Origin of the sequence: Streptomyces sp. NPDC026589 (assembly GCF_040638385.1) — a bacterium.
Taxonomy (GTDB): domain Bacteria; phylum Actinomycetota; class Actinomycetes; order Streptomycetales; family Streptomycetaceae; genus Streptomyces.
Map to the genome: position 1 here is coordinate 226,723 of NZ_JBEZYG010000012.1, position 57,552 is coordinate 284,274.

The 57,552-nt window shown below is 71.4% G+C and carries 49 protein-coding genes (1 of these 49 only partly in view); 32 read left to right on the forward strand and 17 right to left on the reverse strand.

All coding sequences use genetic code 11. From position 1 onward, the window contains the following. The 4 genes in view from AB0F29_RS22095 to AB0F29_RS22110 are tightly spaced (at most 43 nt apart) and all read left to right on the forward strand, a layout consistent with a single transcriptional unit that may run on beyond the window. A protein-coding gene (locus tag AB0F29_RS22095) for a hypothetical protein (RefSeq protein WP_361874550.1) crosses the window boundary here: on the forward strand, positions 1-158 show its 3' portion. 103 nt of this gene lie to the left of the window's left edge; 158 of the gene's 261 nt are visible here — the last part of the coding sequence; its start codon lies beyond the left edge, outside the window; the stop codon is at positions 156-158. 43 nt (positions 159-201) lie between these two features. After that, positions 202-633: a hypothetical protein gene (locus AB0F29_RS22100; protein WP_361874456.1), complete on the forward strand. Its 432-nt coding sequence runs from the start codon at positions 202-204 to the stop codon at positions 631-633. A 4-nt stretch (positions 634-637) separates the two neighbouring features. Then, positions 638-1,102 carry a hypothetical protein gene (locus AB0F29_RS22105; RefSeq protein ID WP_361874458.1) on the forward strand — a complete coding sequence of 155 codons (465 nt, stop codon included), beginning with the start codon at positions 638-640 and terminating at the stop codon, positions 1,100-1,102. Between the two features lie 22 nt (positions 1,103-1,124). After that, positions 1,125-1,505 carry a hypothetical protein gene (locus AB0F29_RS22110; RefSeq protein WP_361874460.1) on the forward strand — a complete coding sequence of 127 codons (381 nt, stop codon included), beginning with the start codon at positions 1,125-1,127 and terminating at the stop codon, positions 1,503-1,505. Between the two features lie 106 nt (positions 1,506-1,611). On the opposite strand, the gene AB0F29_RS22115 is transcribed toward AB0F29_RS22110, so the two are convergent. Next, positions 1,612-2,109, reverse strand: a complete 498-nt coding sequence (locus AB0F29_RS22115; RefSeq protein ID WP_361874461.1) for a hypothetical protein — start codon at positions 2,107-2,109, stop codon at positions 1,612-1,614. A 325-nt stretch (positions 2,110-2,434) separates the two neighbouring features. Here AB0F29_RS22115 and AB0F29_RS22120 point away from each other — a divergent pair, with 325 nt between their 5' ends. Continuing rightward, on the forward strand, positions 2,435-3,397 hold the full coding sequence (locus AB0F29_RS22120) for a DUF2690 domain-containing protein (RefSeq protein ID WP_361874462.1): 963 nt from the start codon (positions 2,435-2,437) through the stop codon (positions 3,395-3,397). 57 nt (positions 3,398-3,454) lie between these two features. Here AB0F29_RS22120 and AB0F29_RS22125 read toward each other — a convergent pair whose 3' ends face one another. The 3 genes from AB0F29_RS22125 to AB0F29_RS22135 form a co-directional block, all read right to left on the reverse strand. Continuing rightward, positions 3,455-3,943, reverse strand: coding sequence for a DUF6281 family protein (locus AB0F29_RS22125; protein ID WP_361874464.1), 489 nt, complete (start codon positions 3,941-3,943; stop codon positions 3,455-3,457). A gap of 209 nt (positions 3,944-4,152) precedes the next feature. Beyond that, on the reverse strand, positions 4,153-4,362 hold the full coding sequence (locus AB0F29_RS22130; protein WP_361874465.1) for a hypothetical protein: 210 nt from the start codon (positions 4,360-4,362) through the stop codon (positions 4,153-4,155). Between the two features lie 43 nt (positions 4,363-4,405). Then, the gene (locus tag AB0F29_RS22135; protein WP_361874466.1) at positions 4,406-4,627 is read right to left on the reverse strand and encodes a hypothetical protein; all 222 of its coding nucleotides are present in this window, start codon (positions 4,625-4,627) and stop codon (positions 4,406-4,408) included. A 173-nt stretch (positions 4,628-4,800) separates the two neighbouring features. Between AB0F29_RS22135 and AB0F29_RS22140 the strand changes: the two genes are divergently transcribed. After that, entirely contained in the window at positions 4,801-5,451 is a 651-nt protein-coding gene (locus AB0F29_RS22140) for a GNAT family protein (RefSeq protein ID WP_361874467.1), read from the forward strand. A 71-nt stretch (positions 5,452-5,522) separates the two neighbouring features. Here the strand turns inward: AB0F29_RS22140 and AB0F29_RS22145 are convergent, their stop codons facing one another. The 5 genes from AB0F29_RS22145 to AB0F29_RS22165 form a co-directional block, all read right to left on the reverse strand. Further along, on the reverse strand, positions 5,523-6,983 hold the full coding sequence (locus tag AB0F29_RS22145; RefSeq protein ID WP_361874468.1) for a glucoamylase family protein: 1,461 nt from the start codon (positions 6,981-6,983) through the stop codon (positions 5,523-5,525). Between the two features lie 490 nt (positions 6,984-7,473). Beyond that, a complete protein-coding gene (locus AB0F29_RS22150; RefSeq protein WP_361874469.1) occupies positions 7,474-8,694 on the reverse strand; it encodes a family 1 glycosylhydrolase in 1,221 nt (406 codons plus the stop codon). A 94-nt stretch (positions 8,695-8,788) separates the two neighbouring features. Further along, positions 8,789-9,727 carry a carbohydrate ABC transporter permease gene (locus tag AB0F29_RS22155; RefSeq protein WP_361874470.1) on the reverse strand — a complete coding sequence of 313 codons (939 nt, stop codon included), beginning with the start codon at positions 9,725-9,727 and terminating at the stop codon, positions 8,789-8,791. Further along, positions 9,724-10,695, reverse strand: a complete 972-nt coding sequence (locus tag AB0F29_RS22160) for a sugar ABC transporter permease (protein ID WP_215111657.1) — start codon at positions 10,693-10,695, stop codon at positions 9,724-9,726. The genes AB0F29_RS22155 and AB0F29_RS22160 overlap by 4 nt, the downstream gene beginning before the upstream one ends. A 2-nt stretch (positions 10,696-10,697) precedes the next feature. After that, on the reverse strand, positions 10,698-11,942 hold the full coding sequence (locus AB0F29_RS22165) for a sugar ABC transporter substrate-binding protein (RefSeq protein ID WP_361874471.1): 1,245 nt from the start codon (positions 11,940-11,942) through the stop codon (positions 10,698-10,700). Positions 11,943-12,207: 265 nt separating this feature from the next. Here AB0F29_RS22165 and AB0F29_RS22170 point away from each other — a divergent pair, with 265 nt between their 5' ends. Continuing rightward, positions 12,208-13,221, forward strand: coding sequence for an acetylxylan esterase (locus AB0F29_RS22170; protein ID WP_361874472.1), 1,014 nt, complete (start codon positions 12,208-12,210; stop codon positions 13,219-13,221). 89 nt (positions 13,222-13,310) lie between these two features. Here the strand turns inward: AB0F29_RS22170 and AB0F29_RS22175 are convergent, their stop codons facing one another. Next, positions 13,311-14,381 carry a LacI family DNA-binding transcriptional regulator gene (locus AB0F29_RS22175; RefSeq protein ID WP_361874473.1) on the reverse strand — a complete coding sequence of 357 codons (1,071 nt, stop codon included), beginning with the start codon at positions 14,379-14,381 and terminating at the stop codon, positions 13,311-13,313. Positions 14,382-14,761: 380 nt separating this feature from the next. Between AB0F29_RS22175 and AB0F29_RS22180 the strand changes: the two genes are divergently transcribed. From AB0F29_RS22180 to AB0F29_RS22240, 13 genes are all read left to right on the forward strand, one after another. Beyond that, complete coding sequence (locus tag AB0F29_RS22180) at positions 14,762-17,236, forward strand: ABC transporter family substrate-binding protein (RefSeq protein WP_361874475.1); 2,475 nt, start codon at positions 14,762-14,764, stop codon at positions 17,234-17,236. Between the two features lie 378 nt (positions 17,237-17,614). Continuing rightward, positions 17,615-19,489: a translational GTPase TypA gene (gene typA, locus AB0F29_RS22185; RefSeq protein WP_018956253.1), complete on the forward strand. Its 1,875-nt coding sequence runs from the start codon at positions 17,615-17,617 to the stop codon at positions 19,487-19,489. Positions 19,490-20,171: 682 nt separating this feature from the next. After that, positions 20,172-21,791, forward strand: coding sequence for an ABC transporter substrate-binding protein (locus AB0F29_RS22190; RefSeq protein WP_361874477.1), 1,620 nt, complete (start codon positions 20,172-20,174; stop codon positions 21,789-21,791). Between the two features lie 127 nt (positions 21,792-21,918). Further along, on the forward strand, positions 21,919-22,848 hold the full coding sequence (locus AB0F29_RS22195) for an ABC transporter permease (RefSeq protein ID WP_361874479.1): 930 nt from the start codon (positions 21,919-21,921) through the stop codon (positions 22,846-22,848). Then, entirely contained in the window at positions 22,841-23,794 is a 954-nt protein-coding gene (locus AB0F29_RS22200; protein WP_361874481.1) for an ABC transporter permease, read from the forward strand. The genes AB0F29_RS22195 and AB0F29_RS22200 overlap by 8 nt, the downstream gene beginning before the upstream one ends. Positions 23,795-23,805: 11 nt before the next feature. Next, a complete protein-coding gene (locus AB0F29_RS22205) occupies positions 23,806-24,864 on the forward strand; it encodes an ABC transporter ATP-binding protein (RefSeq protein WP_361874483.1) in 1,059 nt (352 codons plus the stop codon). Continuing rightward, a complete protein-coding gene (locus AB0F29_RS22210; RefSeq protein ID WP_361874485.1) occupies positions 24,857-25,999 on the forward strand; it encodes a dipeptide ABC transporter ATP-binding protein in 1,143 nt (380 codons plus the stop codon). The genes AB0F29_RS22205 and AB0F29_RS22210 overlap by 8 nt, the downstream gene beginning before the upstream one ends. Before the next feature lie 164 nt (positions 26,000-26,163). Beyond that, entirely contained in the window at positions 26,164-27,795 is a 1,632-nt protein-coding gene (locus AB0F29_RS22215; RefSeq protein WP_361874487.1) for an ABC transporter substrate-binding protein, read from the forward strand. A gap of 208 nt (positions 27,796-28,003) precedes the next feature. After that, complete coding sequence (locus AB0F29_RS22220; protein ID WP_361874489.1) at positions 28,004-28,927, forward strand: ABC transporter permease; 924 nt, start codon at positions 28,004-28,006, stop codon at positions 28,925-28,927. Further along, a complete protein-coding gene (locus AB0F29_RS22225) occupies positions 28,920-29,897 on the forward strand; it encodes an ABC transporter permease (protein WP_361874491.1) in 978 nt (325 codons plus the stop codon). Before AB0F29_RS22220 ends, AB0F29_RS22225 begins: the two co-directional genes overlap by 8 nt. A gap of 13 nt (positions 29,898-29,910) precedes the next feature. Beyond that, positions 29,911-30,888, forward strand: coding sequence for an ABC transporter ATP-binding protein (locus AB0F29_RS22230; RefSeq protein ID WP_361874493.1), 978 nt, complete (start codon positions 29,911-29,913; stop codon positions 30,886-30,888). Next, complete coding sequence (locus tag AB0F29_RS22235; protein WP_361874495.1) at positions 30,878-32,119, forward strand: dipeptide ABC transporter ATP-binding protein; 1,242 nt, start codon at positions 30,878-30,880, stop codon at positions 32,117-32,119. The genes AB0F29_RS22230 and AB0F29_RS22235 overlap by 11 nt, the downstream gene beginning before the upstream one ends. Before the next feature lie 281 nt (positions 32,120-32,400). Beyond that, complete coding sequence (locus tag AB0F29_RS22240) at positions 32,401-33,417, forward strand: hypothetical protein (RefSeq protein WP_361874497.1); 1,017 nt, start codon at positions 32,401-32,403, stop codon at positions 33,415-33,417. A 41-nt stretch (positions 33,418-33,458) separates the two neighbouring features. Here AB0F29_RS22240 and AB0F29_RS22245 read toward each other — a convergent pair whose 3' ends face one another. Further along, positions 33,459-35,585, reverse strand: a complete 2,127-nt coding sequence (locus AB0F29_RS22245; RefSeq protein WP_361874499.1) for a prolyl oligopeptidase family serine peptidase — start codon at positions 35,583-35,585, stop codon at positions 33,459-33,461. A gap of 170 nt (positions 35,586-35,755) precedes the next feature. Here AB0F29_RS22245 and AB0F29_RS22250 point away from each other — a divergent pair, with 170 nt between their 5' ends. The 4 genes from AB0F29_RS22250 to AB0F29_RS22265 all read left to right on the forward strand — a co-directional run bounded on the left by AB0F29_RS22250 (position 35,756) and on the right by AB0F29_RS22265 (position 39,840). Continuing rightward, the gene (locus AB0F29_RS22250; RefSeq protein WP_026290246.1) at positions 35,756-35,950 is read left to right on the forward strand and encodes a hypothetical protein; all 195 of its coding nucleotides are present in this window, start codon (positions 35,756-35,758) and stop codon (positions 35,948-35,950) included. Positions 35,951-36,042: 92 nt separating this feature from the next. Further along, entirely contained in the window at positions 36,043-36,999 is a 957-nt protein-coding gene (mshB, locus tag AB0F29_RS22255; RefSeq protein WP_361874501.1) for an N-acetyl-1-D-myo-inositol-2-amino-2-deoxy-alpha-D-glucopyranoside deacetylase, read from the forward strand. Continuing rightward, positions 36,996-37,469, forward strand: coding sequence for a DUF6113 family protein (locus AB0F29_RS22260; protein ID WP_361874503.1), 474 nt, complete (start codon positions 36,996-36,998; stop codon positions 37,467-37,469). The genes mshB and AB0F29_RS22260 overlap by 4 nt, the downstream gene beginning before the upstream one ends. A 175-nt stretch (positions 37,470-37,644) precedes the next feature. After that, a complete protein-coding gene (locus AB0F29_RS22265) occupies positions 37,645-39,840 on the forward strand; it encodes a hypothetical protein (RefSeq protein ID WP_361874505.1) in 2,196 nt (731 codons plus the stop codon). Positions 39,841-40,094: 254 nt separating this feature from the next. Here AB0F29_RS22265 and AB0F29_RS22270 read toward each other — a convergent pair whose 3' ends face one another. Then, a complete protein-coding gene (locus AB0F29_RS22270; RefSeq protein ID WP_361874507.1) occupies positions 40,095-41,870 on the reverse strand; it encodes a coagulation factor 5/8 type domain-containing protein in 1,776 nt (591 codons plus the stop codon). 300 nt (positions 41,871-42,170) lie between these two features. Between AB0F29_RS22270 and AB0F29_RS22275 the strand changes: the two genes are divergently transcribed. Continuing rightward, a complete protein-coding gene (locus AB0F29_RS22275; protein WP_361874509.1) occupies positions 42,171-42,674 on the forward strand; it encodes a DUF4265 domain-containing protein in 504 nt (167 codons plus the stop codon). Positions 42,675-42,785: 111 nt separating this feature from the next. On the opposite strand, the gene AB0F29_RS22280 is transcribed toward AB0F29_RS22275, so the two are convergent. Both AB0F29_RS22280 and AB0F29_RS22285 read right to left on the reverse strand, forming a co-directional pair. After that, a complete protein-coding gene (locus AB0F29_RS22280; RefSeq protein WP_361874511.1) occupies positions 42,786-43,370 on the reverse strand; it encodes a sugar O-acetyltransferase in 585 nt (194 codons plus the stop codon). Then, complete coding sequence (locus AB0F29_RS22285; RefSeq protein WP_361874513.1) at positions 43,367-44,605, reverse strand: MFS transporter; 1,239 nt, start codon at positions 44,603-44,605, stop codon at positions 43,367-43,369. The genes AB0F29_RS22280 and AB0F29_RS22285 overlap by 4 nt, the downstream gene beginning before the upstream one ends. Before the next feature lie 228 nt (positions 44,606-44,833). Between AB0F29_RS22285 and AB0F29_RS22290 the strand changes: the two genes are divergently transcribed. The 5 genes from AB0F29_RS22290 to AB0F29_RS22310 all read left to right on the forward strand — a co-directional run bounded on the left by AB0F29_RS22290 (position 44,834) and on the right by AB0F29_RS22310 (position 52,723). After that, positions 44,834-45,811, forward strand: a complete 978-nt coding sequence (locus AB0F29_RS22290) for a winged helix-turn-helix domain-containing protein (RefSeq protein WP_361874515.1) — start codon at positions 44,834-44,836, stop codon at positions 45,809-45,811. 273 nt (positions 45,812-46,084) lie between these two features. Beyond that, positions 46,085-48,733 (forward strand): class III lanthionine synthetase LanKC, encoded by a 2,649-nt coding sequence (gene lanKC, locus AB0F29_RS22295; protein ID WP_361874517.1) that lies wholly within the window; start codon positions 46,085-46,087, stop codon positions 48,731-48,733. Between the two features lie 44 nt (positions 48,734-48,777). Beyond that, on the forward strand, positions 48,778-48,909 hold the full coding sequence (locus AB0F29_RS22300; RefSeq protein WP_018956281.1) for a SapB/AmfS family lanthipeptide: 132 nt from the start codon (positions 48,778-48,780) through the stop codon (positions 48,907-48,909). A gap of 74 nt (positions 48,910-48,983) precedes the next feature. Further along, complete coding sequence (locus AB0F29_RS22305; RefSeq protein WP_361874519.1) at positions 48,984-50,765, forward strand: ABC transporter ATP-binding protein; 1,782 nt, start codon at positions 48,984-48,986, stop codon at positions 50,763-50,765. Next, on the forward strand, positions 50,762-52,723 hold the full coding sequence (locus AB0F29_RS22310; protein WP_361874521.1) for an ABC transporter ATP-binding protein: 1,962 nt from the start codon (positions 50,762-50,764) through the stop codon (positions 52,721-52,723). The genes AB0F29_RS22305 and AB0F29_RS22310 overlap by 4 nt, the downstream gene beginning before the upstream one ends. Here the strand turns inward: AB0F29_RS22310 and AB0F29_RS22315 are convergent. The 3 genes from AB0F29_RS22315 to AB0F29_RS22325 form a co-directional block, all read right to left on the reverse strand. Further along, positions 52,692-53,297, reverse strand: coding sequence for a response regulator transcription factor (locus AB0F29_RS22315; RefSeq protein ID WP_361874523.1), 606 nt, complete (start codon positions 53,295-53,297; stop codon positions 52,692-52,694). The genes AB0F29_RS22310 and AB0F29_RS22315 overlap by 32 nt on opposite strands. 336 nt (positions 53,298-53,633) lie before the next feature. After that, positions 53,634-54,515, reverse strand: a complete 882-nt coding sequence (locus AB0F29_RS22320; RefSeq protein WP_361874525.1) for a transglutaminase-like domain-containing protein — start codon at positions 54,513-54,515, stop codon at positions 53,634-53,636. 75 nt (positions 54,516-54,590) lie between these two features. Further along, positions 54,591-55,619 carry a GNAT family N-acetyltransferase gene (locus AB0F29_RS22325; protein ID WP_361874527.1) on the reverse strand — a complete coding sequence of 343 codons (1,029 nt, stop codon included), beginning with the start codon at positions 55,617-55,619 and terminating at the stop codon, positions 54,591-54,593. Between the two features lie 117 nt (positions 55,620-55,736). On the opposite strand from AB0F29_RS22325, the gene fdxA reads away from it, so the two are divergent. Both fdxA and dapC read left to right on the forward strand, forming a co-directional pair. After that, positions 55,737-56,057 carry a ferredoxin gene (fdxA, locus tag AB0F29_RS22330; protein WP_018956287.1) on the forward strand — a complete coding sequence of 107 codons (321 nt, stop codon included), beginning with the start codon at positions 55,737-55,739 and terminating at the stop codon, positions 56,055-56,057. 232 nt (positions 56,058-56,289) lie between these two features. Then, entirely contained in the window at positions 56,290-57,384 is a 1,095-nt protein-coding gene (gene dapC, locus AB0F29_RS22335) for a succinyldiaminopimelate transaminase (RefSeq protein ID WP_361874529.1), read from the forward strand. The last annotated feature ends 168 nt before the right edge of the window (positions 57,385-57,552 follow it).

Here is a 57,552-nt window from a genome sequence, read left to right on the forward strand (position 1 = left end):
TCCAGGGCGTCGCCGGCCCCTACTGGTCCCTCCGCCCGGTCGGCGGTGGGCGCGAATGGGAGGTAGAACCTCGCTACGTACGGCCCGCGTTGCTCATGGAGCAGCTACGCGCCCGTACCGCGCGGCTCAACGCCCGCAGCCGGGGAGAAGTGCTGTGACGGCGGCGACTCCTGCGGTTCGTGGTGGCCGGGAGCGTGGCGCGTGAGGAAGCTGGACTACGTCGCCGCCGTCACGGTCACGGCCGGCGGCCGGGCTCTCCCGCTCGGCGGAGTCGCCCTCCCGAACCGCCGGCTCGTTCTGCGCTGGCTCCGGCGGCAGGCCCTGCGGCTGGCGGACGGGCACGGGCGCGCTCCTGCCCAGGCCGCCCCGTGGCTCGGTGCCAGGGATGTCCGGCCGGTCACCTTCCACGGTTCCGACGCCCCCGAGGCGCTCCGGGCGTGGGCGGGCGACCACGGCAGCCAGGACCACGCCATGAGCGCGCTGGAAACCGGGCTCCCCGCCCTGCTCACCGTGGTCGACCCTTTCGTGGGGCTGCGCGTCACCCTCGGCGGGTGGCCCGTGGATCTGTGCGGCTGGGCGGCGGCGGCAGCCTCGGTGAACCGCCCGTACCCGCCCCGTACGGAAGGGGTCTGACCCCGTGCTGCAATGCACCGCCGTGACCCAAGTCCCCTACGCCGAAGCCCTGCTGGCGCTCGCCACGATGGAGGGCGGACCCGTGCACCCGCCCGATGTCCTCGACGAGGACGACTTCCTGCTCTGCGAGCTGGCCGACCACGACGAGACGGCCGAGCACGCCGCGCACCTGTGGACGGCGGACGTGCCGGACGACCGGGACCTCTGGTTCCTCTGGTCGGGGACCGGCGCCCACCGCGTCCACCGGCTCGACACGGTGCGGCTCTGCCCCGCCGTGCTCCGCGAACTGGCGACCCGCACGGTCACCACGTGCGCGTACTTCGACCACCACCCCGGGCCGCACTCCTTCTCCGTGACCGACCCGCTCGGCGACCTCATCGCCGAACACGTCCACAGCGAAGTCCGACGACTCGTCTCCGAGGACGACGCTCCGGGCGCGCCCGATGCCCCCGACACCGACGCGCCGTGACGGCGACCGGAGGTTCCACCCCATGAACCAGTGCACCGCCGTGGCCCTGCTGCCGCCCCCGGAGTTCCTGATCCGGCTCACCGCCGCCGGCGGCAGCCGACCGGAAGCCGGGTACCTCCTCTGCGAGCTGGCCGCCGACCACGAAGGCAACCACGCGATGGCACTGTGGGACGACGACGCCAACCGCACCGCAGTCTGGGCCCGCTGGAGTGGCGAGCGGGCGACCCTGGCCGAGCTGGCCTGGTGCGGCGCGATCGACCCCCGGGGCGAGGACGCGTGCGGACTGTTCGTCGACCACCCCTCCGCCCATGACTGGGCCATCGTCGATCCGACGCTCGCGGCGGTGGACGCGGTCCTCGCTCAGGAGTTCCCGCATCTCGCGCGGTGGCGCGGCGGCGTGTGATGAGTCGTCATCGTGCGCCACCTCGGATGGAGGTTCCTGCGGCGACGGCCCGGGTCGTGGGGCCGAGGCCGTCGCCGGGTCGCCGGAAGCAGGGCCGGCTTCGGCGTCAGGCTCGGCCGGTTATCTGGCCGACCTTCTTCTTCATCGCTTTGTCGTCGTAGATGGTGATCGTCACCGTTCTGCCCTCCGGGATGTCCAGGTTCACCTTCTTGACGTCCCAGGCGTTGGACGTGCCCGGAGGCGAGTACAGCCCCCACCTTCCGCCGTCACCTTCGTAGGACACCTTGTAGTACAAGCCGTCGCCGTCGTTCGCGACGTCGTACATGTGGAGAATCTCGTCGTAGGGGTGGAACTCGACCTTCGCCACGACGTAGCCACTGGCGTTGCCATAGACGATCTTGGATGCCGCGCCGCCCACATCCTTCTTGAAGTAGGTGCCGTCGATGGCGTCGTTGAACTGGCAGGGGCAGTAGTCCGTCACTGCCGAGTTCCTGTCCAGGACGGTGAGTCTGTCGTAGGCGTTGGCCGGTGTGGCGGTCATCGCGATGACGGTGGCCGCGGCGGACGCCGTCGCGGCAAGGGACGCGATAGTTCGACTGCGCATCTTCATCCTCCGGTGGGTGTGGCGTGATTCGTGTTCTGTGGTGCTTCCGCGTTCTGTTCAGGCCACCCGGGCCTTCCGTGTGAACGCCGCGACTCCTTCCGGGGCTGCCGCCTTGCTGGTGCCTGAGACGGCCGAGCCGCCGGCGGCTGTCCCGGCGGCGGGCGGCACTGACCGGGGTCAGACGTCTTCCGGCCGGGGTGACTGAACAGATGCTCGCGTCGGGAGGGGAACGCCGGTAGAGCGGTGGGACCGGTTGGGACATGATGGGAATCGGGACACGTCAACAGGCCCTGCACCCAGGGGATACAGCGTGGGAGGACGAGTGGTGGCGGGACAGGCTGGGAGACCCGGGGACGGGACGGAGTCCGGTGAGGCCGCGCTTCTGACCGAGCAACTGCGTTTGCTGCGGCGGCGCCACGGAATGACCCTGGCCACGCTCGCCAGCCGGACGAGCTACAGCAAGTCGTCGTGGGGGCGGTACCTCAGCGGCAAGGCACTTCCGCCCCGGCAGGCGGTACGGGAATTCGCCCAGGCGATCTCGGTCAAGCCTGACCGCCTGCTTCTCCTGCTGGAGATCGCCGAGCGCGGCCAGTCGCAGCCGGAAGCAAAGACTCCGGAGGGCGCCGGCTCCGAGGTGCCTCCGGTGGCCGCCCAGGATCCCGGAACCGGTCCCGAACCCGAACCGGTTCCGAGCTCGGAGGCCTCCGTGGCCCCGGAGACGGAGTCGCCCGGGGCGCGCCCGCCGGAGCTGCCGGCCGCCCCGGCCCCCGCCCCCGTGCCTCGTAGGCGTCGGCCCTGGGGCCTCATCGTCGGGGTCGCGACCGGCGTGGGGATGGCCACAGGACTGCTCGCGGGCATGCTCATCGGCGCCCCGGCGAGCCAGGGGGAGCCGAAGCACCGGGGCAGTTCCGCCAAGTGCACCGGGTTCGAGTGCCGGAACAAGGACGCCCAGGGCATGGAGTGCCACATCGGGGTGTGGACCGCCGCAGCGGAGAAGGTCGACGGGATCCACCTGGAGCTGCGCTACAGCCCCCGCTGCGGAGCCGCGTGGGCCAGGATCACCGAGGGCCGGGTCGGGGACACGGCACGGGTCGAGGGGCGGAACGACCACTCGGCAGCCCGCGCGATCACCTACGACCGGGACACCTACTCACCCATGGTCGAAGCCCCCTACCCGGCTGCCGTTCGGGCCTGCGTGGTCATCAAGGACGGGGGCAAGGAGGTCTGCACCGCCCACGGCGGCGCATCGCCCCTGCCCGCCGCGGTCACCGACGAGCGCAAGCCGTAGCTCCCCTACACGCACCCGCCGCTCATGACAGGAGAGCACTTCACCCGCGGAGGTGCCTCACTTGGTGGCCGCGTCCAGTTCCTGGGCCTCGATCAGTTTCCGTAGCTCCGGCAGGGTCTTCTTCGATGCCTGCTCGATGTAGAGGGTTCCGCCGGCCGGATGATCCACGGTCACGGCGTAGACAGGATCCACACCCTCGATCGCGTACACGGTTACCGGCTCCGAAGTCGCTCCCGGATCACCCTCGTTGGGAGTGTCGTTACACCCGGGGACGGTACCTGCGCCCAGCAGTTTGCCCGCCCTGACGCCGTCGCCGTCGTCTTCGTCATGGGGATAGAGCGCGTGGCCGAGATAGGTGTGACCCTCGTACTCGAGCAGGGCCGCGCAGGAACTGCCCGCACTACCCTGCGTGGTGCCCGCCCCAGCACAGGACGTGGACATGATCAAAGCCGCCGCCGCGAGCGCCGCCCGCACGCTCACGGACCGCGCGAACCTGCCGCGCGCCGTCCGACTGCCCATCTGCTTGCCCATCTGCTTGCCCGTCATGAACCGACCTCCCTCAGCTGCCGCTACCTGCGGCCTGCCGAGCCTTCGACGGCACAAGGCTGCGAACGGTTCGCTCGTTCTCCAACGGCACGATGCGAGCCACACGTCGGCGTCCACGATCCATGGCCGAGTCGCCACACACCATGACCGGTCAGATCGTCACGCCGGTCCCGCCTGACCCATGACCAGGGCACCTCAGCAAGATCATGCTACGAGCTCTGTGCGGACTTCTTTCCGGACTTCTTTCCGGACCTGTACATCAGCACTCCGACGCCCAGAGAAATTGCGGGAGCTGCCATCACCGGGACGAACTTCGCGCCATTGGCCAACATGACGACGACTGATATCACCATGACCACAGTCATGGCGAGTATCAGGATCCCGAAGACCATACTTATTGTTGCCTTCTCGTTGGTCATGCGGCGGTCCCCTCCCAGTTGTCCGCACCGGCTTGGCTGTCTGTCAGGCGCGCCCAGTCTTCCCTCTTTGAATGAAGAAGCAGCCGATGACGGAAATGCATCCGATGATCGCCAGCAGCCCCCACCCTCCGCTGTTGCCGGAAGCGATCAGGAAAACAGAAAGGGCGATACCTGCGGCGGCAAATGCGGCGGCGAACTGAACGTACCGCTTGACGACGGCGCGCTGCTCCATCGTCCATCCGACGTGCGGCTCTGGCATCTTCATTCCCCTCGTGTGCCCCCGGGTTCGCGGGTGAATCCACGTCCACTCCGCCCCCCCACAGACGGCCCGTGGACGCGAATTTCGCGCGACGCGATGCGACGACTCTGCCACGCTGCCGCCCGGGGCCTTCCGGCCCCGACAGGCACGACTTGAGACGGCACAGGAAGGGGCGATCGATGAGTTTCACGCTGGAAGGGCCGGTTCTGGAGGGCACACGCGTGCGCCTGGAGCCGCTGGGGCGGCGGCACGCGGCGGGCCTGGCCGAGGCGGCCGAGGAGGACCGGAGTTCGTACCGGTTCACCTGGGTGCCCACCACCGCGGAGGCCGAGGAGTACGTCGACCTCCAGCTCGGCCGTGCGGCTGCCGGAAGGATGGCCCCGTACGCGCAGGTGGACCCGGCGTCGGGAAGGGTCCTGGGCGCTACCGCGTACTGGGATCCGCGGTCGTGGCCGGACCGCGATGGTCTGTACGCGATCGAGGTCGGCTTCACCTGGCTCGCCGCTTCGGCCCAGGGCACCGGGGCGAACATCGAGGCCAAGTACCTGATGTTCCGGCACGCGTTCGAGGAGTGGGGCGTTGAAAGGGTCGACCTGAAGACGGACGCGCGCAACAGCCGCTCCCGGGCGGCCATCGAAGCGACGGGCGCCCGGTTCGAGGGCGTGCTGCGGAACTGGTCCCGGTCCTGGGCTCCGGGCGAGGACGGCCGGCTGCGGGACTCCGCGATCTTCTCGATCACCGCGGCCGAGTGGCCGGACCGCCGGGTGCGGCTCGAACAGCGCATCGCTCGGGGCCCCGCACACCGGCAGCCGGCCCCCGTGACGCGGTAGCGCGCCTCTCGTTCGGCCGACTGCCGTCAATCCGGCCCGTCCTCCTCACGGAGGACAGGCCGGCCACGACCTCAGATCGAGAACCGCTCCCGCTCCAGCAGCGGCCGCACCCGGCTCCGGAAGCCACCCGTCCGGAACGGGCGTTGCAGCAGCCCCGGCCGCAGCTCCTGGGCGAGAGCCGCGACGATCATTCCCTGGTCAAGGGCGAGCATGTAGTCGCTGACCCGGCCCGTGGACACGTTCACCGAGTCGCGGAAGCCGAGCCCGTCCTCGTACGCGCCGAAGTCCCGCTCCAGCGCCCGCAGGTTGGCCACCGCCTCCCGGCCCGCGTACGGCAGGGCCAGGAAGGAGGCGTGCGGGGTGACGACGCCGTTGGTGAACGCCGAGGGCGGCGGCAGGGGTTCGCCGTCCGTGGTGTGCGTGCGGTCGGTGTTGGAGGCGTAGCCGTCGACCGCCATGCCGAGCGCGTCGACGCCGTACTCCTGGTAGCCGTCCTCGGGGACGTTGGAGGGGGAGAAGCCCCAGTAGCCGTACTCCGCCTCCCGCAGCCCGTGGTCGATCTGACCGCGTACGTACCGGTGGTGGGTCACGCCCCACGCGCGCGGCGACCACCGCTGCTCCGGTACGAACAGCGGCACCATCAGCGCCTCGAACATCGACCCGCCCCAGGTGGGGACCACCTTGCGGCCGCGGTGGGTGTAGTGGCCGTTCCAGACGCGTACGCCGTCGACGGTGACGTACCCGCCGCCCGGCTTCTGCTCCTGCTCGTGCTCCGGCAGCATCGTCCGCAGCAGGTGCCAGTAGTGGTCGCCGGGGAGGGAGCCGTCCGCGATGCCGAGGTAACTGGCCATGCGGGGCTCCGTGTTGAGCGCGCCGTAGTGGTGCGGGGTCGGCTCATCCGTGTCGGTCCAGACGCCGCCGCGCAGCTGGCCGGGTCCCGCGACCGGGTCGGCCGGGTCGTAGGGAGTGTAGAAGTAGGACCAGTCGGCCGTGGCCAGGATGCGGTTGACGCGGGGGCGTAGCTCAGGGGCCGCGTCGGCGGCTATCCGCAGGCCCGTCACCAGCCAGGCGTTGTCGACGGAGGACAGGAACGGGCGGACCGGGTCGCCGGTGCCCGGCCACTCGGTGAGCACCGAACCATCGTGCGCGTCGTACCAGTTGAGCCAGAAGCCGTGGTGGCGTTCCAGCTTCTCGACGGCGGCGACGGTACGGGTCAGCGCGCGGATCATCGTGCTCTCGCGGATCACGCCGAGGCCCGCGGCGGCGACCGTCGACCACAGGCCGCAGCCGATGTTGGTCGGCGAGGTCTGGGTGGACTGAGTGGGAGCGCCGGGGCCGCTGAGGTCGATCTTGTCGGTGACGAGGCCGAAGTCGGTCGTCATCGCCTCGATCGAGCGGTACGTGTCGCGGAACCAGGTCTTCAGAAGGCGTGGGTCGGCGGGGGAGGCGACAGCCGCCGGGGCGGTTACGGCTCCGAGAGACAGGGCCGCGGCCCCGGTCCCTGCCGCGGTGAGAAACGTGCGACGGTCCATCGTTCCGGCTCCTGGTGGCAGAAGGGGGAGGGGAAGGGCAAGTCGTGGTGCTCGGCCGTGCGGGGTGGTGCGGGGGTGGTGCGGGGGACGCGAGGTCGTGCGGGCGTCCGAGGTCGTGCGGGCGCGGGTGAGATCGCGCCGGGTGTACGGGGTGGTGCGGGGGTGCGAGGTCGTCCCGGATGTTCGGGGCTGTGCTCGGGATGTGAGGTCGCGCCGGGCGTTCGGGGTGGTGCGGGGGATGCGTGGTCGCGCCGGGCGTGCGGGGTGGTGCGGGGGATGTGAGGTCGCGCCGGGAGTTCCGGGCTGTGCGGGGGATGTGAGGTCGTGCCGGGTGTTCCGTGTCGTGCTCGGGACGTGAGGTCGTGCCGCGCGTGTGCGGGCGTGGTGCCGGGCGGGCGGGGGCCGGCGGTCGTCAGGATCCGCCGGCCCCCGGCCACCCGAGGGAGCCGTCAGGTGGCTCCCCGTACGGAGGGGCAGCCCCGGGGGTGAATCAGGCTGCCGTGCGCGGGAGTTCGCGGGTGCGGCCCAGCGAGCCCAGCCACTTCGCCGAGTCGCGCGGGGTGCGCTCGAAGGTCTCCCAGTCGATGGCGATCAGGCCGAACGTGGCCTTGTACGTCCCCCATTCGTAGTTGTCCAGGGCGCTCCACGCCAGGTAGCCCCGGATGTCGATGCCGTCGGCCAGCGCGGCGGCGACCTCGTCCAGCGCACCCGCGTAGTAGTCGGCGCGGCGGCTGTCGTCGTCGGTGGCGATGCCGTTCTCCGTGACGATCAGCGGGACGTCGCCCACCACCTCGGCAGTGTGGCGCAGCGCCTCGCCGACCGCCGTCGGGTAGTACTCCCACGTCGTCAGCGTCCGCTCGACGTCGTCGGCCGCCGGGATCGGTCCGTCGGGGCCGATCCGCGTACGGGTGTAGGACTGCACGCCGATCCAGTCGTCGCCGCGCGCCGCCTCGATGAAGACGTCCTCGCGCGGGTGGCGGTAGGCGGCGGTGACGTCCTCCGCGCCGGGGAGGGCCTGGTAGACCTGGTTGGCGATGGTCCAGCCGACCTGGATGCCCGCGTCCAGGGCCCGGACCTCCTTGACGGCCGCGTGGTGGGCGGCGATGACGGCCGCGGTCGTCTCGTTGTCGGGGGTGGGCAGGCCGGCGGGCGGGAAACTGTTGTCGCCGCGCTTGGCCTGGCCCGCCATCACGGCGATCATGTTCGGCTCGTTGATCGTGCAGACGTGGCTGACGCCCTCGGAGATGACGGGGGCGCAGGCCGCCACGTACCGCGCGAACAGCTCCACCGCCCCCTCGGCCGTCCAGCCGCCGCGCGCCTCGAACCACTGCGGGACGGTGAAGTGGTGCAGGGTCACCATCGGGCGCAGGCCGCGCTCGATCGCTCCCTCCACCATCCGCCGGTAGTGCGCGAGCTGGGCACGGGAGAAGTGGCCTTCGACCGGCTCGATGCGGGCCCACTCGATGGAGAACCGGTAGTCGGTGAAGCCGAGGGAGGCCAGCAGGTCCATGTCCTCGGGCCAGCGGTGGTAGCTGTCGCAGGCGTCCAGGCTCGGCTCCGCGATGTGGGTGCCGGCGGCGTGCTCCTTGACCCACCAGTCGCAGTCGGTGTTGTTGCCCTCGATCTGGTGGGCGGCCGTGGACGCGCCCCAGAGGAAGCCCTCGGGGAACGGGACGGGGGTCTTCTGGTCCGAAGCAGGGGTGTGGGTCATCGCGACATGTCTTTCTGTGGTGGTGAGGGGTGTGTCCGCGCTCTGTTACGGGGGTGGGGTGCGGCCAGTTACGTGAAGTGCCCGGGCGGACGCGTTACTTCATGCCCGCCGTGGCGATGCCCTGCGTGAAGTGCCGTTGCAGCGCGATGAAGACGACCAGCACCGGCAGCACGATCAGGAAGGCCCCGGCCATCAGCATCCCGTTGGAGCCGCCGGCCTTGTTGGGGTCGGTGGCGAAGGTCGCCAGGGCCACCGGGAGGGTGTACTTGTCGGGGTCGTTGGTCGCGATCAGCGGCCAGACGAAGTTGTTCCAGGAACCCAGGAACGTGAAGATCGACAGGGTCGCGAGGGCGGGCTTCACCAGCGGCATCACGATCCGCCAGAAGATGTACCACTCGCTCGCGCCGTCCATCCGGGCCGCTTCCAGCAGCTCGTCCGGGATCGACTGCATGAACTGGCGCATCAGGAAGACCCCGAAGGCCCCGGCGGCGAACGGCAGCACCAGACCCGCGTAACTGTCGATCAGCTGGAGCTTGCTCATCAGCACGAACAGCGGCAACAGCATCAGGTTGCCGGGCACCATCAGCGCGCCGAGCACCAGGCCGAAGACCTTGTTGCGGCCGACGAAGTTCAGCTTGGCCAGGGCGTAGCCGAGCATCGAGCAGAAGACCAGGTTCGAGACGGTCACCAGGACCGCCACGATCACCGAGTTCATGAAGTACAGCGGCAGATCCAGCTTGTCGAGCAGCTGCCGGAAGTTCTCCAGGGTCCACTCGGTGGGGATCCACACCGGCGGGCTGGCCGACAGCTCGCTCTGCGTCTTGAAGGCCGAGAGCCCCATCCAGAGGAAGGGCGCCGACATGACCAGCAGGCCGAGCGAGAGCAGGACGTAGACCAGGGGGCGGGATGCGTTCCGCTTCCTGCCGTCGTGCTTCTTCCGGTCGTTGTTCGTCCCGCCGTCGTTCTTCGGGGGAGTCGGCGGTGCGTCGCTCTTCAGGGGCTCGACCGCCGCGTTGCCGCTGGTGGCGCTCATTTCGTGTTGTCCTTCAGCAGTCGGAGCTGGAGCACCGTGATGCCCATGATCACCACGAAGAGGACGTACGCCATGGCGCTCGCGTAGCCCATGTGGAAGAAGTTGAACCCTTCGCGGTACATGTTCAGCGAGACCGTGAGGGTCGAGTCGGACGGGCCGCCCTGGGTCATCACGAACGGCTCCTCGAACACGTTGAGATAGCCGATCGTCGTGATCACCGTGGCGTAGAGGAGGGTCGGACGCAGGAGCGGGACCGTGATGCCCCGGAACTCCTGCCAGACGCTCGCGCCGTCGAGCTTCGCGGCCTCCCGCACCTCGGTGGGGATCGCCTGGAGGCCCGCGATGAACAGCACCATCACCGTGCCGACGTTCCGCCAGACCGCCATGACGATCAGCGACGGCATCGCCAGCGTCTCGGAGCCGAGGAAGTCCGGTGCCGTCCAGCCCACTTCGGAGAAGAGGCCCGCGATCAGCCCGTCGCTCGGATCGAGGACGAACCGCCAGACGACGGCCACCGCGACGATGGTGGTGACCACCGGGGCGTAGAAGCCGACTCGGAAGAACGTCCGCGCCCGGTCGATGCCGTTGTTCAGCAGAACGGCGACGACCAGCCCGATGCCGATGGTCAGCGGCACGCCGACGACGACGAAGTAACCCGTGTTGAAGAGGGACTTGAGGAACTTCTCGTCGCCGAAGAGGTTGACGTAGTTCTCGAACCCGATGAAGTTCGCTTCCCACGGGCGCGTCACGTTGCGCAGCCCGAAGTCCGTGAAGCTCATCACCAGCGTGGCGAGGATCGGGAACGCCATGAAGACGGTGAACAGGACGAGGAACGGGGTGGAGAACAGCCAGCCCGCCGCGTTCTGCACGCCCATCGACGGCTTGCGTCCCCGGCTGCCCCCGGTGGCCGGGGACGGTGCGGCCCCGGCCTTCCGGGGCCCTCGGGCCTTCTCGGTCGTGGTGCTCATGGCTACTGCTTCACGAGACCTTCGATCTCGGACTGCGCGGTCTTCAGCGCGTCCTCGGCGGAAGCCTTGCCCTGCGTCACCTTGGCGATGGCCTGGTCCACCTTGTCGGTGATCTCGGTCCAGTTGGCCAGGGACGGCGAGGACTTGGCGGTGTCCATCTGCTTCTTGAAGATCTGGAGGTCGGCGTCGTCGGCGAGCGCCCCGGACTCCCACGCGGAGGTGTTGGCGGGCAGGTCCTTCGTCCGCTCGTACCAGTCGGCCTGGCCCTTGGTGTCGGTCAGGTACTTGATGAACTCGGTGGCCGCGGCCTTGCGCTCGCTGTCCTTGGAGACGACGAGGGAGGAACCGCCGGCCATGGAGGTGGAGGAAGCGTCCGCCGGAACGTTCGCGATGGCCCACTTGCCCTTGAGCTGCGGCTGGCCCTCGTTGAGGAGCGTCACGTGCCAGGGGCCGCCGAAGAACATCGGGACCCGGCCGTTGCCGAAGTCCTTCACCACGTCGTAGCCGGGCTGCACGGACTTGTTGGAGAGGCCCTTGTCGAAGTACGAGCCGTACTCCTTCAGCGCCTTGACCGCCTCCGGGCTGTCGACGACGGCCTCGCCCTTGTCGTCGACGATCTCGCCGCCCGCCGAGTACAGGAAGGAGTAGAAGTTCTGCACGGTGTCCAGGCCGCTGGGCTGGATGGACAGCCCCCACTTCGTACCGGCCTTCTCCTGGTACGCGGTCGCCAGGTCCTTCAGGCCCTTCCAGTCGGTCGGAGCCTTCGTCACGCCCGCCTTCTCGGCCAGGTCCGTGCGGTAGTAGAGGACCCGGGTGTCGACGTACCACGGCACGCCGTAGGCGGTGCCGTCCACCTCGCCCTGCTCCCAGCCCGCCGGGAAGAAGTCCTTCTTGTCGAAGGCCTTGGTGTCCACCGGCTCCAGCACGCCGAGCTCGGCGAACTCGCCCAGGTAACTGCCGCCCATCTGCGCCACGTCGGGCAGGGTCCCCGCCGCCGCTGCCGAGACGAGCTTCTGGTGGGCGACGTCCCAGCCGATCGGGGTCACCTTCACCGTGATGTTCGGGTTGGCCTTCTCGTAGACCTCGGCCACGTCGGCGAGCTTCTCGCCCTCGGCCCCCATGGCCCACACGGTGAGCGTCTGCTTCTCGTCCGCCGCGACGTCGCCGCCGGAGGAGCCGCAGGCGGAAAGGGTCACGGCGAGCGCGAGCGCTATGCCGGCGGGGGCGGTTCTGGCGATGCGGGACATGGGAGGGCTCCTCCTTGAGCAATCCGGATGCTGCGCGATGTATGCGCTGCCTGTAAGCGCATACATCACTCTGCGCCAGTCCTTCGGGAATCCGCAAGAGGGTGCTGGGTCACACTCGTGCAACGTGCTCGACACCCTGGCGCCTTGTGGTTGAACCGTAAACGCGCTGTTTGTGGAAGAACAGGCGATGTGACCGATTCGTCGTTGGGGGCCGGCGCCCGGGGGTACGCGCCGCGTTGGAGTGGTCGGCGTCTACCCTCGCGGCATGGCCTCATCCGTCGCCTTCTCCCACGGCTTCCCGTTCGACCCGGCCTACGGGTATGACGCGCCGGACGCCCTGCTGGGCATCCCCGCTCCGCCCGCCCCCGACGACTTCGACGCCTTCTGGCGGGGCCGGTACGCGCGAGCCCGCGCCGTCGACACGCGGCCGGTCCTCGGCCCGGTCGAGGAGGAGCGCGACGGCCTCCGGATCCACGGCATGACCTACGCCTCCGTGGGCGGAGTCCGGCTCGGCGGCTGGCTCGCCCTGCCCGCCGAGGGGCCCGTCCGGTACGGATTCGTCGTCGGGCACGGCTACGGCGGCCGCCAGGAGCCCGGCCGCGACCTTCCCGCGCCGCTGCCCGGGGCCGCCGTGATCCTGCCGTGCGTACGGGGCATGGGGGAGCGGGGCCGGGTCGACTCCATCCCGGACCTGGCCGACGCGCACGTCCTGCACGGCATCGGCTCCCGCGACACCTACGTCATCGGCGACTGCGCGGCCGACCTGTGGTGCGCCGCCTCCGCCCTCACGGCGCTCGTCCCGGAGCTGGCGGGGGCCGGCCTCCCGGGCGGACCTCGCCTCGGCTACCTGGGCGAGAGCTTCGGCGGCGGACTCGGGGCCCTCGCGCTGCCCTGGGACGACCGCTTCGGCGCGGCCCAGCTCACGGTCCCCACCTTCGGCAACCACCCGCTGCGGCTGACCCTGCCCTGCGCCGGCAGCGGCGAGGCGGTCCGGGCGCACCATCGCGAGCACCCCGAGGTCACGGATGTCCTCGGCTACTTCGACGCGGCGACGGCGGCGACCCGGCTGACGCTGCCCACGCTGGTCGCGGCCGCGAGGTTCGACCCGTGCGTGCCGCCGCCGGGGCAGTTCGCCGTGCACAACGCGCTGGCCGGCGAGCGTGAACTCCAGGTGCTGACCGCGGGGCACTTCGCGTACCGGGGCATGGTGGCCGAGGCGGCGGAGCTGGACGTGAACCGGACGCGGTTCTTCGGGGAGCGGCTGGCGGCGGTCGGTTGACGGCGCTGGGCTGTCGGCTGCGGGCGAGCCGCCGGAGCCCGTGCCGGGGACGTCCGTCCCGGGTGCGGCGCCGACGGCCGCAGGCCGGCTCAGCCGCAGCCGCAGCTCGCGCGGCGGGTCACGGAGACCGGGAGCTCCAGCGAGACCGGGGCGCGGCCCGGGTCCGCCAGGCGCTGCACCAGCAGCTCCACCGCCTGCTCGCCCAGCTGCCGGATCGGCTGCCGGACGGTCGTCAGCGGCGGGCGGACGATCCGGCTCAGCGGAATCCCGTCGAACCCGGTCACGGCGATGTCCACCGGCACCCGCACCCCGCGCCGCTCCAGCGCCTGGAGCGCGCCGACCGCCATCTGGTCGTTGGCGAACAGCATCGCCTCCGGCCGCTCCACCCCCGTACCCTCCGACCGGTCCAGCAGGGTGCCCGCCGCCCGCGCGCCCTCGGCCTGCGTCATCATCCCGGCGCGCAGCTCCGGCCGGGAGGGCACCGGCAGACCCGCGTCCCGGCACCCCTCCTGGAAGCCCCGGAACCGGGCCTCGGCGTCCGGTGAGTTCTCCTCGCTGCCGATGAAAGCCAGCCTGCGCAGCCCGTGGTCCTCGATGAGGTGGCGGGTCAGTTCCCGTTCGCCCTCGGTGTTGGCCACCACGATGTGGTCCAGGTGGTCGATCTCGCGCGGTCCGGCGAGCATCACCACGGGCAGCCGGCGCGATATCACCTCCAGGTCCTCGGTCGGCACGGTCCGCGCCAGTACGGCGAACCCGTCGACCCGCCCCGCGACCTTCGCCACCAGGCTCTCCGGCCCGCCGTCCAGCGAGGCGGCGATCAGCAAGGCGTAGCCGTGCCGGCGGGCCGCCCGTTCCATGCCGCGGATGATCTGGTCGGAGTAGAGCATGACGGCCTGGTCGTCGTCCGCGTCGCTCGCCGCCGCGGCGGTCTCCGCGTCCGGGTCCGCGTAGTCCGGGAAGCACAGCCCGAGCACGCCGGTCGTCCGGCTGGCCAGGCCCCGGGCGCTGCCGGACGGTACGTACCCCAGCTCGCGGGCCGCCTCCATGACCTTCTCGCGGGTCTGGGCGCGTACGGAATCGGGGTTCCGGTAGACCCGCGAGACCGTGGCAATGGAGACGCCCGACCGCTCGGCGACGTCGTACACCGTGGGGGCGCTCACTCGACCGACCGTCCGCTTCTTCTTCCGTAGCGCCGCGCCTGGCGCGTGTGCTGGTACCGGGCCGGCGGCCTGCTCGCCTGCCGATGCGATCACGAGGCCCGTGAAAGCGCATTCACCCTAGATCGTGGGCCGCAGGGGGAGCAAGGCCGTCCTGAGTCGCGCCGAGCATGCGTCGGGTGCCGCGAGGCCCCCGGAAGCGAAACGTTCCTCCGGCCGGGTGAGCTTGCGCCCGCCGCCCGCCGTGTCTGCGCCCCCTCGTGCGAGGGGGCGTTTCAGTGGGCGGAAGGAATCAGTGTGATCAACTGCAAATGCCACCACATACGTACTATCCGGTCCATTCCGGTACGGGGTGGTCCGGGCCGGCCCCGGAGGTACCAGCCATGTCCCACGTCGGCGTCCCGCGCGGGACGGTTCGAAAGCGTCGATCACTCGCGCTCCTCACGACGGGGGTGCTCACGATCCCGGTGCTGGCCGGCTGCACCTCCGGCGGCGAGGAGACCTCCCGGGGCGTGCCCCAGGACATCGCACCCACCGCGCGCCAGGCGGTCGCCGACGGTTCGACGGTGAACTGGGCCGTCGACGCGCTGCCCGCCACCTTCAACGCCTTCCAGGCCGACGCGGACAGCGCCACCACCCGGATCACCGGAGCCCTGCTCCCCACGCTCTTCCCGATGGACAGGTCCGGGCAGCCGAAGCTCAACCCGGACTACCTGGAGTCCGCGAAGACCATCGAGCGCGAGCCGAAGCAGGTCGTGCTCTACAAGCTCAACCAGCAGGCGGTGTGGAGCGACGGGCGGGAGATCGGGGCCCCCGACTTCGTCGCCCAGTGGCGGGCGCTCCGGGGCAAGGACTCCGCGTTCTGGACCGCCCGCAACTCCGGTTACGAGCGGATCGAGAAGATCGAGCGGGGCGCGGACGACCTCCAGGTACGGGTCACGTTCTCCAAGCCGTACGCGGACTGGCGCTCGCTCTTCTCGCCGCTCTACCCGAAGGAGATCACCGGCTCGCCGGACGCCTTCAACGACGGGGCGCGCACCACCCTGAAGAACACCGCCGGGCCCTTCGTCCTGCGCGGCGTCAGCAAGTCCGAGGGCACCGTCACGCTGGCCCGCAACCCCCGCTGGTGGGGCGACAAGGCCAAGCTGGACACCCTCGTCTTCCGGGCCGTCGCCGCCGGGGACCGCACCGAGGCCCTCGCCGACGGCACGGTGGACGTCGCCGACATCGACGCCCCCACCGCCGACCGCATCGCGCTCGCCCGCCGCGACCGGGGCAGCAACGGCCAGCCGCCCGCCCACGGCCCGGGTTCCGCGACCACGCCCGCCGCGGCCCTGCGCTCCTGGGCCCTGGCGCACGGCTCCGACGAGGAGGCAGCGGAGATCGCGCAGGCCGCCCGGGAGAAGAACCGCAAGGCCGTCGTCGCCTACACCGCGGAACAGAAGGCCCTGCGCGACTTCGCGGTCCGCAAGTCCCTGGAGCCCGCCTACACCCAGCTCGCGCTGAACGGTGAGTCCGGCCCGCTCGCCGACGACCGGGTCCGGCGGGCGGTGGCCCGCGCCCTGGACCGCGAGGAGCTGGCCCGGACGGTGCTGGGGCCGCTGGGCCTCCCGGCGAAGCCGCTCGGCAGCCACCTCGCCCTCGCGGGACAGCCCGGCTACAAGGACGGCAGCGGGGCGCTCGGCGACCAGAACACCAAGGAGGCCCAGGCCCTGCTGGCGGACGCCGGCTGGACGCGGGGCGGCGCGGCGCAGCCGCCCAAGGACACCAAGGCGGGCAGCGAAGCGGAGAAGAAGGGCGACGAGGGCAACCAGAGCGACAAGAGCGACAAGGGCGACAAGGGCGAGGGGAGCGACGCCGAGGGCGCCAAGAAAGACGCCGAGAAGAAGACCGCCGAGGGCGCGAACAGCGAGAAGGCCGGACAGGACACCGAGGCGAAGGCCGAGAAGGCCGAGAAGGCCGAGACGAAGGAAGCAGAGGGCGAGAAGGCCGACCAGGCCTCCGAGGGCAGCGCCGTCTCCCGTGACGAGGGCCTCTACATCGTCGGCGAGGACAACAAGCCCGGCGCCCACGCCCCCGCGCAGGCCGCCTCCACCGGCGGCGCCTCCGCCATCCACGTCCTGGCTCCCGGCCGGACGGCCGCCGCCCAGAGCGCCGCCCTGCGCCGACAGGCCGGCGCCCTCGGCGAGGACGGCGCCGTCGCCGCCCAGGACAAGCAGCCCGGGGGAGCCGCCGGGGCGTACGCACCCGTCGGCACCGCGGCCCCGGCGCCCGCCGCGGCCAAGGGGCAGCTCGGCAAGGACGGCAAGGCGCTGACCCTGCGCTTCGTCCTCCCCTCCGGACCCGGCTCCCAGTCGCTGCGCAGCGTCGGCGACAAGATCGCGGTGATGCTGGAGAAGATCGGCATCGGCACGGAGATCATCAAGGTTCCCGACGAGAGCTACTTCAAGGACCACGTCGCCTCAGGCGCGTACGACCTGGCGCTCTACTCGTGGCCCGCCACCGCCTACCCGGCCACCGACGGACGCCCGATCTACGCCAAGCCGGAGCCCGCCACCGACGGGTCGCTCCTCGTGGAGCAGAACTACACCCGGGTCGGCACCGACCACATCGACCAGCTCTTCGACCAGGCAGCCGCCGAACTCGACGAGAAGGCGGCGCGGGAGCTGCTGAAGCAGGCGGACGCCCGGATCTGGGCCGCCGCCGGATCGATTCCGCTCTTCCAGCGTCCGCAGCTGGTCGCGGTCGACAAGAAGCTCGCGAACGTCGGGGCGTTCGGTTTCGCGGCCCCCCGGTACCAGGACATCGGGTTCAAGAACCGGCAAGCGGCAGGTTCCCCCGCAGACCGCAAGAAGTAGCGGTCAAATACCACACCCTCACGCCACCAAGCTCAGATACACCTCAAAACCCTTGCCCGCCGGTTCGCCCGGCGGGCAGTGTGGTTTCAACCCTGACCCGGGCCGTTCATCGCTTCACCGCTCCTCACCCCCCCACCAAGCTCCACCACAGCTCCGCCTGAATCCGGCCACAACGATGGCCCGGTTGCACCTTGACAGCGGCTGAATATCGCCTGAATCACACGGGAAGACCGCGTCCGTGGATCGGTCCCGGAAGCCCGGTCGGCCCCGGGCCCGTACGATGGGACGAGCCGTGGCGTGCCGCCCGGCGGGCGTACGAGGACTCGAAGACCGACTGAGACGCCTGATCCCACGATCCGAGAGAAGCGCAAGCCACCCATGCCCACGCGCCACGACATCCGTAACGTAGCCATCGTCGCCCACGTCGACCACGGCAAGACCACGCTGGTCGACGCCATGCTCAAGCAGGCCGGAGCGTTCGCCGCCCACGCCGCCGAGCACCTCGACGACCGCATGATGGACTCGAACGACCTGGAGCGTGAGAAGGGCATCACGATCCTCGCCAAGAACACGGCGGTGAAGTATCACCCCAAGGACGGCGGGGACCCGATCACGATCAACATCATCGACACCCCCGGCCACGCCGACTTCGGCGGCGAGGTCGAGCGCGGTCTGTCGATGGTGGACGCGGTCGTGCTGCTCGTCGACGCCTCCGAGGGCCCGCTGCCCCAGACCCGCTTCGTGCTGCGCAAGGCGCTGTCCGCGAAGATGCCGGTCATCCTGTGCATCAACAAGACGGACCGCCCCGACTCCCGGATCGCCGAGGTCGTCGACGAGACGTACGACCTGTTCCTGGACCTGGACGCGGACGAGGACCAGATCGAGTTCCCGATCGTCTACGCCTGTGCCCGTGACGGCGTCGCCTCGCTGACCAAGCCCGAGGACGGCACCGTCCCGCCGGACAGCGAGAACCTGGAGCCGTTCTTCAACACCATCCTGTCGCACGTCCCGGCCCCGGAGTTCGACGCTGACGCGCCGCTCCAGGCCCACGTCACCAACCTGGACGCCGACAACTTCCTCGGCCGTATCGCGCTCTGCCGCGTCGAGCAGGGCGAGCTGCGCAAGGGCCAGACGGTCACCTGGATCAAGCGCGACGGCACCATGTCCAACGTCCGCATCACCGAGCTGATGATGACCGAGGCGCTCACCCGCAAGCCTGCCGAGGTGGCGGGCCCGGGCGACATCTGCGCCGTCGCCGGATTCCCGGACATCATGATCGGCGAGACGCTGGCCGACCCCGAGAACCCGATCGCGCTCCCGCTGATCACGGTCGACGAGCCGGCCATCTCGATGACCATCGGCACCAACACCTCGCCGCTCGTCGGCAAGGGCGGCAAGGGCCACAAGGTCACCGCCCGCCAGGTGAAGGACCGCCTCGACCGCGAGCTGATCGGTAACGTCTCGCTCCGCGTCCTGGACACCGAGCGCCCCGACGCCTGGGAGGTCCAGGGCCGCGGTGAGCTCGCGCTCGCCATCCTGGTCGAGCAGATGCGCCGCGAGGGCTTCGAGCTGACCGTCGGCAAGCCCGAGGTCGTCACCAAGCAGATCGACGGCAAGACCCACGAGCCGATCGAGCGCATGACGATCGACTCCCCCGAGGAGCACCTCGGCGCCATCACGCAGCTCATGGCGACCCGCAAGGGCCGTATGGAGACCATGACGAACCACGGTTCGGGCTGGGTCCGCATGGAGTGGATCGTCCCCTCCCGCGGCCTCATCGGCTTCCGTACGGAGTTCCTGACGCAGACCCGCGGCACCGGCATCGCGCACTCGATCTTCGAGGGTCACGAGCCGTGGTTCGGCGACCTGCGCACCCGTCACAACGGCTCCCTGGTGGCCGACCGTTCGGGCTCCGTCACGCCGTTCGCGATGGTCAACCTCCAGGAGCGCGGTGTCATCTTCACCGAGGCCGGCACCGAGGTCTACGAGGGCATGATCGTCGGCGAGAACTCCCGCGCCGACGACATGGACGTGAACATCACCAAGGAGAAGAAGCTCACCAACATGCGTGCGGCCTCCGCGGACACCACGGAGAACGTGGTCCCGGCCCGCAAGCTGTCGCTGGAGCAGTCCCTGGAGTTCTGCCGCGAGGACGAGTGCATCGAGGTGACCCCGGAGACCGTGCGCATCCGCAAGGTCGTCCTGGACGCCAAGCAGCGTGGCCGCACGGCCTCGCGTGCCAAGAACGGCTGACACCCCCGGAACGCGAACGGCTGACGTCAGGCCCGTAGTTCGGCTGACACCAGGCCCGTACGGCTGACACGTGGCCCCTGGGGCCGTGAGGACCGCCCGGAAGCCCCTGAGGGCTTCCGGGCGGTCCTGTGTGCCTGCCCGGAAGCCCAGGGGCGTCCCGGGGAAGGCGCGGGGGAGTCCAGGGAGTCGCGGAGGGCCCGGAAGGGCCCGCGCTTCCCGGAGCCGCACACTCCGTATGGGGAGACGGCCGGAGCCCTCCCGAGGTCCGCCGGACGGCCCGTCAGCACAGGCATTGACAGAAGGCCCGGCTCACCACGGACACTGTGGTGGGCCGGGCCTCCGTCAATCTCTTTTTCTGACCAAGGTGTCCGGATATCGGGGGTCGCTCTCCGGAACATGTGTTAACAGTCCGTTTCGGGCGTGTCTGTCTGGGATCGCTTTGTCCGGATTTCGGGCACGCAGAGGGTGCTGATGTTGTCAAACCGAGACCCTTTAAGTGTGGTTTACAGCCCGGCCGTACTCAATAGTTGGCTCCATTGAGCTCGGGTCAATGGGTCACGCACTGTGGGGAGTGCCGACTCACGAGCACACTCGGGGCACTGAACGATCACCGTCAGGGGTGTCGGTGAATCTCTCCAGTGCCCCTCTTGTAGTCAAAAGTGGACTCATGAGGAGGAAACCCATGCGCGGTGCCAAGAGCGCCAAGTGGGTCGCGGGAGCGGCCGTCATCGCCCTGGCCGCGACTGCCTGTGGCGGAAGCGACAGCAGCGACGAAGGCAAGAAGAACACGTCGGGCCAGCCCGCCGGTTACGTCTCGATCGACGTCGGTGAGCCCCAGAAGCCTCTGATGCCGGCCGACACGAACGAGACCAACGGCTCCTATGTCATCCAGTCGCTGTTCACCCAGCTGCTGGACTTCGACAGCAAGGGCGAGATCGTTCTCACGAACGCCGAGTCCGTCGAGTCCGAGGACTCCAAGACCTGGACCGTCAAGCTCAAGGCCGGCTGGAAGTTCCACAACGGCGAGGCCGTGACCTCGCAGTCGTACATCGACGCGTGGAACTGGTACGCCAACGTCGAGAACAAGCAGCAGAACGCGTTCTGGTTCTCCGACATCAAGGGCTACGCGGACGTCCACCCCGAGAAGGGTGCGCCGAAGTCCAAGGAGATGTCGGGTCTGAAGGCCGTGGACGACACCACGTTCACGATCGAGCTGTCGGAGAAGGTTCCGTACTTCAACTACAAGCTCGGTTACGCGACGTTCGCGCCGCTGCCGAAGGTCTTCTACGACGACCCGAAGGCGTTCGGCCAGAAGCCGATCGGCAACGGCCCGTACACGTTCGAGAAGTGGACCCACAAGAAGCTCATCCAGGTCAAGGCCTGGGACGAGTACCAGGGCCCGAACAAGGCTGCCAACAAGGGCATCCAGTTCAAGAACTACTCGACCGTCGAGGCCGCGTACTCCGACGTCATCTCCGGCAACCTGGACATGATCCGCCAGGTCGGCCCGCGTGACCTGCCCAAGTACAAGACGGACCTGGGCGACGGCGCGATCGAGCAGCCCTACGCCGCGATCCAGACGCTGGTCCCGGCGTTCTACAACGCCACGTTCAAGGACATCGACCCCAAGGTCCTCCAGGGCCTGTCCATGGGCATCGACCGTGACACGATCACCAAGACCGTCCTGAACAACACCCGTACCCCCGCGACGAGCTTCACGCCGCCGCAGGTCAAGGGCAACCAGCAGCTCGAGTCGGACTTCCTGAAGTACGACCCGGTCAAGGCCAAGGCCCTCATCAAGGAGGGTGGCGGTGTCCCGCAGAACAAGTTCTCCATCCAGTACAACGCCGACGGCGGGCACAAGGAGTGGGTGACCGCGGTCTGCGAGTCCATCCGCAACGCCACCGGGGTCGACTGCGTGGGCGACGCGAAGCCGGACTTCCCGACCGACCTCGAGGCTCGTGACAACAACCAGGTCAAGGGCGTGTACCGCGGTGGCTGGGTCGCCGACTACCCGGTCAACGTGAACTTCCTCAAGGAGCTCTACCACTCCAAGGCGGAGTCGAACAACGGTCGCTTCTCCGACAAGGAGATCGACGCGCTGATGGCCAAGGGCGACAAGGCGGACTCCCTGGAGGAGTCGGTCGCCGCCTACCAGGAGGTCGAGAAGGCGCTCGTCGAGAAGATGCCGGCGATCCCGCTCTGGTACTACCGCATCAACGGCGGCCACGGAAAGAGCGTCGACAACGTCACTGTCGACTTCCACGGTGACCTCGAACTGACCGGCGTCACCACCAAGTAACGCCTGCGGGTCATTCCCCAACTGGCCGTCATCCGCCCTGCTGCCCCTCAGCACGGCCGGAGGCGCGGGGGTCACCTCTGCGAAGAGGTGGCCCCCGCGCCGCAGTTATCCCCACACGGAGGCACCCATGGGGCGCTATGTCGCACGACGACTGCTCCAGATGATCCCGGTCTTCCTCGGGTCGACCCTGCTGGTCTTCCTGATGATGTACGCACTGCCCGGCGACCCCGTCAGAGCACTTGCCGGTGAACAGCACGTAGACGCGTCGCAGATCGCCGCGCTGAAGGCCCAGTACGGCCTCGACCAGCCGATCTGGCAGCAGTATTTGAACTACCTGGGCAATTTGTTCCAGGGTGACCTCGGCACCCAGATCGGGACGCAGCGTCCGGTCGCCGAAGTCATCTCGGACGCCTACCCGATCACCGTCAGACTGGCGATCTTCGCCTTCGTCTTCACGGTCGTCGCCGGGATCTCGCTCGGCATCGTCGCGGGCCTCAAGGCCGAGTCCCTCCGGGACCGCGGTCTGCTCGGTCTGACGCTGGTGCTGATCTCCATGCCGTCCTTCGTGCTGGGCTTCCTCGTTCAGTACCTCTTCGCGTTCCAGCTCGGCATCGCCAAGCCGAACGTGAGTCTCGAACCGACCAACACCGAGTTGATCATGCCGGCCGTCGTGCTGGCATCGCTGTCACTCGCGTACGTCGCCCGCCTCACCCGTACCTCGGTCGCCGAGAACATGCGCGCCGACTACATGCGTACGGCTGTCGCCAAGGGCCTGCCGCGCCGCCGCGTCATCGGCGTCCACCTGATGCGCAACTCGCTCATCCCGGTCGTCACCTTCCTCGGCACCGACATCGGCGCCCTGATGGGCGGCGCGATCGTGACCGAGGGCATCTTCAACATCAAGGGCGTCGGATCGCTCGTCTTCGAGGCTCTCGCCAAGCGTGAGGGTGCCACCGTCGTCGGCGTCGTGACGCTGCTCGTCGTCGTCTATCTCATCTGCAGCCTGCTCGTCGACCTGCTCTACGCGGTCCTGGACCCGAGGATCCGGTATGCCTGACACCACCGCACTCAAGGGCACCGACGCTCCGGCCACCGCCGTCGACGCGCCGCCCGCCACGGACGCCGGGCCCGCGCCCGGCAAGCCGCGCAGCCTCTGGTCGGACGCCTGGCACGATCTGCGCCGCAACCCGCTCTTCATCATCTCCATGGTGCTGATCCTGCTGCTCGCCGTCATGGCGATCTTCCCGAGCCTGTTCACCAGCGCCTCGCCGCGGGACGCCAACCTGGCCGAGCACTACCTCCAGCACCCGAAGTGGGGCAACTTCTTCGCCCCCGACTGGCTCGGATACGACGTCCAGGGACGCTCGATCTACGCGCGTGTCGTCTACGGCGCCCGCGCCTCGATCACCGTAGGCGTCGTGGTGACCCTCGCGGTCACCATCACCGGCCTGGTGGTCGGCATGCTGGCCGGTTACTTCGGCGGCTGGATCGACACGATCCTGTCCCGCGTCACCGACGTCTTCTTCGGTGTCCCCTTCATCGTCGGCGCCATGGTCATCCTGACCAGCTTCGAGGAGCGCTCCGTCTGGGTCGTCATCCTGTCGATGGCCTTCCTCGGCTGGACGTCGATCGCCCGTGTCGCCCGTGGCTCGGTCATCACGATCAAGCAGGCCGACTACGTGGTCGCCGCCAAGGCGCTCGGCGCCTCCACCACCCGGATCCTGACGCGGCACATCCTGCCGAACGCCATCGCTCCGGTGATCGTGGTCGCCACCATCGCGCTCGGCGGTTACATCGCCGCCGAGGCCACCCTGTCGTTCCTCGGCATCGGCCTCGCCGAGCCGACGGTCTCGTGGGGCATCGATGTGTCCGCTGCGAAGGACCAGCTCCGCAACGCGCCGTACGTCCTGGTCATCCCCTCGGTGATGGTCTCGATCACGGTGCTCTCCTTCCTGATGTTCGGCGATGCGGTCCGCAACGCCCTCGACCCCAAGATGCGCTGAGGGAGGCGTTCGTGACCACCATCGACAAGACGGCTCACGTCCCCGCACCGCGGGAGTCCGTGAGTGGCGACGGTCCACTGCTCGACGTCCGTGACCTGCACGTGGAGTTCCACACCCGCGACGGTGTGGCCAAGGCGGTCAACGGTGTGAACTACACCGTCAGCGCCGGCGAGACGCTCGCCGTGCTCGGCGAGTCCGGCTCCGGCAAGTCCGTGACCGCGCAGACCATCATGGGCATCCTCGACATGCCGCCGGGGAAGATCACGCAGGGCGAGATCCTCTTCCGCGGCCAGGACATGCTGAAGATGTCCAACGAGGAACGCCGGAAGATCCGCGGCCGCAAGATCGCGATGATCTTCCAGGACGCGCTCTCCTCGCTGAACCCGGTCCTCTCCGTCGGCTACCAGCTCGGCGAGATGTTCCGTGTGCACCAGGGCCTCTCCAAGAAGGAGGCCAAGGCCAAGTCCATCGAGCTGATGGACCAGGTCAAGATCCCGGCGGCGGCGGCCCGTATCGCGGACTTCCCGCACCAGTTCTCCGGCGGCATGCGCCAGCGCATCATGATCGCCATGGCGCTGGCCCTGGAGCCGGACCTGATCATCGCGGACGAGCCGACCACCGCGCTCGACGTGACGGTGCAGGCCCAGGTCATGGACCTGCTGGCCGAGCTGCAGCGCGAGTACAACATGGGTCTGATCCTGATCACCCACGACCTCGGCGTCGTCGCCGACGTCGCGGACAAGATCGCCGTGATGTACGCGGGCCGGATCGTGGAGACGGCCCCGGTCGGCGAGCTGTACAGCCGCCCGGCGCACCCGTACACCAAGGGCCTGCTGGAATCGATCCCGCGCCTGGACCAGAAGGGCCAGGAGCTCTACGCGATCAAGGGCCTGCCGCCCAACCTGACGCGTATCCCCGCGGGCTGTGCCTTCAGCCCGCGCTGCCCCAAGGCACAGGACATCTGCCGCACCGACGTCCCGCCGCTCGTCCCGGTGACCGAGCGGGACGGCCTGGAGCTCGTCGGCCGCGGCAGCGCGTGCCACTTCTGGAAGGAGACGATCCATGGCTGAGCTCAAGAAGGAGCCCGTGGACGCCACCCCGAACGTCTCCGACGTGGAGACCGTGGACGCCGCGACCGAGGCGGAGGCCGTAGCCGCCATCGACGCGCCCGTCAGCCAGGGCGAGCCGATCCTGCAGGTGCGGAACCTCGTCAAGCACTTCCCGCTCACCCAGGGCGTCCTCTTCAAGAAGCAGATCGGTGCGGTCAAGGCCGTCGACGGGATCTCCTTCGACCTGTACGCAGGTGAGACCCTCGGCATCGTGGGGGAGTCGGGCTGTGGCAAGTCCACGGTCGCCAAGCTCCTGATGACGCTGGAGCGGGCCACCGCCGGCGAGGTCTTCTACAAGGGCCAGGACATCACCAAGCTGTCCGGCCGCGCGCTGAAGGCCGTGCGCCGCAACATCCAGATGGTGTTCCAGGACCCGTACACCTCGCTGAACCCGCGGATGACGGTCGGCGACATCATCGGGGAGACCTTCGAGATCCACCCCGAGGTGGCCCCGAAGGGCGACCGGCGCCGCCGCGTCCAGGAGCTCCTGGACGTCGTCGGGCTGAACCCGGAGTACATCAACCGGTACCCGCACCAGTTCTCCGGCGGTCAGCGCCAGCGCATCGGCATCGCCCGGGGCCTCGCGCTGAACCCGGAGATCATCATCTGCGACGAGCCGGTCTCCGCGCTCGACGTGTCGGTGCAGGCGCAGGTCATCAACCTGATGGAGAAGCTCCAGGACGAGTTCAACCTGTCCTACCTCTTCATCGCGCACGACCTGTCCATCGTCCGGCACATCTCCGACCGGGTCGGCGTCATGTACCTCGGCAAGATGGCCGAGATCGGCACGGACACGCAGATCTACGACCACCCGACGCACCCCTACACCCAGGCGCTGCTGTCGGCGGTCCCGGTCCCCGACCCGTCGGCCCGTGAGGGACGCGACCGGATCATCCTGACCGGTGACGTTCCGTCACCGGCGAACCCGCCCTCGGGCTGCCGCTTCCGCACCCGGTGCTGGAAGGCGGAGGAGCGCTGCGCGACGGAGGAGCCCCTGCTGGCGATCCCCGAGCGCTTCGTCGCGGGAGCCACTCCCGCCACGCACGAGTCGGCGTGCCACTTCGCCGAGGAGCGCGACGTCGTGCACGCGGCGTGATCGCTCGCGGTCACTGAACGGCGGATGCCCGGTTCCCCCCAGGGGGACCGGGCATCGTCGCGTCCGCCCGCGCCCCGCCCGTACGGGGTAAGCCCGCATGCGATACGCGACGTTATGGGGTGATATGAGGCATTGAGCTACTCGATGACTCTAGGAGGCACTTCATGCGCGGAGCCACACAGGTCAGGTGGGCCGCATGTGCGGTGGCCGTCGCCCTGACAGCGACGGCCTGCGGCGGTGGCGGTGACGACGGCGGCAGCGGCGGCGCCGACGGCATCGTCAGCTCCTCCTGGGGAGACCCGCAGAACCCGTTGGAACCCGCCAACACCAACGAGGTCCAGGGCGGCAAGGTCCTCGACATGGTCTTCCGCGGACTGATCCGCTACGACCCGAAGACCGGCGAGGCCCAGAACATGGTCGCCGAGTCCATCGACTCGAAGGACTCCCAGAACTTCACGATCAAGCTCAAGGACGGCTGGACGTTCTCCAACGGAGAGAAGGTCACCGCCAAGTCCTTCGTCGACGCCTGGAACTACGGCGCCGCGCTGAAGAACAACCAGAAGAACGCCTACTTCTTCCAGTACATCGAGGGCTACGACAAGGTCCACCCGGAGTCCGGCTCCGCCTCCGCCGAGACCCTCTCCGGCCTGAAGGTCGTCGACGACCTGACCTTCACCGCCAAGCTCACCCAGAAGTTCTCCCTGTGGCCCGACACCCTCGGCTACTCCGCCTTCGTCCCCCTGCCCAAGGCGTTCTACGACGACCACGACGCCTGGCTCTCCAAGCCCGTCGGGAACGGCCCCTACACCATCGAGTCGTACGCCAAGGGCTCCTCGATGAACCTGCGCAAGTGGGACGACTACCCGGGCGACGACAAGGCGAAGAACGGCGGCGTCGACCTCAAGGTCTTCACCGACAACAACACCGCCTACACCGACCTGACGTCGGGCAACCTCGACCTCGTCGACGACGTGCCCGCCTCCCAGCTCCGCAACGTCGAGACGGACCTCGGCGACCGGTACATCAACACCCCCGCCGGCATCATCCAGACCCTGGCCTTCCCCTTCTACGACAAGGAGTGGGACACCGACGACGCCCGCAAGGTCCGCCAGGGCCTCTCGATGGCGATCAACCGGGCACAGATCACCGACCAGATCTTCCAGAAGACCCGCACCCCGGCCTCCGACTGGACCTCCCCGGTCCTCGGCGAGGAGGGCGGCTTCAAGAAGGGCCTCTGCGGCAAGGAGTGCACGTACGACAAGGCCGCGGCCAAGAAGCTGATCGAGGAGGGCGGCGGCATCCCCGGCGGCCAGCTGAAGATCTCGTACAACGCGGACACCGGCTCCCACAAGGAATGGGTCGACGCCGTCTGCAACAGCATCAACAACGTCATGGGCGACAACAAGGCCTGCGTCGGCGGCCCCGTCGGCACCTTCGCCGACTTCCGCGCCCAGGTCTCCACCCAGAAGCTGAGGAGCGCCTGGCGAGCGGGCTGGCAGATGGACTACCCGCTGATCCAGAACTTCCTCCAGCCGCTCTACTACACCAACGCCCCGTCCAACGACGGCAAGTGGAGCAACCAGGAGTTCGACGACCTGATCGACAAGGCCAACGCCGAGAGCGACAAGGCGAAGGCCGTCACCACCTTCCAGGACGCGGAGAAGATCCTCGTCACGGAGATGCCGGTCATCCCGCTCTGGTACCAGAACGGCAGCGCCGGCTACTCGGACCGGGTCGACAACGTCGCGCTGAACCCGTTCAGCGTCCCGGTCTACGAAGAGATCACCGTCAAGTGACGCGCTGAGCGACGGGACGGCCGGGACGCCCGACACCAGCGCCCCGGCCGTCCGCGCACCCTGTACCGTCCGCGCACCCTGTACCGTCCGCGCACCCTGTACCGTCCGCGCACCCCGTGCCGTGCGCGCACCCTGTGCCGTGCGCGCACCCCGTGCCGTCCGTGCACCGCCTGCCCGGAACCGCTAGACCCGACCCCCGGAGCCCCTCATGGGACGTTATGTGATCCGGCGGCTGCTGCAGATGATCCCCGTCTTCTTCGGCACCACGCTGTTGATCTTCCTCATGGTGAACGTGATGGGCGACCCCATCGCGGGCCTCTGCGGCGACCGCCAGTGCGACCCGGCCACCGCCGCCCAGCTGCGCTCCGAATTCGGCCTCGACAAGCCGGTCTGGCAGCAATACCTCACCTACATGGGCAACGTGTTCACCGGCGACTTCGGCACCGCGTTCAACGGGCAGAAGGTCACCGAGCTGATGGCCACCGCCTTCCCCATCACGATCCGGCTCACCGTCGTCGCGGTCGTCTTCGAGGTCGTCATCGGCATCAGCCTCGGCGTCGTCACCGGACTGCGGCGCGGCCGCCCCATCGACACCACCGTCCTCATCCTGACGCTGGTCGTCATCGCCGTCCCGACCTTCGTCACCGGGCTGCTGCTCCAGCTCCTCCTGGGCGTCAAGTGGGGCATCATCAAGCCCTCGGTCTCCGCCGACCCGACCTTCGACGAACTGCTGGTCCCCGGACTGGTCCTCGCCTCGGTCTCGCTCGCCTACGTCACCCGGCTCACCCGGACCTCGATCGCCGAGAACGCCCGCGCCGACTACGTACGCACCGCCGTCGCCAAGGGCCTGCCCCGCCGCCGGGTCGTCGTACGGCACCTGCTGCGCAACTCGCTGATCCCCGTCGTCACCTTCATCGGCACCGACGTGGGAGCGCTGATGGGCGGGGCCATCGTCACCGAACGGATCTTCAACATCCACGGCGTCGGCTACCAGCTCTACCAGGGGATCCTGCGGCAGAACTCCCAGACCGTCGTCGGGTTCGTCACGATCCTCGTCCTCGTCTTCCTGGCCGCCAACCTGATCGTCGACCTCCTGTACGCCGTACTCGACCCGAGGATCCGCTATGCCTGAGCCGCAGTCATCGGACGGAGCGATCTCCCCGGCGGGAGCCGGCGGCCCCATGGACCTCGCCATGGCGGAGGGCGCCAGCCTGGAGAAGAACCCGGTCGGCCCCGACGGCACGGGCCCGGCCGGCAAACCCCGCAGCCTCTGGTCCGACGCCTGGCGCGACCTGCGGCGCAACCCGGTCTTCATCATCTCCGCCCTGGTCATCCTCTTCCTGGTGACCATCTCCATCTGGCCCTCGCTCATCGCGAGCGGCGACCCCCTCCAGGCCAACCTGGACGACGCCCAGAAGGGCTCCGAGCCCGGCCACCCCTTCGGCTTCGACCCGCAGGGCCGCGACGTCTACACCCGGGTCGTCCACGGCACCCGCACCTCGGTGACCGTCGGCGTCTGCGCCACCCTCGGCGTCGCGATCCTCGGCAGCGTGTTCGGCGGACTCGCCGGCTTCTTCGGCGGCTGGTGGGACTCGATCCTCTCCCGCCTCACCGACGTCTTCTTCGGCATCCCCGTCGTCCTCGGCGGCCTGGTCTTCCTCTCCGTCGTCACCAGCTCCACCGTCTGGCCCGTCGTCGGCTTCATCGTCCTCCTCGGCTGGCCCCAGATCGCCCGCATCGCCCGCGGCTCGGTCATCACCGCCAAGCAGAACGACTACGTCCAGGCGGCCCGCGCGCTCGGCGCCTCCAACTCCCGCATGATGCTGCGCCACATCACCCCGAACGCCATCGCCCCGGTCATCGTCGTGGCGACCATCGCGCTCGGCACGTACATCTCGCTGGAGGCGACCCTCTCCTACCTCGGCGTCGGCCTGAAGGACCCGGCCGTCTCGTGGGGCATCGACATCTCCGCCGCGTCCAACTACGTGCGCAACGCCCCGCACATGCTGCTCTGGCCCGCCGGAGCGCTGGCGGTCACCGTGCTCGCGTTCATCATGCTCGGCGACGCGGTGCGCGACGCCCTCGACCCCAAGCTGCGCTGAGGAGCCGGTTGCCATGTTGCTCGAAGTGCGCGATCTGCACGTGGAGTTCCACACCCGCGAAGGCGTCGCCAAGGCCGTCAACGGGGTCAACTACTCGGTGGCCGAGGGCGAGACGCTCGCCGTCCTCGGCGAGTCCGGCTCCGGCAAGTCCGTCACCGCCCAGGCGATCATGGGCATCCTCGACATGCCGCCCGGGAAGATCGCCGGCGGGGAGATCCTCTTCAAGGACCAGGACCTGCTGAAGCTCAAGCCGGAGGAGCGGCGGAAGATCCGCGGCCAGGAGATGGCCATGATCTTCCAGGACGCCCTGTCCTCGCTCAACCCGGTCCTCACCGTCGGCGAGCAGCTCGGCGAGATGTTCGTCGTGCACCGCGGCATGTCCCGCAAGGACGCGAAGGCCAGATCGGTCGAGCTGATGGACCGGGTCCGCATCCCGGCAGCCAAGGAACGGGTCGGCAACTACCCGCACCAGTTCTCCGGCGGGATGCGCCAGCGCATCATGATCGCCATGGCGATGGCCCTGGAACCGTCCCTGATCATCGCCGACGAGCCGACCACCGCCCTCGACGTCACCGTCCAGGCCCAGGTCATGGAGCTCCTCGCCGAACTCCAGCGCGAGCTGAACATGGGCCTCATCCTGATCACCCACGACCTCGGCGTCGTCGCCGACGTCGCCGACAAGATCGCCGTCATGTACGCGGGCCGCATCGTCGAGACCGCCCCGGTGCACGACATCTACAGGGCCCCTGCCCACCCGTACACCAAGGGCCTCCTCCAGTCGATCCCGCGCCTGGACCAGAAGGGCCGGGATCTCTACGCGATCAAGGGCCTGCCGCCCAACCTCACCCGCATCCCGCCCGGCTGCGCCTTCAACCCCCGCTGCCCGCAGGCCCGGGACGTGTGCCGCAGCGATGTGCCGCCGCTCTACGAGGTGGACGAGCGGCGCCGGAGCGCCTGCCACTTCTGGAAGGAGACGCTCGATGCACGCTGACCGCGACGAGAGTGCGGGGACCGGCGGCGGCGCGGCCGGCTCCACCCTGCTGTCCACGGCCCGCCAGGAAGCCGTCACGCCGTACGCGGAGGGCGACCCGATCCTTCAGGTCCGCGGCCTCGCCAAGCACTACCCGCTGACCCGGGGCGTCCTCCTCAAGCGGCAGATCGGCGCGGTCCGGGCCGTCGACGGCGTCGACTTCGACCTGTACGCGGGCGAGACGCTGGGCATCGTGGGGGAGTCGGGCTGCGGTAAGTCGACCGTCGCCAAGATGCTCGTCCATCTGGAACGCCCCACCGCCGGCGCGATCCGCTACAAGGGCGAGGACATCGCGAAGCTGTCCGGCCGGGCGCTGAAGGCCGTGCGCCGCAACATCCAGATGGTGTTCCAGGACCCGTACACCTCGCTGAACCCGCGGATGACGGTCGGCGACATCATCGGGGAGCCGTACGAGATCCACCCCGAGGTCGCCCCGAAGGGCAGCCGACGGCAGAAGGTGCAGGACCTGCTGGACGTCGTCGGGCTCAACCCGGAGTACATCAACCGCTATCCGCACCAGTTCTCCGGCGGCCAGCGCCAGCGCATCGGCATCGCCCGCGGCCTCGCCCTCAACCCGGAGATCATCGTCGCCGACGAACCGGTCTCCGCGCTCGACGTCTCCGTCCAGGCGCAGGTCGTCAACCTGCTGGACCGGCTCCAGGCGGAGTTCAGCCTCAGCTTCGTCTTCATCGCCCACGACCTCTCGATCGTCCGGCACATCTCCGACCGGGTCGGCGTGATGTACCTCGGCCGGATCGTGGAGATCGGCTCCGACGCGGAGATCTACGACCACCCCACCCACCCGTACACCCAGGCGCTGCTCTCCGCCGTCCCCGTACCGGACCCGACGGCCCGCGACCACAGGGAGCGGATCATCCTGCACGGCGACGTCCCCTCGCCCGCCAACATCCCCTCGGGCTGCCGCTTCCGCACCCGGTGCTGGAAGGCGCAGGAGCGGTGCGAACTGGAGGTTCCGCTGCTGGCGGTCCCCGCGGAGTTCCGGCACGTCGACACCCCTGCCCGGCACGACTCCGCGTGCCACTTCGCGGAGGAGAAGCGCGTGGTGCCGCCGGAGGGCGAGCGGGAGGCCCCGGGGCCCGCGCGGCCGGGACCGGAGCCCGAGGAGAAGCCGGGGCACTCGGAGCCGGAGCCCGAGGAGAAGCCGGGGCGCGCCGAGGGCGAAACGTCGTAGGACCGCGTCAGACGCGTTAACAAGCAGGCAACTCCGCCGTCGCCGCACCGATATACGAACGCCCCATGCTGAACAGCGTACGGCCGTGCGGGTGCCGTGGTCCGGCCGGAGCGTCGTCTCGTCGCTCCGGCCGGTCGCCCGCCGCTGCCGGCCCGCCGGCTCCGGCCCGTACGGCCCCGGCCTGTCCCCTGTACGGGCTTGTTCATCCGTTCGGGGCAATGGAGTATCACCGGGTGACACTTACGCGGGGAGCAAGAATCACCGGCGCCGTTCTGTGCGCGGTGCCGGCACTACTCATCATCGCCTGGCTGGTGCGGGACATCCGGGCCGCCGAAGGGCCGCTGGCGGTCTGGGAGTACTGGTCGGGCACCGCGGACCCCCAGGACGCGCTGCGGACGGCCACCTCGTCCACCAGCCTCGTCCTGCTGCTGGCCTACGCCGCCGCCGCAGTGGCGGCACTCCGGTCCGCCTCCGCCGCTTCGGTCCTGATCGTCACCGGCGTCGTCACCTTCGCCCTGCGGCTGCCCGGTGTCTGGACCATCACCGACGACTCGGCGCCGGAGGACCTCCGCGACCGGGCGCTGCTCACCACGTACGTCGCCCTGGCGGCCGGGCTCGGCATGATCATCGCGGGGGTGGCGGGCCGTCGCCCGGTGCCGGAGGGCGCGGAGCGCCCCGAAGGGCCGGGGCGCGGCGCGGGGGTGGCAGCCTTCCTGCTCCTGGGCTTCCAGGCGTTGATCGTCGCCGCCTGGGAGATCCGGCAGCCGTTCGTCTTCCCGTCCGACTTCTATCCCGGGTGGTTCATCGGCGGGGGGCCGCTGACCGTCCCGCTGACCGAGGGGCCTCCCGGCTGGGTCGCCGTGACGCACGTCCTGATGTTCCTGGTGGCGGCCGTCGGCGCGGTCGCCGGTGCGGCCCACGCGCGCCCGCTCGGCCTGATCGCGGGCGGGTTCGTGCTCTCCTCCGGCGTGCTGGGCACGGCGCGCATCATCCATTACGAGATGTACGAGCACTTCCTCGACGCGGACATCGAGGCGCAGCTGAACATGCTGACCTCCTTCTCCGCGCTCCTCGCCGGACCCCTCGTGCTCCTCGTCCTGGCCCGCAAGGGCGTCGGGCGGACCCCCGCCGGTGGCGCCCCGGGCCCGTGGGGCGGCAGCGGACCGTGGGGCGTCCAGCCCCCCGGCTACCCGCCCCCGCAGGCGGTGCCCGGTCAGCAGCCGCCCGCCCCCGGCTTCGGACCCCCGCAGGGCGGCGGCTTCGGGCCCCCGCCCTCCTCCCCGCCGCCCCGCTGGTGAGCGGCTGACGGGGAGGCCGGGCCGGACCCGCGGGACGCCGCTCAGGCTCCGGTCAGCCCCAGCGACCTCTTGAGGAAGTCCACCTGGAGCAGGAGCAGGTTCTCCGCGACCTGCTCCTGCGGGGTCATGTGCGTCACCCCGCTCAGCGGCAGCACCTCGTGCGGACGCCCGGCGGCCAGCAGCGCCGAGGACAGCCGCAGGGCGTGGGCGACCACCACGTTGTCGTCGGCCAGGCCGTGCACGATCATCATGGGCCGGACCTCGGCGGCGGGCTCGGAGAGACCGTCGTCGGTGAGCAGCGAGTTGTACGCGTACACCTCGGGCTGCGTCGCCGGGTCGCCGAGATAGCGCTCGGTGTAGTGGGTGTCGTACAGCCGCTGGTCCGTCACCGGAGCGCCCACCACCGCCGCGTGGAAGACGTCGGGCCGCCGCAGCACCGCGAGCCCCGCCAGATAGCCGCCGAAGGACCAGCCGCGGATCGCCACCCGGGACAGGTCGAGCGGGAACCGCCCGGCGAGCCCGTGCAACGCCTCGACCTGGTCCTCCATCGTCATCACGAGGTTGTCCCGCACCGCCTTCTCCCAGCCCGGCGAGCGGCCCGGCGCGCCCCGCCCGTCCGCCACGACCACCGCGAAGCCCTGGTCCGCGAACCACTGGGAGGTCAGGTGCGCGTTGTGGGCGGCGACCACCCGGCGGCCGTGCGGACCGCCGTACGGATCCATCAGGACCGGAAGGGGACCATCCGCCTCCTGGTAGTCCGACGGAAGCAGCACGGCGCACGGAATCCGCCGTGCGCCCCCCTCGGTGAGCGTCACGCGGGCGGCGAGCACCGGCTCCTGGGCGAAACTCGGGATCCGGGTCAGCCGCTTGCCGTCCCGCACCACCCAAGCGGCGGCCCCGGGCTCCTCGGGAACGGCCGAGACCAGGACCGCGAGGCCGCCCGAGCGGACCGCGGAGTGCACGCCCACCCCTTCGGAAATCCGCTCGATTCCCAGCTCGTTCACCCGGTACACGTGGATCTGCCCGATCTCCGGCTCGACCGCGTCCTCACCGGCCACCGCCGAGACCAGGATGTCGGACTCCCCGATGTCCAGCACCGACTGCACGTGCAGCTGCGACCCGGTGAGCAGCCGGTCCCCGACCGCCAGCACCCGCGCGCCGCCCTCGTCGACGATCCGCACGAGCCGCCCGTCCGGGGCCCAGGCGGGCACCCCGGGGAAAAGATCAAGCCACACCGGGTCCTCGTCGACATGCACGGTCCGGGTCGCACCGGTCTCCGGGTCCACCGCCAGATACCGCTGGCTGCGCTGGTCCCGGGCCTGGACCAGCAGCAGCGGAGCACCCGCGGACGACCAGTGCACCTGGGCCAGGTACGGGAACGCGGCCCGGTCCCAGACCACTTCGGTACGGGCCCCCTCCAGGTCCATGACGAAGAGCCCCACCTCGGCGTTGGGCGTGCCCGCCGCCGGGTAGGCGATCTCGGCGGGCCGGCGCTCGGGATGCGCGGGATCCGCGATGTACCACCGCTGTACGGGGCTGTCGTCGGCCCGCGCGACCAGCAGCCGGTCCGACTCCGGCGACCACCAGAAACCCCGGTAGCGGTGCATCTCCTCGGCCGCGATGAACTCGGCCAGACCGTAGGTGACATGGGAGTTCTCCGGCTCGGCCAGCGCCCGGTCGCCCTCGCCCCCCGCGCCCACGACCCGCAGCGCGCCCTTGGCCACGTACGCGATGTGCCGGCCGTCGGGGGACGGGCGGGGGTCGATCACCGGGCCCGGCACCGGCAGCGCCCGCGCGGTGCCGGCCCGCAGTTCGGCCACGTACACCTTTCCGGACAGGGCGAACGCGGCCAACTCCGCGGCCGCGTCCACCGCGTAGGAGACGATGCCCGACGAACCCTCCCGGGTCCGCTCGCGCCGGGCCCGCTCCTGCGCCGACAGCTTCTCCGCCGCACCGCCAAGCAGGACTTCGGGGTCGGCGGCGATCCGCTCCTCGCCGGTCGCCGGGTCGAGGACCCAGAGCCGGGTGGAGCGGTCCGTTCCGGACATCGACCGGAGGAAGATCACACGCGTCTCGTCCGGTGAGACGGTGAAGGCGCGAGGTGCGCCCAGAGTGAAGCGCTGGGTCCGTGCTTGCTGGCGGGGAAAGGACAGCTTCTGCGAGGTCATGGCTCCGAACTTAGCCTCGCGCGGCGGTTCGTGCGCCCCTCGTGCTGCTGTGCCCCGATCAATGCGTTGGCACGGATAGTTATGATCCGTAGCGCTAGGTGGGTAGGAACCTGCTGACTTCGCGTACCCCCGTTTTGACCGTCCGAACGTACCGATGGAGGTGAACCGCCGTGGCGCTCTCGATTTCGGCGGTAGTGCTGCTGGCGATCATCGTCTTCCTGCTGATCCGGAAGTCCGGACTGAAGGGAGGGCACGCGGTGGTCTGCATGCTGCTCGGGTTCTACATCGCGAGCTCGTCGGTCGCACCGACCATCTCCGATCTGACGTCCAACGTGGCGGGGATGATCAGCAGCATCAAGTTCTGACCGCGCGCCGGGGGCGGGCCGGGGGGTCGAGGACGGCGCGAGGCACGGGGCGCGGAGGCACGGGGGGCCTCCGGGCTCGTAGGGTGGTCCCCATGAAGGACCTCCCCGCCCGCCGTCTGCTGCTGGTGCACGCGCACCCCGACGACGAGTCGATCAACAACGGCGCCACCATGGCCAGGTACGCGGCCGAGGGCGCCCACGTCACCCTGGTGACGTGCACGCTCGGCGAGGAGGGCGAGGTCATCCCGCCCGCGCTCGCCCGCCTCACCGCCGACCGGGACGACGCGCTGGGCCCCCACCGCGTCGGCGAGCTGGCCGCGGCGATGAAGGAGCTCGGCGTCGACGACCACCGCTTCCTCGGCGGGGCCGGCCGCTACCGGGACTCCGGAATGATGGGCGCCGAGCAGAACGGCCGCCCCGGCTCCTTCTGGTCCACCCCGGTGGACGAGGCGGCGGCCCACCTCGTCGAGGTGATCCGCGAGGTCCGCCCCCAGGTCCTGGTCACCTACGACCCGGACGGCGGCTACGGCCACCCCGACCACATCCAGGCCCACCGCGTCGCGATGCGCGCCGCAGACCTGGCTGCCGACCCGGCGTACGGTACCGACGCGCCGTACGCCGTCGCGAAGATCTACTGGAACCGGGTGGAGCGCGCCGTGGCCGAGGCCGGCTTCGAGCGGCTGCGCACCACCGCCCCCGGGACCTTCCCCGGCATCGCCTCCGTGGACGACGTCCCGGGCGTCACCGAGGGGGAGCGGATCACCGCGGAGATCGACGGATCGGCGTACGCCGGGGCCAAGTCGGCGGCGATGCGCGCCCACGCCACCCAGATCGCGGTCGACGGGCCGTTCTTCGCCCTCTCCAACGACCTCGGTCAGCCCCTGCTGACGAGCGAGTACTACCAACTGGTGCGGGGCGTACCGGGCGTGCCCGAGGAGGAGCGCGAGAGCGACCTCTTCGCAGGCCTGCCGTCCGCCACGGACGCCACGGGCGTAACGGACGCCGCGGGAGCCGCGGACGTCACGGGAGCCACGGGAGGCACCGCGTGAGCGGGAACCCGGGCAAGGGCCGTGACCGCGCCGGCTCCTCCCACGCGCCACGGCGGAACGCGCCGCCCAGGGAGCCCGAGCCCACCGGTTTCGCTGCCCGGCCGAACCCGGCCCGGATCGCCGCCTACTCGGGCCTCCTCGTCCTCGGCGTCCTGGTCGGGATCGCCGGCGCACTCGTCCAAGCCGCCTGGTTCCCCGGCGGGTTGATCATCGCACTGGCGGCCGCCGCGGGCCTCTTCTACGGCGGCCGGATCCTGACCCGAACCCAGATCGGCGCGCTCGCCCCGGCGGGTGGCTGGTTCATCACGGTCTTCCTCCTGCTGAGCGGGCGACCGGAGGGCGACTACGTCTTCGGCGACGAGCTCGGCCTGGTGCTGTTCATGCTCGGCGGGACGGCTGCCGCTGTGATGTGCGCCACCACCTCCAAAGTGCCGCAATCAGCCATCCGCGACGGCCGGTCCGGTACGTGAAGTGCCAAGTCCGGGTCGGGAAAGGCCCCCACAGGTGTGATGCACGGGTGGAGGTTTCACCCGGTCGTGGAGTGTCCGGCGGCGACGGCCAGTATGGTGGTGCGCGCGCCGAGCCGTCCCCTGGCCTGCGGCATGGGGGAAGTACGGGCGGCGGAGCCAATCGGGAGAACCTGCTTTGAGTCGTGAAACTGACAGTTCGTCCTCCGGGCCCCAGGGCCGCGGCGGAGCCGCGTATCCCTCGGGTACGCCGCCGTACGGATCCCGCCAGTATCCGTCGCTCCACCCGTCGCAGGACGGCTCTGACGAGAACCCGGAATCCGTGGCTCCGCCCCGGCCCGAGGAACCGAAGACCGAGACGACGCTGACGACGCGCATCCGGATCAACATCCCCGGGTCGCGTCCCATCCCGCCGGTCGTGATGCGTACGCCGATGGCGGAGAGCGACATCGCCGGCGGCCGTCCCGACGCGGAGCGCACCGGCGCCACCCCGCGCCCCGGCACGCCGCCGCCCGCGCCCGGACCCGCGGACCGTTCCGCGGGCCCGAACGGCGCGTCGGCCGCGGACCGCCCCCGGGACGGCGGCCCCGCCGCCGACCCGGCACCCGGCGAGAAGCCGGCCCGGGAGAAGAGCGGCAGCGACTGGTTCGCCCCGCGCAAGGGCCCGGCCACCGGGCCGGGAGCAGCCGCTCAGGGCACCGGTGCGCCCGGCGCCCCCGGCGGCGCTCCTTCCGGCCCCGGTGGCGCCCAGGGCCCCGGCGTGGGCACCCCCGGTGGCCCGAGCGCGGGCGGCCCCGGTGGCCCCGGTGGCGGGTCCGACGGTGACGCGGGCCGCTCGCGCCCCGACCTGCCGTACTTCTCGGACGCCCCGCAGCCCGGCGGCGGACCGGGCACACCCGGCCCCGGCCCCGGCCGCAGCGCGCTCGACAGCTACGGCACGGAGCCCCCCGGCGGAGGCCCGCGTTCCACCCCCGGCCTCGGGGTGCGTCCGCCCGGTCCGTCCGGCCCCACCACGGGACCGGCCACCGGCAGCTCCTCGCTCACCCCGAACCTCGACGGCGTACCTGGCCCCGGCGGCCCCGGCCCGATGGTTCCGGGTGTCTCCGGCGGCCCCAGCGGCCCCGGCCCGATGGTCCCGGGTGTCCCCGGCGGCGTACCGCCCCGGATGTCCGACGACACCGCGATCCTCACGCCCCAGCCCCCGGTGCCCGAGCCCGGCCCCGGCCATGTCTCGGGCGACACGTTGACCAGCGGCATCCCCGTGGTGCCCAGCGAGCCCCGGGTCGCGTTCCCGGGGGGCCCCGGCACCCCCGGCGGCCCGGTGGCCGGCGGACCTCCGGGCGGCCTCGGCGGACCCGGTGTCCCCACGCCCGGCCCCGCCGCCCCGCGTCCCGCGTCCCAGGCCGCCGCCCCCGCCCCCGCGAAGAAGGGCCGCTCCAAACTGGTCCTCCTCGGGGTGGCCGCGGTCGTGCTGCTCGGCATCGCGTACGGGGCGGGCCTCCTGCTGAACCACTCCGAGGTCCCCAAGGGCACCACGGTGCTCGGCGTCGACATCGGCGGCGGCACGAAGGAGGAGGCGGTCACCAAGCTCGAAGGCGCCCTCGGCGAGCGGGCCAAGACGCCCCTGACGCTGTCGGTGGACGGCAAGGAGGAGAAGCTCGACCCCGAGAAGGCCGGTCTCACCCTGGACAGCCAGGAGACCGTGCGCGGCGCGGCGGGCAGCGACTACAACCCCGTCTCCGTGATCGGTTCGCTGTTCGGCGGGGAACGTCCCGCCGACCCGGTGATCCCGGTCGACGAGGAGAAGCTCGGCGTGGCCCTCTCCGACCTGGCCGGCGCTTCCGGCTCCGCCAGTGACGGCACGATTCGCTTCGAGCCCGACAAGGCCGTGGCGGTGCCGGGCAAACCGGGCAGGACACTGGACGCCGGCCAGTCCCTGATCTCGGTCCGGGACGCCTACCGCGCCCAGGTGCAGACCGGGCAGGCCCGGCTGGTCGAACTCCCCGTCACCACCAGCGAGCCCACCATCACCAAGGCCGAACTGGACCGGGCGATGAAGGAGTTCGCCGAGCCCGCCATGTCCGGCCTGATCACGATCAAGGCCGGCCCCAAGGAGATCCAGTTCGGGCCGACCCGGTCGCTGCCGCAGATCCTCTCCATGAAGCCCGTGGACGGCCGGCTGGTCGACGTCTACGACAAGCAGGCGATCGACAAGCTCCTGGACGGCGTCTTCGACGGCATCATGGCGGTCAAGGGCGACGGCAAGAAGCACCAGGTCGGCGCGGACGACGTGGCCCAGGCGATGAAGACCGCCCTGACCGGGAAGACCCCCACCGAGCGCACAGTCACCATCGACCTGACCGGCCAGGGCTGACGCCCGGACCGGACAGCCGCTCCACCTCTCCGCCCCCGCCCGGGAACGTATCCGGCCGGGGGCGGATCCGTCGGCGGGTGCGCGGGTGCGCGGGTGCGCGGGTGCGCGGGTGCGCGGGAGGCCGGGCGGGGGTCCGCCGTACGTGATCCGGACCTGGTGGGGGCGTGTGCCAGGACGCGTCCGTACGCGGCGGAGCGGGGCCCGGCGCTCAGCAGCGGCCGGACCCCGCTCCCGTACGACTCCCGCGTCGGGGACTACGGGAAGTTCACGACCTGGGAGGGGATCGTGTCCGGGCCGGACGTGGGGGATCCGACGTCGTTGATCACGTGCTCGTACTGGCCGTTGCCGCCGAGTGAGACGACGATCAGGCTGTGGAACTTCACGCCGGGTTTCACCGGCGCCTTGAAGCCGTGTTCCTGGATGATGGTCGGGTCGACGTTGTAGTAGCAGTAGCTGCCCATGCCCCAGCCCTCGTGGACGTCGACGGAGTCGTCGACGCGGTAGGCGGCGTAGCCCTTCGTGTCGCCGTTCTGGATGGCGGCCTGGTTCGGGGCGTCGTACGCCTTCTCGTTCTGGAAGAAGATCGTGCGGCCGCGCTCGCCGTACCACTCCACGTCGTACTTGTTGAAGTGCTCGACGAACAGGCCGGTGGCCAGGACGTCGTCGCCGTTGACGCGGACGCCGTAGTCGGCCCGGTTGGTCTCCCAGCCCCAGCCCTCACCGTGGTCGGCACGCCAGACCCAGGTGTGGTCGATGATCGTGTCGTCGCTGTTCACGACGATGCTCGTGGTCGCCTTGCCGGGGCCCGCGCCGCCGATCCGCACGAACACGTCCTGCAGCGAGGTCGGGTTCGCCGAGTGGTCCGCCGATGCGTTCTCGGGTCCGACCTCGATCAGGGTCTCCGAGTTCACCGGACCCGCGTCGACCAGGAGGCCGGCGAGCCTCACGCCGGACACATCACCGACCTTGATCGCGGTCACCCCGTTGTCCGGGATGATCGTGGCCAGGCCGAGACCGAGCGCCACGGTGTCCGCGCGGTCGATGGTGATCGTCTCGTCGATGTGGTAGACGCCGGGCGTGAACAGCAGGTGCAGGCCCTGCTCCACGGCCGCGTTGATGGTGGCGGCGTCCGCCCCCTCCTTCACGACGTAGAACTGGTCCAGCGGGATCGACTCGCCCGCCGGCGTCCCGTCGGCCCACGAAACGCCGCGCGCGTTGACGCGCTTCTCCGGGACGAAGACCTTGTAGTCGTCGCCGTCGAGGTAGAGGAACGGCTTCTCGCGGGAGATGGGCGTGGTGTCCAGCGTGGTGTACGGCGGCTCCGGGAAGCTGTTGGCCGGGGCGCCCTCGACGCCCGAGAACGTCATGTTCCAGACGCCGTTGACCCAGCCGCCCACCGAGCTGTCGCGGGTGTACCACTGCTGCTGGGAGTAGGGTCCGACCTGACCGTCGATCTTGCTGTCGGCGATGTAGCCGCCGCTGGCCCAGCCGTAGCCGTCGGGCGCGAGGTTGAGGCCGCCCTTGACGTGCATCCGGCGGAACGGGGCCGCCTGGGAGACCGCCCAGCGGTTGGTGCCGGAGACCGGGTTCAGGGTCAGGTTCTCCGCCGAACGCCAGAAGTTCTGCGTGGCGTTGCCGTCGAACCAGCCCGCGTCCACGGTCACATCACCGTTGAACGTGGTGTCGTTCGGGTTCAGTCCGAGGCCCGCGATCTGCGTGTAGAAGCCGATCTGCGCGTTGATGTCGTCGTACGTGCCCGGCTTGAACATGAGCGCGTAGCGGTCGGTGCCGAACTGATCGGACTCCTGCTTCTCGAAGATCTCGTCGACCTTGCCCTGGATGTCGGGCGTCGACGGATCGAAGACATGGACGTTGGGGCCGAGGTCGCCGCCGCCCGGCACGGCCCGGACCTCCTCGCCGAAGGCGGTCTGTGCGGTGGGTACGGACATCAGCATCGCCACGGCGAGCGCGGCGAATCCGAGGGCCCGGGTGCGGCGGCGGGTGCGTGGTGCGGTGGGGGGAGCATGCATGGGGTACGTCTCCTGGGTCGTGGTACGTGTGCACGACGAACGCACGAGAGAGCTATGGGGGGAGGCGCTGGGAGAGAGCGCTCTCTCGTTACGGTGATGTTTCCCCTGCTGGCCTGTACGCGTCAAGAGGTGTGCGTCAGGAGCCTCGGGAGATCCCCCTGAATCCAACAACTGGCTTCTCATGTTGGGAAATTGATGACTGTGGTGGGGTGAGGGCGGTCCCTGGCTTCAGAACCTGACGTCGTGCCTGGTCGCCGGTGTGGACAGGCGGGTGTGCCGCACGCGGGGGACCATGGGGCCATGAGTTCCCCCGCCGGTCCGGAACGCCCACCCCGTGAAGCCGATCAGATCAAGGTCTGGTTCCGCCTGGTCCCGCGCGAGGGCCGGCCGCCCTACGACACCGAGGGGCTGTGGGCGACGCGCCTCGGGCCGGACACCGCGCGGGTGGACAACGTGCCCTTCCTCCAGGACGGGGTCGCCGAGGGCGAGACCGTACGGTTCCGCACGGACGAGGACGGGGCCCACTGGGCCGCCGGCCGCGTGGCCGACTCGGGCAACTGCACCGTACGGGTGCTGCCGTTGCCGGATGGGCCCCTCGGGCGCGACGCGCGGGCCGTGCATGAGCGGCTCGCAGCCCACGGGCTCACCGGCGAGGTCTTCAGCGCCGAGTTCCCGCTGGTCGCCCTGACGGTGCCGGGTGGCGCGGACCTGCGCGGGGTCAAGGAGCTGCTCGCCCGCGGCCGGGACGAGGGCTGGTGGCACTTCGAGGTCTCGTGCGTCACCGACGCCTGGCGGGCCGCGTAGCGCCCGGGTGCGCTGCGTGCCCACTGCGCTGGTGCGCTGCGTGCCCACTGCCCTGGTGCGCTACGCGTCCGCTGTCCGGGTGCGTTACGTGCCCCGCCGGGCGCCCGAGGGTTACGCCTCCGCCTCGCCGATCTTCCGGATCACCCGGGCCGGGTTGCCGACGGCCACCACGTTTGCCGGCAGGTCCTTCGTGACGACGGCCCCCGCCCCGACCACGGTGTTCTCGCCGATGGTCACCCCGGGGCAGACGATCACCCCGCCGCCCAGCCAGACGTTGTCGCCGATGGTGATCGGCTGCGCGGCCTCCCACTTGGCGCGGCGCGGCTCGGGGTCGATCGGGTGGGTCGGGGTGAGCAGCTGGACGTTCGGGCCCATCTGGACATCCGCGCCGATCGTGATGCGGGCGACGTCCAGGAGGACCGCGCCGAAGTTGATGAACGTCCGGGGGCCGATGGCGGTCTGGTAGCCGTAGTCGACGCGCAGCGGCGGCCGGACCTCGGCGCCCTCGCCCAGCTCGCCGAGGAGCTCGGCCAGGGCGGCGCGCCGGGCCTCGGGGTCGGCGGCCGACGTGGCGTTGAAGCGCTCGCTCAGCACGGCCGCGTGCCGCGCCTCCGCCGCCAGTTCGGGGTCGTCGGCGATGTAGAGCTCGCCGGAGAGCATCGCTTCCTTCTGGCTGGGCCTGGCGTTGTCGCTCATGTGGTCTCTTCCGTGCGGGGTGTACGGGACGCTCGTGGTGATCCGTCCGCTACCGGCAGTCTGCCCCCGACATCCCCGGGCCGGTCACGCAGTCCCGGGGCCAGTACCAGCGTCACCGCCACCGAGAGCCCCGCGACCGCCGCCATGCCCGTCGCGGGGGAGGTCAGCTGAGCGATGCCGCCCGCCACGGCCGCCCCCACGCCCTGCATCGCGAACATCCCCGAGGAGCTGAGCCCGAGCGCCTGGCCGCTCAGCTCCTGCGGGGTGAGGGCCATCAGCCGTTCCTGGAGCAGCAGACTCGCGGCGAAGCCCACGCTCGCCAGGACGACCGCCGCCAGCGCGAGGGGCAGCTCCGGGCGCAGCGCGAAGAGCAGATAGGGCGCGGCGAGGAGCAGCCGGAGCGGGGACCCCAACCGCGCCCGCCACCGTGCCGTGACGAACCGCCCGACCAGCGTGTCCCCGGCCAGCATGCCCAGGGCCCCGCCGGCGAAGAGGAGCCCGGCGTGCCCGGGCGCGTACGCGACGTACAGGGACTCGGCCCCGACGACGAGCCCGTTGGGCACCCATAGCGCCAGGAACACGTAGCGGCGCGGTGTGGACGACCAGAGCAGCGCGTTCGTCCGCCGCGTCTCCCGGACCGACGGGCGGCCGGTGGCCCGGGGCGGCCGGGCGGTCAGCCCGAAGCGGGTCACGGCCGCCGCGACGACGTACAGGCCCGCCCCGATCAGCAGCGTGCCGCGCGCCGAGAACACCGACACCAGCAGCCCGCCCACCGCGAACCCGCAGATCTGCATCGCGCCGCCCGTCATGTTCAGCACGGAGCGGCCGAGCAGGAACCCCTCGCGCGGAACGATCTCGTTGAGCAGCCCGTACCGTACGCCCCCGCCCGGTGACGAGGCCGCGCCCACCACCAGCAGGACGGCGAACGCGGCCCACAGCGGCAGTCCGGGAGCGGCCTGGAGGCAGGCTGCCCCGGCGGAGAGCAGCGCCAGGGCGGTCAGCGCGGCGCGCGGCGGCAGCCGGTCCGCCGCCGACAGCAGGGTGAGCGCCCCGGCCACCTGGGCCAGCGACGGGCCGAACATCGCCAGGGCCGACAGCAGGGGCGAGCCCGTCCGCGTGTACACGAGGGTGCCCAGCGCCAGACCGGTCGCGGTCTGGGCGGCCGTCTGCACGGAGACGGCGGCGAAGAAGGGGGAGAACTCCGGGGTTCGGAACAGTTCGCGGTAGGTGCGCATGGGGTGGAGTCTCGGGACCCCGTCGCCGGGAGCGTTACTGTTTCGCGCGGACGCGAAAGCCCGGACGTGCGGGGCGGCGGGCGGCAGGGTCGGAGGGCTGACGGGGAGCGGGCGGCGTGGCGGTGGGGTTGGAGGGCTGACGGGGAGCGGGGTGGCGCGGCGGGCAGGGCCGGAGGGGCGAAGGGTCGAAGGGTCGAAGGGTCGACGGAGAGTGAGGCGGGGGGACGCGTGGGCTGGTGGCAGGTCGGTGCGGACACGCTCGCGAACAGCCGGTTCGTCGTCTCGCCCCTCGCGGAGGCCGTCGCGAGCCTGCTGGTCCTGGAGCGGGCCACCGCCGCGCACCCCGGCGAGCGCGCCTGGCTGGAGACCCACCTGCCCGCGTACCGGCGGTGGAAGGCCGGCCACCCGGTCTCCGCGCTGGTGATCGGCTCCGCGCTCGCGCCCCGGTGGAACGCCGACTTCCTCGTCCCCGCGCCGGCCCCGGCCCCGCCCGGCCAGGCCCCACCCTCCTTCGCCGCCGAACTGGCGCCGGTCCGGGCGACCCCGCCCGGGCGGGCCCGCGCCGACCTGGCCGAGGCGCTGCGCGGGCCGCTGCCCGCCGCGCTGGACCGGGACGACCTGGCCGAGCGCGCCGCCGACGCCGTGGAGTGGGTCTGGACGCACGCCGTGCTGCCCGACTGGCCGAGGCGGCGGCGGATCCTGGAGGCCGATGTGGTGGCCCGTTCCGCCCAGTTGGGACGTGGCGGCTGGGCCGAAGCGGTGAACGGCATGCGCCCCGGCGTCCGTTGGCTGGGCGGCAGCCGGCTCCAGATCAACACCCACGACAACCCGCCCCGCGAACTGGGCGGCGCACAACTGCTGTTCGTCCCCGTGACCCCGTACCAGTCCTGGGTCTGCTGGGACATCCCGCGCCGGTACGGGCTGGTGTACCCATGCTCCGGCGCGCTCACCGAGGCCGGGAGCGTTCCCGTGTCCGACGCCCTGGGCGCGCTGATCGGTCCGGCGCGGGCGGCCGTCCTGCTGCTGCTCGCCTCCCCGCTCAGCACGACGCAGCTCGTCGCGCTGACCGGGCAGGGGCTGGGCTCGGTCGGCCGGCATCTGCGGGTCCTGCTGGACGCCGGCCTGGTCCGCCGCCGTCGCGCGGGCCGCTCCGTGCTCTATTTCCGTACAGAGGCGGGCGACGTCCTGGTGCACGGCGCGGACTGAGGCGGGTGTCCTGGTGCACGGCGCGGACTGACGCGGACGTTCCTGGCGCACGGCGCGGACTGAGGCGGGTGCGAAAGCGCCCCTCTCGCGCCCCCGCACGCCCCCGGCGCGCACCCGTCCCGGGCTGGGCGGCAAGCGGATACCCATCAGTACGCGGTGCGCTCCGCACGGTTGGCGCGCATGTACGAGTCGTGACAACAGTGACTATGGGCATGGCTCATCGTTGTGACAACTTCTCTCTCGCCACGAAAGAACCGAGCGAGGGGGCCGTGCGTGAATCCGGAGTACGCCGCGTACTGCCAGGCGGACCGCCGCTTCTACGACGCACCCCACCGCTCCCCCGGACCGGGCGGAGCCGCCGACGAGGAGCGCTCGTTCTACGCTCCGCTCCGTGGCGCCGTACCCGCCGGGTGGACGCGCACCCGGCGCGGCGACTGGCTCGCGTACAGCCCCGACGGGCTGCGACTGCCGCCCCAGGGCTGGAAGATCCACGTCTCGGCCGCCCTCGACAACGCCGCCTCCGTGCTGGAGCGGGTCGTCGCCCACTGTCTTGAACATCGGCTGGCCTTCAAGTGCGTGCCCAGCGCGGGGCTGTTGGCCCTGCGGAACGCCAAGTACGCGGACCGGGCCGGCAGCGGGAAGTTCATCACCGTCTACCCGCCGTCCGACGAGGCGTTCCCCGAGGTGTGCACCGCCCTCATGCGGCTGCTGGAGGGCGAGCACGGCCCGTACATCCTGAGCGACCTGCGGTGCGGGAACGGGCCGGTGCACACCCGGTACGGGGCGTTCGCCGCCCGCTTCTGCTCCGGTCCCGACGGGCGGCCCGTGCCCGCCGTCGCCGATCCGCAGGGCCGGCTCGTCCCGGACGACCGGGGCCCGTCCTTCCGCGTCCCCTCCTGGGTGACCCCGCCCGGCTTCCTGATGCCGCACCTCGAAGCCCGCGCCGCCGTGGGCCTCGCGGACCTCCCGTACACCGTGGAGAAGGCGCTGCACTTCTCCAACGGCGGCGGGGTCTACCTCGGCCGCGACAGCCGCACCGGCGAGCAGGTCGTCCTCAAGGAGGCGCGGCCGTACGCCGGTCTGGCCGCCGACGGGGCGGACGCCGTGGCCCGGCTGGAGCGCGAACGGGCGGCCCTGGAGCAACTGGCCGGACTGGACTGCGTGCCCGCCGTACGGGACGCCTTCGAGGTCGGCGACCACCACTTCCTGGTCCTCCAGTACATCCCCGGCGCCACCCTCAACACCGTCTTCGCCCGCCGCTTCCCGCTCGCCCGGCAGCACCCGTCACCCGAACTGCTCGCCGAACACGCGGACTGGGCGGCGGAGTTGTACGGGAAGGTCGCGCGCGCCGTCGAGGCGGTGCACGACCGGGGCATCGTCATCAGCGACCTGCACATGAGCAACGTCATGGTCGACGAGGAGAACGCGCGCATCGTCCTGCTCGACTTCGAGGCGGCCTCCCCGGCCGCCGAACGCCGTCGCCAGATCGTCGCCAACCCGGCCTTCGTCGCCCCGCCCGACCGGCGCGGCGCCGACATCGACCGCTACGCGCTGGCCTGTCTGCGGCTCGCCCTGTACCTGCCGCTCACCACGCTGTTCGGCATCGACCGCACCAAGGCCACTGGTCTAGCCCGGGACATCGCCCGGGTCTTCCCGGTCACCGAGGAGGAGCTGCGGCCCGCCGTCGCGGAGATCCTGCGCGACACCGGGCAGCCAGGGGCGGGCGTCACCGCCGTGCCCGCTCCCTTGTCTGCCCCCGTATCCGTTCCCGCCCCCGGCGACTGGCCGCGCAGCCGTGACGCGATGGTCCGGGCCATCACCGCCTCCTGCACACCGGAGCGCGAGGACCGCTGCTTCCCCGGGGACATCGCCCAGTTCGCCACCGCCACCGGCGGCCAGTCCTTCGCGTACGGCACGGCCGGAGTGCTCTACGCCCTCCACGAGACGGGCGCCCCGCCGTGCGAGGAGGCCGAGGACCGGCTCCTGCGGCACGCCAAGGACCCGGCGTCCGGCAGCCCCCTCGGCTTCTACGACGGGCTCACCGGCATCGCCTGGACCCTGCACCGGATCGGCCGCACCGCCGAGGCCGCCGACCTCCTCCGGATCATCCTCGACCAGCCCCTGGAAGGCCTCGCGCCCGGCCTCCACAACGGGTACGCGGGCATCGGCCTCGCCTTCGACGACCTGGCCCGCACCGCCTCCGCCACCGACGCCCCGGCGCTGTCCGCCGCGGCAGCCCGCTGCACCGCCCTCGCCGTCCGCGCGCTCGTCGACGGCCCGCCGTCGCCCCGCACCGGGCTGCTGCACGGCGTCAGCGGCATCGCCCTGCTCCTGGTGCGCCGGTACGCGACCACCGGGGACCCCACCCTGCTCGACCTGGCGGCCACCGCGCTCCGCCGCGACCTGGAACGCTGCCGGACCGGCGACGACGGCGAACTCCTCGTCGTCGAGGGCAAGCGGCTGATGCCGTACCTCGGTTCGGGCAGCGCCGGCATCGCGGCCGTCATCGACGCCTACCTGGCCCACCGCCCGGACCCCGCGCTCGAAGCGGCGGGCCGCGCCCTCCTGCCCGCCGCGCTCTCCGCCTTCTACGTCCAGCCCGGACTGCTCCGGGGCTCCGCCGGCCTCCTGCTGCACCTCGCGGTCACCCCGCTGTGCGACGAGGCCGACCGGCAGCGCGCGATCGCCCGCCACACCGACCTGCTGGCCAGCCACGCCCTCGCGTACGGAGGCGGACTCGCCTTCCCCGGCGAGCAGTTGATGCGCCTGTCGATGGACCTGGCCACCGGGACCGCCGGCGCTCTCCTCGCCCTGGGCGCCGCGCTCGGCGGCTCCACCGGACTTCCCTTCCTGCCCGCCGCTCCGGCGGCGGGCCCCGGCCGCGCGAGCGGCCCCATGAACCGGCCCCGCCAGGGGTCGTAGCAACACACCGTTCAGCACCACCAACGTCCCCGAAAGGACACATCATGGCGCTTCTCGACCTTCAGGCGATGGAGACCCCGGCCGAGGACTCCTTCGGCGAGCTCGCCACGGGCAGCCAGGTCTCGCTGCTGGTCTGTGAGTACAGCTCGCTCAGCGTGGTCCTCTGCACCCCGTGACCCGCACCGGCCGGCCCATCGGTGTTCCTCACCGGTGGGCCGGCCGGCCCACGTGCCCCCAGAAAGGCCACCCCGTGCGGCTGCACCCACGCCCGGGCACGGAGTCCGGCGCCCGGCGGCTCGCCCGGCAGCATCCGGCGGCCCTTCTCGGGCTCCTCCTCTGCTCCACCGGCGGGGCACTCGCCGCCCTCGCCCTGCCCGCCGCCCTCGGCCACACCGTCGACCGGCTCGTCGCCGGCGGCCCGGTGCCCTGGTCGGCACTGCTGCTCTGCGTGGCCCTGACCCTCGCCGAGACCGGGTTCGACGCGGCGGCCGCCGTGACCGGCACGAGCACCGCCGCCCGGCTCACCGCGTCCCTGCGCACCCGTACCACCGCCCGGGTCCTTGCAGCCGAACCCCGCCGCGCCCTCGCCCTGCCCACCGGCGACCTCACCGCCCGGCTCACCGCCCGTACCGCCGACGCCGCCTCCGCGCCCGTCACCGCCGCCGGGGCCGTCTCCGGCGTCCTGCTGCCGCTCGGCGCGATCGTCGGCCTTCTCCTCATCGACATCTGGACGGCCGCCGCCCTCCTCCTCGGCGCCCCCCTCCTCGTCGCACTGCTGCGCGCCTTCACCCGCCGGACCGCCGACGCCGGGGCCGACTACCAGCGCGCCCAGTCGCTCATCGCCCACCGCCTCACCGAGGCCCTCGACGGCGCCGACACCATCCGCGCCGCCCGCACCGGCGCACACGAGCACCGCCGCGTCCTGGAACCCCTGACCGCCCTCGCCGAACACGGCAGGCGCACCTGGTCGGTGTACGGGCGGGCCGTCGGCACCAGCGGCCTCCTGCTGCCCCTGCTCATGCTGCTGGTCCTCGCGGTAGCCGGCCTCCGGCTCGGCGCGGGCGCGATCGGCGTCGGCGACCTGGTCGCCGCCTCCCGCTACGCGAGCCTCGCCGTCGGCATCGGCGCCCTGACCGGCGCGCTCGGCGCCCTCGCCCGCAGCCGCGCCGCCGCCCGGAGCCTGGAGCCCCTCCTCACCCTCGCACCGCTGCCGCACCGCGGCCTGGGCCCGGCGCCCGGCGCCCCCGGACACCTCGAACTCCGGGACGTCGGCGTCGAACAGGACGGCGGCCCGCTGCTGACCGGCGTCCACCTCACCGTCCCCGGCGGCACCTCACTGGCGGTCGTCGGGCGCTCCGGCTCCGGAAAGTCGGTGCTCGCCGCGGTCGCCGGGCGGCTGCTCGACCCGGACACCGGAAGCGTGCTGCTGGACGGCGTCCCGATGGACGGCATGGAACCGGCCCGGCTGCGCCGCGAGGTGGCGTACGCCTTCGCCCGCCCGGCCCTCCCCGGCGTCACCGTCGAGGACACGATCGCCTACGGGCCCTGGACCGCGTCGCCCGAAGCCGTACGCGACGCCGCCCGCGCGGCCCGCGCCGACGGGTTCCTCGCGCTGCTCCCGTACGGCTACGCCACGCCGGTCGCCGACGCCCCGCTGTCCGGCGGCGAACGCCAACGCCTCGGTCTGGCCCGCGCGTTCGCCCACCCCGGCCGTCTGCTGATCCTCGACGACGCGCTGTCCAGCCTCGACACCGTGACCGAGCACCACGTCCGGCGCGCGCTAGACGTGCGGGCCGGACACTGCACCCGGGTCATCGTCGCCCACCGGCTGTCCTCGGCCGCGCGGGCGGACCGGGTCGCCTGGCTGGAGGACGGCAGGATCCGCGCGACCGGCCGCCACGACGAACTCTGGGCGGACCCGGACTACCGGGCGGTCTTCCGTACGGACACCAGCACGGACACCCCCGCCGAGGGCGCCGCGCCGGCGAGCCGCACGCCCGCGACGCCGACCGCCGGAGCGGAGGCCCGGTGAAGGCCGACAGGGCCCGCCCCCGGCGCGACGGGCAGCGGCACGGAGCACGCCCCCGGCGCGACGGGCGACATGAGGCTCACCCGCAGCGCGACGCCCAGGACAAGGCCCGCCCCGGGTGCGACGAGCAGGAGCGCGGAGCACGCCCCCGGTGCGACGAGCAGGAGCGCGGAGCACGCCCCCGGCGCGACACGTCGCTGCGGCGGGTCGGCCGTGAGGCCCGGCCCTTCCTGCGGGCGCGGACCGGTGTGATCCTGCGGCTGGCCGGCTGGTCCCTGCTGGAGTTCGCCCAGACCTTCCTCGGCGGATTCGGGGTCGCCCGCGCGCTCGACGACGGCTTCCTCGCCGGAAGCCCGCGGACCGGCCTCCTCTGGCTGGCCGTCGCCGCGCTCGCCGTGCTGCCGTCCGTGCCCGCCGCCCGTGGAGTGTTCGGCCGGCTCGCGGACCTCGTGGAGCCGCTGCGCGACGGACTGGTCCGGCGCGCCGTGTCCCGGGCGCTGTCCGGCGCGCTCGACCGGGCCGGCGACGTCAGCACCCGGTCCCTGTCGCAGGTCACCCACCAGAGTGAGATCGCCCGCGACGGCTGGGCCGGACTCGTCCTGACGCTCCGCTCGTTCGTCTTCACGGCGGCCGGGGCCGTCACCGGCCTGCTGGCCCTCTCGCCCGCCCTCCTCCTGATCGTGCTGCCCCCGCTGGTGCTCGGGGCCGCCCTGTTCCTCTCCACCCTGCCGCCGATGGCCGCCCGCCAGCGCGACTACCTCGCCGCCGACGAGGCGTACGCCGCCCACGCGGGCCTGCTCGCCGCCTCCCTGCGCGACATCGCCGCCGCCGGGGCCGCCGAGCGGACGGTGGCCGAGTCCCGGACCCTCGCCGAGGCGCAGCTCGCCGCCTCCCGATCGCTGGCCCGCTGGTCGGGCGTACGGGTGCTGGCCCTCGCCGTCTGTGGCCGGTTTCCGCCGCTCCTGCTGCTCCTGGGCGCGCCCTGGCTGCTGCGGAACGGGCTCACGCCGGGCGCGCTGGTCGGCGCGCTGACCTACCTCACCCAGGCGCTCGCCCCCGCCGTCCAGGCGCTGATGACCATGCTGGGCACCGCCGGGGGCCGGCTCGTCGTGGTCCTGGACCGGTTCACGGACGCACCGCCGCCGCCCGCCGACGACCCGCCACCGCCCGCCCGGGAGGCCGCCCCGCCACCGCGCGGGACCCCGGTCGCCGAGCTCCACGCGGTCAGCTTCGCGTACGGGCCCGGCGCCCAACCCGTCCTGGACCGGCTCTCCCTGACGATCGGGGCGGGGGAGCACCTCGCGGTCGTCGGCCCGAGCGGCAGCGGCAAGTCGACCCTGGCCGCCGTCCTCGCCGGGACCGAGCGGCCCACCGGGGGAGCGGTGCGGTGGCGGGGGCGGCCGGTGCGCCCGGCCGACGCCACCTCCGTACGCGTCCTGCTGCCCCAGCACGCCTACGTGTTCAGAGGCTCGCTGCGGGACAACCTCCGCTACCTCCGCCCCGGCGCCCGGGACCGGGAGATCGCGGCCATGGCGGACGCGCTCGGTCTGGACGCGCTGCTCTCCCGGCTCGGCTCCCTCGACGCCGCCGTCGAACCGGACCGGCTCTCCCAGGGTGAACGGCAGCTGATCGCCCTGGGCCGGGCCTACCTCGCCGCCCCGCCGCTGCTGATCCTCGACGAGGCGACCAGCCGGCTCGACCCGGCCGCCGAGACCCGCGCCGAGCTGGCGTTCGGGGCCCTGCCGGGCGCGCTCGTCGTCGTCGCCCACCGGCTCAGCTCGGCCCGCCGCGCCGGACGGACCCTGGTGATGGACGGCCCGCGCACCCAGTGCGGCACCCACGGTGAACTCCTGGACTCCTGCGCCCTCTACCGCGACCTGGCCGGCCTCTGGGACCCGGAGGACGAGGAAGGGAAGAGGCGGCGCGGCATCAGATCCACCCCGCCTCCTTCGCCCGTCTGATCGCGTCCAGCCGATTACGCGCCCCGGACTTCCGTATGGCGGCGGCCAGATAATTGCGGACCGTCCCCGGCGTCAGGTGCAGCCGCCCGGCGATCCCGGCCACGGTCTCGCCCCCCTCGGCCATGGAGAGCACACTCAACTCCCTTGGCGATAACGGCATGTCGGCCACCTGCAAGAGGCTGAAAGCCAGCGACTCGTCGATATGCCGTCCCCCGTCCGCCAGCTTGTGCATCACCTCGGACAGGTCGTCCACCGGGCGGTACTTGTCGATGTAGCCGAGCGCCCCCGCCTCGTACGCCCGTCGCAGGCCGCTCGGCCGGTCGCTGCGGGTGAGCACGGCGAGGGGAAACGGCTCGCCGTGCGGTGTGGTCATCGTCTTCACCTCGTCGAGGACGTCCAGCGCGCCCGGACAGTCGAGGTCGGTGAGGAGCACATCGGGACCCGGCCCGCTCAGCGCGGCACGTATCGCACCGCGTTCGGCGGTGCGGACCTCTATCCCCCGCCCCGTGCCGAGGAGCGACGCCAGCGACGCGCGCCACAACGGCACGGTGTGGACCAGCAGCACGGTTGTCATCAGTCTGCCCTCAGCTTCTCTCTGCCGGCCCCGCCCGGCGCGGAACGCGACGGGCCGTACGCATCCGGTGACGGGTATCCAGTTGAGCGCATGGGCATTCGCGTACGCCGACAAACGGGCTGAATACCGCTCCCGTTGGGCGCGGGAGGGGGCGTTCGGATGCACGACGGGAGCGCACATCGCTCACGGACCCATCCGTCTCGCCACCGCACGGGCGCCGGAGGGCGCCGGAAGGGCGCCAGAAGGGCGTCGACGGGGCGTCGACGGGGCGTCGACCGGGCGTCGACGGGGCGGATTCCCGCCGCAGTCCCGCCGCATTCCCGCCGGGCAGCCGGTTCAGTTCAGCAGGGCGCGCGCGGCGTGGGCCTTGCGCCGGATGTTCTCGGCCGTCGTCGGCTCGATTCCGTCGAGGATCTCCGCATATTCCTCCATCTCCGCCGCCCCGCGCAGGAATTCACCCCGCTGGACCAGGAGCTGGGCGCGCTCGAAGCGGAGTCGGGCCGGATGCGAGGGCAGGAGCAGCGACAGCTCCACCGCCCACAGGGCCACATCCGTGCGCTCGGGCCGGGCCGCCGCCCACGCCCGGACGTTGTTCAGGATCCGCAGCACGATCTCCAGCGGCCGCGCGGGCGTCATCATCGACGGCTCCAGGGCCGCTCCGGTGGCCCCCGTGACCAGCAGCTCCGCGTCCTGCCCGGTCAGCGGCGCGCCCCCGGCGAACGGATCGGCCAGCACCGGGTGTTCCCGGTCGCCGAAGCCGACCACGAAGTGGCCGGGCAGCGCCACCCCGTACACCGGTGCGCCCGCCCTCCTGGCGACCTCGATCCAGACGACCGACAACAGGATCGGCAGGCCCCTGCGGCGGCGCAGCACCTGCTGGAGGAGTGAGGAGTCCAGCCGCTGGTAGTCGACGGAGGAGCCGCCGAAGCCGCAGTCTCCGCCCAGCAGTCCGGCCAGCGCCGAGGCCCAGGCGGCGGGGGAGCGGGAGCCGTACGGCAGCAGCCCGGCCAGCCGGTCCAGCTCGATCTGCGCGGCATCGATGCCGTACGGGTCGGGGAGGGCCTCCCCCGGAGTCACCGGACGGACCTCGGCCGGGCCCACCGGTCCGGCCTCCGCGCCCAGCAGCAGACAGAGGAGGGCGAGGTCCGGCCGCTCGGACCGGGCCTCCTCGGCGAACTGCCGCCGCCGCTCGGCCGTTCCGGAATCCAGCGCGCTCATATGCGACCCATGTTCCTGTCCCTGCTCATGTGCGTCGATCCGCCGGAGGGTCCGGCGCGGGGCCACCGGCGCCCGTCACGCCGAGCGGTAGTGGTGGTAGCGGTGGTGGGCCGCGAAGCCCATGCCGTCGTACAGCGCCCGCGCACCCTCATTGTCCTCCTCGACCTGGAGCCAGGCCGCCGAAGCGCCCTCGTCCAGTGCCCGGCGGGCCAGCGCGGCCATCACGGTGGTGGCGAGACCGCGCCGCCGCTGCTCCGGAGCGACCTCGACGGCCATGAACCCCGCCCAACGGCCGTCCACGACACACCGCCCGATCGCGGCCGGCGGGGCGGCCGGATCCGCGTCCGGGGCCGCTGTGTCCCCGGTGGACCCCGGCACCGTGGCGAACCAGACCGAAGGGCCGCTGCCCAGCACCCGCAGCACAGGGGGGCCGGGGGTGGAGAAACGCTGGTAGCGGGCGAGCCAGGCCGCGTCCGGTTCGCGGGTCAGACGGACCGCCCGCACCTCCGCGCGAAGGTCACCGACCGGCGCCAGCGCGGCGATCCGCACCTCCGCCGAGACCTCGCGCCGCCAGCCGTGCCGCTCCAACTCCGCGCACAGCGGCTCCTGCGTGCCCTCGGCCCCGGTCGCCGTCTGGACGTACGCGGGCAGGCCCCGCGCCTCGTACCAGTCCCGGACCCGTCCGAGCGCCTCGCCGACCGGCAGCCCCGGATCGCCGAGCGGCAGCGCGGAGTTGGCGCGCCGGGTGAAGCCCCCGGCGGCGCGCAGCCGCCAGTCGCCCAGCGCTTCGCTCTCCACGGGCTGCCAGGCGCGCGCGGTGACGGAGGCGAGCTCCCCGAAGGAGGCGGCGGGACCGCGACGGCGGGCCGGGGCGGCGGGAACGACCTTGCCCGCCACCAAAGTGGATTCCACGATGTGGACGGATTCCCCGCTCTTTCGTGTGATCGAGAGCACATCGTTGTTCCATGATGTGAGCACCCCGACCACGTCGGTGAACCGCGCGCCTGTACCCCCGCCGTCCGTCCGGCGTCGAACGGACACGCGTTTGCCCACGTCAGCGGGTGTGATCCTGACTTCCAGCCGTCCGCCGATGGTGAATTCCACAGCTCTGTCCGCCCCTCCTGTTCGGATCGTGCCCGAGAACGGAGATACTAGAGGCGGGCATCGACGACGCCGCGCTCCCGCGCGAGAGCCAACGCCCTACCGAGGAGGAACGACAGCGTGACCTACGTCATCGCGCAGCCTTGTGTCGACGTGAAGGACAAGGCCTGCATCGAAGAGTGCCCCGTCGACTGTATCTACGAGGGCCAGCGGTCCTTGTACATCCACCCGGACGAGTGCGTCGACTGTGGAGCCTGTGAGCCGGTCTGCCCGGTCGAGGCGATCTTCTACGAGGACGACACTCCGGAGGAGTGGAAGGACTACTACAAGGCGAACGTCGAGTTCTTCGACGACCTCGGCTCTCCGGGCGGTGCTTCGAAGCTCGGTCTCATCGAGCGCGACCACGCGTTCATCGCCGCACTGCCGCCGCAGAACCAGTAAGCGGCGGTACCACGCGCGGCCCGGTCCCGTACGGCTTGTCACCGTGCGGGGCCGAGGCGTTCCCCGTACCTCCGGGACCGCCATCGGACCCCGGTAGCGCGGGGCCGGCCAGCGGGCCCCGATCGCGCCGGGGCCGTCAGCGGGTTTCCGTACCGGGGGTCCGTCACCGCGTGTCTGTCACCGCGTGTCCGTTCCGCCGCCCCGTCGAGAACACCCGAGAAAGCAGAGTGCCGTGTCCGCAGTCTCCTCCCGCCTCCCGGTCTTCCCCTGGGACAGGCTCGCGCCCTACAAGTCGACGGCCCAGGCCCACCCGGACGGCATCGTGGACCTGTCCGTCGGCACCCCGGTCGACCCGGTCCCCGAGCTCGTCCAGCAGGCGCTCGTCGCCGCCGCGGACAGCCCCGGCTATCCGACGGTGTGGGGCACCGAGGCCCTGCGGGACGCCCTCACCGGCTGGGTGGAGCGCCGCCTCGGCGCGGTCGGCATGACCCACGCGGGCGTGCTGCCGGTCGTCGGATCCAAGGAGTTGGTGGCCTGGCTGCCGACACAGCTCGGGCTCGGAGCGGGCGACAAGGTGGCCTACCCCCGGCTCGCCTACCCGACGTACGAGGTCGGCGCCCGGCTCTGCGGGGCGGAGCCCGTCGTCTACGACGACCCGACCGAGCTGGACCCGGCGGGGCTGAAGCTGCTCTGGCTCAACTCGCCCTCCAACCCGACGGGCAAGGTGCTGCCCAAGGACGAGCTGACCCGGATCGTCGCCTGGGCGCGCGAACACGGCGTGCTGGTCTTCAGCGACGAGTGCTACCTGGAGCTCGGCTGGGACGCCGAGCCGGTATCCGTGCTCCACCCGGACGTCTGCGGCGGCCACCACGACGGCATCGTCGCCGTCCACTCGCTTTCCAAGCGCTCCAACCTGGCCGGATACCGGGCCGCGTTCATCGCGGGCGACGCGGCCGTCCTGGGCGAGCTGCTGCTCATCCGCAAGCACGGGGGGATGATGACGCCCGCCCCCGTCCAGGCCGCCACCATCGCCGCGCTCGGCGACGACGTGCACGTGTCCGAGCAGCGCGCCCGTTACGCGGACCGGCGCCTCGCCCTGCGCGCGGCGCTGGAGGCGCACGGCTTCCGGATCGAACACAGCGAGGCGACCCTCTACCTGTGGGCGACCCGCGACGAACCGTGCTGGGAGACCGTGGCGTACCTCGCGGAGCTCGGCATCCTGGTGGCGCCCGGCGACTTCTACGGCCCGGCGGGCGCGCGTTTCGTCCGGGTCGCGTTCACCGCGACCGACGAGCGGGTGGCGGCGGCGGTCAAGCGCCTGTCCTGACTCAGGGCGGCGACGCGACGCGCCGAGGGCCTCGGGAGTGCGCCGCCGGCCTCCTGACCCGCCTGCCCGAATGCGCTCGCATCCACCACAGCCCCCACTTTCGCTTCGAGGACAGCCGCGCCCTGCACCGTGTCGTCGCCGGTCCACGCATCCACGTGCTGGGCTATC

Excerpts from the sequence above, each read along its gene's own strand:
- AB0F29_RS22270 (WP_361874507.1), bottom strand. The coding sequence starts at position 41,870 with ATGCATGCTCCCCCCACCGCACCACGCACCCGCCGCCGCACCCGGGCC.
- AB0F29_RS22140 (WP_361874467.1), top strand. The coding sequence starts at position 4,801 with ATGAGTTTCACGCTGGAAGGGCCGGTTCTGGAGGGCACACGCGTGCGC.
- AB0F29_RS22225 (WP_361874491.1), top strand. The coding sequence starts at position 28,920 with ATGCCTGAGCCGCAGTCATCGGACGGAGCGATCTCCCCGGCGGGAGCC.
- AB0F29_RS22200 (WP_361874481.1), top strand. The coding sequence starts at position 22,841 with ATGCCTGACACCACCGCACTCAAGGGCACCGACGCTCCGGCCACCGCC.
- AB0F29_RS22165 (WP_361874471.1), bottom strand. The coding sequence starts at position 11,942 with ATGTCCCGCATCGCCAGAACCGCCCCCGCCGGCATAGCGCTCGCGCTC.
- AB0F29_RS22155 (WP_361874470.1), bottom strand. The coding sequence starts at position 9,727 with ATGAGCGCCACCAGCGGCAACGCGGCGGTCGAGCCCCTGAAGAGCGAC.
- AB0F29_RS22245 (WP_361874499.1), bottom strand. The coding sequence starts at position 35,585 with ATGACCTCGCAGAAGCTGTCCTTTCCCCGCCAGCAAGCACGGACCCAG.
- AB0F29_RS22210 (WP_361874485.1), top strand. The coding sequence starts at position 24,857 with ATGGCTGAGCTCAAGAAGGAGCCCGTGGACGCCACCCCGAACGTCTCC.
- AB0F29_RS22135 (WP_361874466.1), bottom strand. The coding sequence starts at position 4,627 with ATGAAGATGCCAGAGCCGCACGTCGGATGGACGATGGAGCAGCGCGCC.
- AB0F29_RS22215 (WP_361874487.1), top strand. The coding sequence starts at position 26,164 with ATGCGCGGAGCCACACAGGTCAGGTGGGCCGCATGTGCGGTGGCCGTC.
- AB0F29_RS22190 (WP_361874477.1), top strand. The coding sequence starts at position 20,172 with ATGCGCGGTGCCAAGAGCGCCAAGTGGGTCGCGGGAGCGGCCGTCATC.
- AB0F29_RS22315 (WP_361874523.1), bottom strand. The coding sequence starts at position 53,297 with ATGACAACCGTGCTGCTGGTCCACACCGTGCCGTTGTGGCGCGCGTCG.
- mshB (WP_361874501.1), top strand. The coding sequence starts at position 36,043 with ATGAAGGACCTCCCCGCCCGCCGTCTGCTGCTGGTGCACGCGCACCCC.
- AB0F29_RS22145 (WP_361874468.1), bottom strand. The coding sequence starts at position 6,983 with ATGGACCGTCGCACGTTTCTCACCGCGGCAGGGACCGGGGCCGCGGCC.
- AB0F29_RS22170 (WP_361874472.1), top strand. The coding sequence starts at position 12,208 with ATGGCCTCATCCGTCGCCTTCTCCCACGGCTTCCCGTTCGACCCGGCC.
- AB0F29_RS22235 (WP_361874495.1), top strand. The coding sequence starts at position 30,878 with ATGCACGCTGACCGCGACGAGAGTGCGGGGACCGGCGGCGGCGCGGCC.
- AB0F29_RS22220 (WP_361874489.1), top strand. The coding sequence starts at position 28,004 with ATGGGACGTTATGTGATCCGGCGGCTGCTGCAGATGATCCCCGTCTTC.
- AB0F29_RS22160 (WP_215111657.1), bottom strand. The coding sequence starts at position 10,695 with ATGAGCACCACGACCGAGAAGGCCCGAGGGCCCCGGAAGGCCGGGGCC.
- AB0F29_RS22230 (WP_361874493.1), top strand. The coding sequence starts at position 29,911 with ATGTTGCTCGAAGTGCGCGATCTGCACGTGGAGTTCCACACCCGCGAA.
- AB0F29_RS22195 (WP_361874479.1), top strand. The coding sequence starts at position 21,919 with ATGGGGCGCTATGTCGCACGACGACTGCTCCAGATGATCCCGGTCTTC.
- AB0F29_RS22110 (WP_361874460.1), top strand. The coding sequence starts at position 1,125 with ATGAACCAGTGCACCGCCGTGGCCCTGCTGCCGCCCCCGGAGTTCCTG.
- AB0F29_RS22275 (WP_361874509.1), top strand. The coding sequence starts at position 42,171 with ATGAGTTCCCCCGCCGGTCCGGAACGCCCACCCCGTGAAGCCGATCAG.
- AB0F29_RS22125 (WP_361874464.1), bottom strand. The coding sequence starts at position 3,943 with ATGACGGGCAAGCAGATGGGCAAGCAGATGGGCAGTCGGACGGCGCGC.
- AB0F29_RS22300 (WP_018956281.1), top strand. The coding sequence starts at position 48,778 with ATGGCGCTTCTCGACCTTCAGGCGATGGAGACCCCGGCCGAGGACTCC.
- AB0F29_RS22150 (WP_361874469.1), bottom strand. The coding sequence starts at position 8,694 with ATGACCCACACCCCTGCTTCGGACCAGAAGACCCCCGTCCCGTTCCCC.
- AB0F29_RS22180 (WP_361874475.1), top strand. The coding sequence starts at position 14,762 with ATGTCCCACGTCGGCGTCCCGCGCGGGACGGTTCGAAAGCGTCGATCA.
- AB0F29_RS22115 (WP_361874461.1), bottom strand. The coding sequence starts at position 2,109 with ATGCGCAGTCGAACTATCGCGTCCCTTGCCGCGACGGCGTCCGCCGCG.
- AB0F29_RS22130 (WP_361874465.1), bottom strand. The coding sequence starts at position 4,362 with ATGACCAACGAGAAGGCAACAATAAGTATGGTCTTCGGGATCCTGATA.
- AB0F29_RS22320 (WP_361874525.1), bottom strand. The coding sequence starts at position 54,515 with ATGAGCGCGCTGGATTCCGGAACGGCCGAGCGGCGGCGGCAGTTCGCC.
- AB0F29_RS22280 (WP_361874511.1), bottom strand. The coding sequence starts at position 43,370 with ATGAGCGACAACGCCAGGCCCAGCCAGAAGGAAGCGATGCTCTCCGGC.
- AB0F29_RS22285 (WP_361874513.1), bottom strand. The coding sequence starts at position 44,605 with ATGCGCACCTACCGCGAACTGTTCCGAACCCCGGAGTTCTCCCCCTTC.
- typA (WP_018956253.1), top strand. The coding sequence starts at position 17,615 with ATGCCCACGCGCCACGACATCCGTAACGTAGCCATCGTCGCCCACGTC.